Here is a 57671-nt window from a genome sequence, read left to right as displayed (position 1 = left end):
CGGTTGAAAGAACTTTCACCTCACCATCGCCATATAGTTTCAGTTGTGTGAAATCTTCTGTAGGAAAAAAGATGGAGGTCATGCAGCTAACACCACCATCGGCAAATAATTCAACAGAAGCCACATCTACAAAAATGTGTAATGTAACGATGTTGCTGTCTGAAAAACGAGGTGCATATTGAATGCCCACAAAATCAGTTGAAAAATCTTTCTTGCCTGGATTGGTTCGATCAACATAAAAGCGGTTGCTTTCGCGATCGAAGCCTATTTTGATATTTTCATTTTTACTATTGAATAACTGAATGCCGAAATCTTTTGCAGTGGTTTCATTCAAGTCGATTTTAACTTTCACTTCTGCTAATCCGTTATGAACAAGCGGTTGATCACGCGTTATTTCATTTTTTGCGGTGCGAAGTTGTTCTACTTCTTTGGATGGCGTTGAAACGAGCCGAATACCAGCACTTGTGTTGTGTAGTGATAAATCGCGCGGAAGCGTCATGGCGCTGCGCCAGGATTCGGTAGGCACAACCTGTGCGTAATTCCAATTCCCCATCCAACCCAAAAAAATAGTTCGGCCATCAGGTGCATTGCCCCACGTAACACCGGCATAGTTATCGCGGCCGTAATCGATAAAGCGTTCAGTTGAAGGATCATGTTCACTGGTAAATGTTTTGCCATCAAAACTACCGATGAAATACTGTGTACCCGAGCCACCATTCGGACTACCCGGATTGATGCTCACCAATAAAACCCATTTAGATTCAGTTGTTCCGGTTACAGGCAATTGAAATAAATCCGGACATTCCCACACGCCTCCGTGATTACCATGCTCGCGACCAAACTCACCGGTTAGTTCCCAATCTTTTAAATTTTTTGAGCGGAAAAACTGAATGCGGTTGGCCACCGCCAATGACATGATCCAATGTTCAGATTCTACATGCCAGAAAACTTTCGGATCTCGAAAGTCTTTTTCTCCCGGATTTTTAATTACTGGATTGTTCTCATACTTCGTCCACGTACGTCCTTTATCGTTACTGAAAGCAATAGCTTGTGTTTCATAACCTTGTTTGTCGTAGGTGAAAATGGCTACCAATGGTTTTTCATTTCCCGATTGAAAGCCAGCAGTGTTGTTGGCATCTACAACGGCACTACCAGAAAAGATGTAGCCCAATGAATCGGGATAAATTGCAATGGGCAAATGTTCCCAATGAATTAAATCTTTACTCACCGCATGTCCCCAATGCATGGGGCCCCACACGGTGCTGTCGGGATAGTGTTGGTAGAAGAGGTGATATTCGCCATTGTAATACACCATACCATTCGGATCGTTCATCCATTTGGCAGGAGGGGAGAAGTGGAATTGGGGGCGGTGGGGTTCGGAATCGGTGCGTTCAATTTTTTTATCGGAAATCGTACAGCCTGCCAACGCGAGTGTCAATAAGAAAAAAATGTTGAATAGTTTCATAAGCGGATGTTATGTAGTTAACTGTTTTATTCTGGATGAGATTAATTCGGATATCTGGTCGGCCTTGGTATAAATCATAAAATGTCCACCAGCTTCAACAACAGCATTTGGCTTTGTGAACCTAATTGGAAGAACCCTATCCAAGGTACCATGAATCTGAAAAGTATCTACAGCATAATTTTTCACTTTCCAATTTAAAATGCTTCGAAGGGCCCACCTTACAAATTTAGGATCTGAATCCTTGACTATATCTGAGAGTACCATTTTACTTTCCGGATCAGAGGCTCCTATCATATAGAAGCCCAGATGACTTGTTGTGGTGAAAATAGAAGAAGGGGCTAAGCGATCGAGTTGTAGTATTCCGGCAAGCCTGTAATACCAAGGTAGCTGTTTCGCGCTGGTAATGCTTGAAATTATGATCGCAAGTTTAGGTTTAACAATACGGGAAAGTTCTAACGAGATCATTCCGCCCATGGAAAGACCTACCAGAATAAATGGTTGTGTATCACCAATGAGTTTTGCGAATCGCCCGGCATATTCCTCCAGCGTTTCTTTTCCTTTTGGTTCGATCCAGTCGAGATATTTTAATAGATAACCTTCAGGGAACCGTAGCTTCTGAAAGGCTCGTTTGTCTGCTCCAAGTCCGCTTATCAGGTAGACCACCATATTCTTCCCCTACTTCTTAACCACCAGCAGGAAGTAATTGTTATCCATTTCCAGGTAGCCTTGTTCGTAACAGTAATGGTAAATGGCGCCTTCCTTGGTTTTATACAGGCTTGTAAAATAGGTAAAATCGAAACCCTTTTCGTTGAGCTTGGATCGACTAACACGGCATTTTCCATCGGGGTTGAGTTCCATCAATATACGCCTGTTCTTGCGTAAAATGTTGTTCACATTGCGGATGTAATTGGTTTCATCGCTGTTCAATTTGTTGTTGTAACTGATGCGGCATTGGTCGGAACAGAATTTTTTATCAACCCGGCCTTTAATTTTTTCACCACACTCCAAACAAACCTTTTCTTCAGTTTTTGCCATGATTTCGGGGGTTTTAGCAGGTTTTTTATCCGTTTGTAAACGTTTACAAACGAATATAAACGAAAGTAAGCGATTAACATACGAGTCCGGTTTTTTTCTGCCCACACCTTTGCATCGTCAATCGACAACAAACCGGTTGGCCCTTCGACAGGCTCAGGGCGCTCATGCAAACTCAGGCCCGTCAGGTAGGCAAGTATGTTAAACAATTAAATTATACAGTTATGAAAAGTTTGAGAAACAGCGTGCAATTGATCGGTCGTTTAGGCAAAGATCCTGAAGTGAAAGTGTTTGGTGAGAAGAAGAAAGCTTCTTTCTCGATCGCAACAACCGATTCGTACAAGAATGCGAAAGGTGAGAAGGTGGAGGACACGCAGTGGCACAACATCGTGATTTGGGGTAGCCTGGCTGGTGTGGCTGAAAAGTACCTGAAGAAAGGGCAGGAAGTGTGTGTGGAAGGTAAGCTTGTGCACCGTAACTACGAGACCACCGAAGGCGAGAAGCGCTTCATTACTGAGATTAACGTAAACGATCTGCTCATGTTAGGCGGTAAGTAATACCGTTTGCAGTTGGAGAAAAGCCTGGCTCAGAAATGGGTCAGGCTTTTTTTTGCGGGCTTGTCTGCGACAGGCAGGTTTGCGTAAAATTTGGGCTAAAGCTCCGCAATGGAAATATTCATTGGTATTCCTTTCTTCCCTTTTTCATGCAATGCCCGATCGTTTGCACGACTTAAATCAAGATTGCGAAAAGACTCAACAGATATGCCAGCCCGCTCTGCATACAGTTCATAATACGCTGCTTGAATTTCATCCAGGGCATAAATGTAAGCGCGATGTGTGGCACCCCGATCAGCTTTGAATGATACCACGGCTTTTTTCGGATTATCCGAAAGCGTTTTGTCTCGCCCGCGGTTAAGCACAAATGTTTTAATTTCTTCACGAAGACCATCCAATCCATTTCTCACTTTACCATTCACCATAAACTGATCGGCTGAATTGATCTGAACCGTAAATAAATTTCGTTTATGAATGGGTGCAACGGGAGCATGAACGGGTTGTGGCAAGACAATCACCAACCCCTTTTCGTTGGTGATCTGTGTGGTGATCATAAAGAAGGTCAGCATCAAAAAGGCAATATCGGCCAGGGAGCCTGCACTCAGTTCAGGCCGGGATAGTGATCCGGAGTAACGCATAGGATTTTCTTTTGACTCAGAATATTCAGCCTCCGGTAAAGTCACGTTTCCGCCAATCAAATTTTGTAATTCTTCCGCGGCTTTATGCGTTATAGATGGTGTGTAAATTGTAATTTTCGGCAATGAGTTTTGTGTATCCGACATTTTTGTGGGCCCTGGCAGCGCTTTCCGTTCCCATCATTGTGCACCTTTTCAATTTCAGAAAGACACAAAAAATTTTCCTTTCCAGTACACGGTTTTTGAAACAAGTGCAGGAGGCAACCTCTGCCAAGCGTAAACTCAAGCACTATTTAATACTGGCTTCGCGCTTGTTGTTCCTGCTCTTTTTGGTGCTGGCATTCGCGCAACCATTCCTTCCGGCCGAAGAACAGGTTTCGGCACAACAACAGGTGGTTATTGTGCTCGACAACTCGCTAAGCATGTCGGCACCGGTTGGCGAGAAAACCCGTGCGCTGGATGCGGGCATCGCCATGGCCAATCAGTTAGTAGAGATATTTCCGCAGGATACAAGGTTTCAATTAATCACCAACGATTTTGCGCCTTTTTCAAATTCATTCAAAACCAAACCGGAACTTATTGACTTGTTGGCGCAGGTAAGGTTATCGCCTTTGAGCAGAACCCTGCAAGAGGTGAAGGAAAAAATTGACAACACAAGCGGCTCAACCATTCAACAAGAAATTTTTTGGATTTCTGATTTTCAAAAATCGACCCTTGGATCGGTGCAATCAGATTTGGTAGATAGCCTGCAACGACTGCACCTCATACCCCTCACCACGCAAACCCTGGCCAATATTTTTGTGGACACAGCTTACCTGGAAAATCCCTTTGTAGTCGGAGGCGAAAAAAACACGCTCATGGTTAAGTTGCGCAATGATGGCAATCGCTCAATCGAACAATTGCTCACGAAGCTTTCTATCAATGGTGTTCAGTCGGGCACCAGTTCGGTGAGTATCCCAGCACGCGGTAGCGTCACCACTTCATTCGACATTGTTTCAGCAACACGCGGAAACAGTCGGGCGGTAATTAGTTTCAACGATTACCCGGTAAGCTTCGATAATGAGTTTTATCTCGCACTTAACTTTTCCGAAAAGGTAAAAGTGATCGAGATAAAGCAAATCAATACACCAACGCCAGTGGAGAAAGTTTTTGGCAATCAGGACGTGTTTACGTTTCGGTCGTACAATTCCGGTAACATTAATTATTCGGCATTTCAGGAGAGCGACCTGGTTGTAGTAAATGGCCTCGACCGGATTGATGCCGCACTCATTCAAGCTTTGCGCGGCTATGTTTCGGCAGGGGGAACAATGGTAGTCATTCCATCTTCTATGCCCGATGTGACGGCTTATCGTAATCTGTTGGCGCTCCCTAATCTTTCGGTGATGATTGAGGCAGAAGCCGTTGAGCTGGAAACACCGGATTACGCCAACCCCTTCTTTGAAAATATTTTTGAAGAAAGATCGAATCGTTTGGTATTGCCTAAAGCCAGGCGTGTGCTCGATTGGGGTATGGATCGCACAGCTGTTTTAAAGTTGAAGAGTGATAAACCTTTCTTGTCGCAGTTTGCTCAGGGTGGAAAAGTTTTTCTGTTCGCTTCTCCACTGCAGGCTGAGTTCACCGACTTCAATGCTAACTTTTTGTTTCTGCCGGTAATGTATAGGGTGGCCACTTCGGGAAAAAAAGCCGACTGGAAACCATATTATAAATTGACCGAGACAATAATCACCATGCGGGTGGATAGCCTACCCGGTGAAGAGCCCATTCGGTTGGCGGGCCAGCAGGAAATTATTCCCGCGCAGCGAAAACTTACTGATCGGGTAATATTGGAGTTACCGCGGTTTTCTATGCAAGCCGGTTTTTACAGTGCCCTTGCTGGAAAAGACACCACCGGTTTATTCGCATTTAACCTGGATAGTCGGGAGTCTTTGTTGGAGCAGGTGAGTGCTACAGAGATCAAGCAACTTTTAGGTGGGGGCGATAACATCACCCTTTTTGAGGCCACTTCAACAGAAACTTTTACTAACGAAATAAAAACAAGATATTTGGGGACTCCATTATGGAAGTATGCGTTAATGCTGGCGCTTTTCTTCCTGTTGGTGGAGGTAATGCTAATCCGGTTTCTTAAATAATATTCCAGTGATCACAAGAGAACAAGTGAAAGATGAAATCAATAAAGTGCCTGATACCTTTTTACAGGAACTTTACGATTTTATTTTGTTTCTCAAGTACCGGAAACGTCAGGAAGATGATTCCGTAAAGACACACATAGCCAGTGAAAGTGCTTTAAAAGATTGGAATTCCACTGAAGAAGACCAGGCATGGAAGCATTTGTAAAAGGTGATGTTGTAATAGTCCCATTTCCATTTTCCGATTTATCATCGTCCAAAAGAAGACCTGCATTAGTAGTTGCCAATTTGCCTGGTGAGGATATTATTCTTTGTCAGGTAACCAGCAAGCTTTTAAAAGATGAATTTTCTATCGCTCTTTTGGATAGTGATTTTATCACTGGAAGCCTGAAACAAGACAGTAACATCAGGCCGAACAGGATTTTCACAGCCAGTAAATCCATTATCCGTTACAAAGCGGGGTCAGTTAACTCAGGAAAGCTTTCGGAGGTTCGTAATAAAATCGTTTCTTTGTTGGATCAATAGCGTATGAAAATACTCATCCAGGCAGCCAAAATCCTCGATCCACAGTCCCCCTTTCATAAAAAAGTCAAAAATGTTCTTCTCGTAAACGGCCGTATCACCGAAATAGGGGATAAAAACTACCAGGCCGATAAGGTAATTTCAGCTGAGGGCATGTTGCTCACCCCCGGTTGGTTCGACCTGGGCACGTTCGTGGGTGATCCGGGCCTGGAGCACAAGGAAGACCTGGAATCAGTAACCAAAACTGCTGCGGCCGGGGGCTTTACAGAAATTGCGGTGCTACCGAATACAGTACCGGCCATCCAGACCAAAAACGATGTGAACTACCTGACCCGCTACAACGATAACCGGCTGGTGCAGGTGCATGCGCTGGCTTCGGTAACACGCGATAATAAAGGCGAAGAACTTACCGAGATGATCGATCTGCACGAAGCTGGTGCGGTTGGTTTTACCGATGGCCTGAAAACCATCTGGCACACCGACATCTTTTTAAAGGCACTTCAATACTTGCAAAAGTTTAATGGTGTGTTAATCGATCACCCGGAAGATGTGTGGCTGAACATGTTCGGGCAAATGCACGAAGGCGTTCAAAGCACCATGTTGGGCTTGAAAGGTATGCCACGCATTGCAGAAGAAGTGGCCATTCACCGCAACCTGGATTTGTTGCAATACGCAAGTGGTCGACTGCACATTGCCAGGCTTTCTTCTGCGCGGTCAGTAAACCTGATTCGCAGCGCGAAGAAAAAACTGCCGGTAACCTGCGACATCACCGCGTATCAACCTTTGCTTGATGATTCCATGTTAGCAGGCTTCGATACGAACTACAAGGTGAATCCACCCCTGCGTGAAAAGCGCGATAAAGATGCGTTGATCCGCGGATTGAATGACGGTACCATCGATGTGATTTGTTCAGGTCATGTGCCACAGGATGAAGAAAGTAAGAACCTGGAGTTCGATCATGCCGATCACGGCATTATCAATCTTCAAACCTTTGCCGCCAACCTGGTGTCACTTTCTAAAGTGGTCGACTGGGCAACGTTGCTGGAAAAAGTTACGGTAGCGCCACGCAAGGTACTGAACATCGAAACGCCTGTCATCGATATCGAAACAAAAGCCAACCTCACCTTGCTTGATCCATCACGCGAGTGGCAACTGGACGAAAAAGCAAATCTGAGTAAGTCAAAAAATTCACCTTGGTTTGGTCAAACGCTTACCGGTAAAGTGGTAGCTGTTTTCAACAACACCAAACATTGGTTCGATAATACACTATGAGAAAGCCGTCACCTCTTTTTACCATTGCGGTTCGCTATGGCGCCATTGCGGCTGTGCTGTCGATTGCATTGAATATGGCTATGTTTTATATGAATCGCCATCCGGTTATGATTTCGCCATACCTTGACTTTAGGATTTTCCTGTATGGCATATTCATTTTTTTTAGTTTGAAGGAGTACCGTGATTTTCATAACGAAGGCGCTTTGCATTTTTTTCAGGGCATGTTCGGGAGTTTTGTTTTAGTGGCCACGGCCGGGGTTTTGGGGTCAATTTTATACCGGATTTTTGGTGCCTTTGAAACGAATTTTATACCCGAGTACGTCAGGTTGATGACGGAATACCTCAAGGGGTGGCCGGAAGAAGATATTGCCCGCGTTGGAAAAGAAACTTTTGAGCGTAATTTACAGAGCCTTCCTTCTACTAATATGGGGCAAATCGCTACCATGTACCTGGTTCAGAGCTTCGGTATCGGTTTGTTTGTGAGTATAATCATGTCTGTTATTTTAAGAAAACAACCAAAACCCTAATCGTTATGGAAGAAAATGCAACAGTTCCAACATCTCCATTTAATCATGCAGCAAAATGGGGAGCTATCTACGGTGCAGTAAGCATTGTAATTTCAATGTTGATTTATGCAATTGATTTTACACTTTTTGCTGGATTTACTTTTCTTATTATATCCTTAGTCGTAGGCTTTGGATTTGTGATTTATGGCGGTATAAATTATCGAAATGAAGTTGGTGGATACTTAGCTTTTGGTAAGGCTTATATTCATGGCTTTATCATGTTTGCTGTTGCTGCGGCAATATCTACTGCATTTAGTATTTTATTATTCACAGTTATTGACCCAGATCTTCCTCAGAACCTTACAGATGCGATAATATCGAACACTGAAGCTATGATGGAGAAATTTGGCGCTCCTCAAGATTCAATTGATCAGGCAATTGACCAGATGAGAGAGGAGCAACCAAAAAACTTTGCTCCATTCGGCTTAGTTAAAAGCTACTTTTTTACGTTGATCTGGTATGCTATATTGTCGCTGATTACCGGCCTTATTGTTAAGAAAAACCAGCCGGAAATGATGTAAATGAGCAATCTGCAAATATCAATAGTCATTCCTGTACTGGACGAGGAAGAATCGCTCCAGGAATTAAGTGATTGGATTAGCCGTGTGATGAAAGCGCACGGCTATTCTTATGAAGTGCTGTTTGTAGATGATGGCAGCACCGACAATTCATGGAAAAAAATCCAGGAGATCAGCACAAGCAATCCTTCCTTCAAAGGAGTTAAATTTAATCGGAACTACGGAAAATCGGCCGCACTGCACACTGCCTTTCAAACCGTGCAAGGTGATGTGGTTATTACCATGGATGCCGACTTGCAGGATAGCCCGGATGAAATTCCGGCTCTGTACGACATGATCCGAAAAGAAGGTTTTCACCTTGTTTCGGGTTGGAAGAAAAAGCGCAACGATCCGATTTCAAAAACTATCCCTTCACGGTTTTTCAATTACGTTACCCGGGTTATGTCGGGCATTAAACTGCACGATTTCAATTGCGGTTTGAAAGCGTACGATAAAGCGGTGGTAAAAAATATTTCTGTATACGGTGAAATGCATCGCTACATTCCGGTAATTGCCAAATGGGCAGGTTTTAAGAAAATTGGAGAGAAGGTGGTGGAGCATCGTGAACGCAAGTACGGGCACACCAAATTCGGACTTGAACGTTTTGTGCGCGGGTTTCTGGATTTGATTACGATCATGTTTGTGGGGCGCTTTGCCTTACGGCCGATGCACTTTTTCGGAACATTAGGTTCGTTGTCTTTTCTGGCCGGATTTATCTTTACAACCAAGATGATCTGGGACAAGATCGATTCCATTTATTTTTCACATATTCCGCTTAAGCGTGAAATCACCCAACAGCCTGGTTTTTACCTCGCGTTGGTTGCGCTTATTGTTGGTGTTCAACTTTTTGTTACCGGCTTTCTGGCTGAGTTGATTACCCGTCAGTCTGTATCGAAGAAAAATTACCTCGTAATTGACAAAGCCGGTGTCGATGAACTTCCTGCGGGTTCAAAAATGAAGTTGGTGGCCAATCAGTAGAAAATTCATGAAACAAGAACTTGCCGCTATTTCATTGGTAGTCGATGACTACGACAAGGCCATCAAGTTCTATACTGAAAAATTGAATTTCAAATTAATAGAAGACACACCACTCTCTGAAACCAAGCGTTGGGTTCGTGTGGCACCACCGGGTTCAACGGGTTGCGCCATTTTGCTGGCAAAAGCCTCTTCTGATGAACAAATGAGTCGCGTGGGAAATCAAACCGGTGGGCGGGTATTTCTTTTTCTGCATACCGATGACTTTTACCGGGATTATGAAAACCTGAAGCGAAACAATGTACTCATTGTACGCGGGCCCTCGGTTGAGGAATATGGCACAGTTGCTGTTTTTTCTGATCTATATGGAAACCTTGGGGATTTAATTCAGCCAGCCTGATAAATTTACTGAACCAAATACACGCGATTGCGCCTCATCAAGAAAATTTCCCGAGTCCTCTTTTTTCTGGTGTTAACCTACATCGTTGTGGGGTTGTCGTTTTATTTTCTTCAGGATAAATTTATTTTTCAAGGTACTTCGCTTGAAAGAAACTTCAACTACACGTTTAACAATGTATTTCAAGAACATTTCATCACCATGTCGGATGGTGTTGTTTTGAACGCGCTTCATTTTAAATCCACCATCGATTCCAAAGGGCTCATTCTTTATTTCCACGGAAATGCCGATAACCTTTCGCGTTGGGGTACCTATGCCACTGACTTTACAAAACTTGGTTACGATGTGCTGATGATGGATTACCGGGGGTATGGCAAAAGTGGAGGTGACCCAACTGAAGAGTTATTATATGAAGATGCCCGCGAACTGTTAGAATGGACAAGTCAACATATTGAATATGATCGATTGGTAATTTATGGTCGTTCATTAGGCGCTGCGGTTGCCTCCCAACTGGCATCGGAAGCAAAACCCTATAAATTGATTTTAGAAACACCTTTCGATGAAATCGGAAATGTGGCTCATCCCGTTTTTTATCCAATCATTCGTCTGGCTCCAAAACGATTTGTATTTTCAAATAAAGAACATCTGAAAAACGTTAAAGCCCCTGTGCTAATCATCCACGGAACGGACGATTGGATTGTTCCCCTCTCTTCTGCTGAAAAGCTCAAACCTTTACTTAAGGCCGGTGATGAATTCATTATTATCGAAGGGGCAGGGCATCACAACCTGAATGAATATCCGGAGTTTCATCAGGCGCTCGCACGCCACCTGTGGTAACAATCCACTGTTTATTTTTTAACTTGGTAATTCATGGAGGCTGTTCTGATTGTTATCATACTGATCTACCTGGGTATTTGCCTGGCCTTCTATTTCTTTCAGCATTTTGGTTTTTTCCGGCCTGAAATTTTATCTGGAGCTTTTGAATATAAGTACCCCTTTCCGTTTGAAGAACTGGATTTTGAAATGGAAGATGGCGGGCGCATTAATGCCATACACTTCAAGGTTCCCAACGCATTGGGCGTTGTGTATTACCTGAAAGGAAACTCAAAAAGCCTGAAGGGTTGGGGAAAATTTGCCAAGGATTTTCTGAGCAATGGGTACGATTTTTTTATGTTCGATTACCGTGGGTTTGGCAAGAGCCGGGGTAAACGAACCCAAACGCGTGTATTCAACGATGCCCAGTTTATATACAAATGGCTATCGGCCAGTTATCCGGAACAATCCATTGTATTGTATGGCCGGTCGTGGGGGAGTGGCGTGGCCGCACGCATTGCTTCGTGGAATAAGCCTCGCTTGCTGATTCTGGATTCACCGTACTTCAGTTTTTTTTATAACGTGAACCGGTATTTGTTTTTTATTCCGTTACGCTGGCTACTGCGGTACGACATCCGGACCGATCAGTATTTAAAAAAAGTGGAATGCCCGGTTCACATTATCCATGGAACGAACGATCGCCTCATTTCATTCTCACAAAGTGTTAAACTTAAAAACCTGCATCCCGATAAAGTTATCCTGCACGCCATAGAAGGTGCACGCCATAATAACCTACCCGACTATCCGGAGTTCTTTGAAAGGCTCTACGAGATCCTGTATGTGAAACCGAATAAAACGTAATCATGGAAGTGTTACGCAAATCTTCGGACGACTTTACGCGCATCTTTGATATAGTCTCGTACCAAAGGAGTAAATATCCAAATGCAAGAGCATTAAACGGATTTGTTAATGGAGCCTGGCGGAGCCTAAGTATAGATGAACTTGAAAAGCGGGCCGAGGTACTGGCGTGCTGGTTTCTCGAACAGGGCTTTCAAAAAGGCGATCGCATACTGATAGTTCCGGTTAATGGATCACCGGAGTGGATGATTGTTGATTTTGCCTGCCAGCAGGCAGGATTGATTGTAGTGCCCGTGCATCCAACATCCCGCGAAGATGAGATCAGCCTGATCATCAGCGAAACGGAATCGCGTATGTGTATTTGTGCTGATGTGGCATTGTATTATAAATTTTCTTCGGTAGCAACAACGGGTGGTTATGTGTTGGATGTACGTCACCTCGATCGTTCGGAGAAAAATTATTTTAAGCCTATCGGATTGGATAAAGCGACTGCTGAATGGAGGGAAAAGCTGAGTGAGGTACGGAACAGCATTTTGCCAACAGATATGCTCACTATTCTGTATACATCAGGAAGCTCGGGTGTGCCAAAAGGTGTTATGCTTTCACATCAAAATGTAGTGAGCAGTATTAAATCGATTATTACGTTGTTGCCATTGGAGGCTGGTCAGCGTGTAATCAGTTTTTTGCCGTTCAGTCACATCTTTGAGCGGGTAGCCTGTTACGCCTATCTCGTGTTTGGAGTTTCGATCTACTTTAATCAGAATAAGGATACGTTTACCCATGATTTTGCCACTGTGAGGCCGCACTTTTGCACCAGCGTACCACGTGTGCTGGAAAAAATGTACGACTTCATGGTAGAGCAAAGTATGAAGCAAAACTGGTGGAAAGGAAAGCTTATCCGATGGTCCATGCAGGTCGGTAGGCAGTTCAGGTCAGGCGGTTTAGCGCCTGTTTTTCGAATGAAGCTTTTTATAGCGCGCATACTGGTACTTCGCCTGTGGCGAAAGAAGTTGGGTGGACGGATACGATACATGGTGGTAGGCGCAGCTTCTTTACAACCCGAGATCGGTAAACTCTTTTCTGCAGCCGGAATTTTTGTGGTGGAAGGGTATGGTATGACCGAGACGGCTCCATTCATTTCAGTAAATCGGTTTGAGCCGGGACAAAATAAATTTGGTACGGTCGGCCCGGCTATACCGGGTGTAGATATTAAAATAGATCAACCCAATGAAGAGGGAGAAGGGGAGATTCTCGTAAAAGGTGAGAATGTAATGCTGGGCTATTTCAAACGCCCCGAACTGAACCACGAAGTATTTACAGATGAGGGTTGGTTCCGCACGGGTGATGTTGGAAAACTTATAAGTGGAAGATTTTTACAAATCACCGATCGTAAGAAGGATATTTTCAAAACATCCACGGGCAAATACATTGCTCCGCGCCCGTTACAAAATCATTTTATGCAATCGCCCTTGATACAGCGTTGCCTGATTATTGGTTTTCAGAAACCTTTTGTAACAGCTTTAATCGTTCCGAATTTTGAGTTACTTCAAACCTGGTGTGAGCAGGAACACATCCACTGGACGGCCCCGCAATTTATGGTGTATAACATACGCGTAAGGGCCCGTTATCAACAAGAAGTCGATGAACTGAATGAATCCCTTCCGGGATATCAACGCATTCGCGATTTTGTCCTTTGCCACCAGGACTGGACTGTTGAATCGGGTGAGCTTACCACCACGTTAAAACCTGTTCGCAGATTACTCGTTGAACACTATCAAAAGGAAATAGATAAAATGTACGCTTAGCTATGCAATCAAAAATTCTTCAGGGCATTGATACCGTAATTGTTCGTGTTACTGATTATAGCTTCTCTAAAAAATGGTATGAGGAGAAACTGGAGCTAACCCCGGTTTGGGATGATCCGATACTGAAACTCGCGGTAATGGATACTGGAAGTCCAACCAGCATAACCTTGTGGCAGACCGATTCAAAAATTGAGGTCAATCGTAAAACAGCATCTTATCCCATTTTCAGAATCCTGAGTGCTGTTGAGGCCCACTCAGCTTTGCAAAAACGGGGTGTTCGGGTAAGTGATATCATAACCGATCATGCTGTTACCTACTTCACTTTCTTTGACCCCGATGGCAATGTACTTGAAGCGTGCCAGGTACATGCCTAATTTCTGACAGGAATCAGTATGTGGTAGTGATGTGCATCATGGTTTTCTGTAAGGTGGTGCAGTAAGTTCACCGCATATGAAAACGCTTATTGTGTACATGACGCACCATGGTACAACAAAGAAAGTTGTTGACCATTTGCTTTCATTGTTAGGTGAGGGAGAAACCACAGTAGTGAACCTGAATGAGGTGAGTGATCCTGATTTATCGCCTTATGCGTGTGTAATTGTAGGGGGATCCATTCATGTAGGCCAGATTCAAGGGAAAGTAAAGCGGTTTTGCGAATCTCACAAAGATCAATTACTTCAAAAGCGATTAGGGCTATTCCTGTGCTTTATGAATAAGGAATTAGCACAACAGGAATTTGAAAACGCCTATTCGGCCGAGTTGCGAACACATGCTACAGCACATGGCCTTTTTGGCGGTGAATTGCTTTTCGAAAAGATGAACTTTTTGGAAAGGTTTATGACACGCATGATTGCGAAGGAGAATAAATCCAGGTCGGCAATCGATTATGAAGCCATTGAAAAATTTGCCAAGGCTATGCAATGAGAAAGTCGGCCCACATATTGGCAGTGCTTATTTTGATCTTTACCGGAATCTCAGCTTGCTTTGGCGGATGGATGCTGATTACGTCACCGGATGGTTCATCGCTGGGGATGACGACAGGCTTGTTGGAGTACTCGCCCTTTACTGATTTCTTAATACCGGGTATTGTGCTGTTTACGGTTATCGGTCTATTCAGCCTGGTCAGTGCTTACCTCGTTGTTCGGCAGGTTACCCGATATTCTTTTTTAGTAATCCTTATGGGATTAATACTGATCGGTTGGATTGTCGTTCAGGCCATTATGATCCAAACGGTAAATTACCTGCATGTGATCTTTGTATCAGCCGGACTTTTGCTTGTGGTTTCCGGCTTACTGCTTCGGAAGCAAGATATCATTACCTGAGCAGCCAATGTCTTAAGCCAATCTTAAGCTTGGGTAAAGTTTCTCCTAAGGTGTTTATGCTTAATTTTGCTGTATGCGCATTCTTGTAATTGAAGATGAAGTGGGTATAACCAGCTTTTTGAAGCAAGGGCTTGAAGAGGAGGGCTTTGAGGTTGAACTGGCGCACGATGGAAATGCCGGATTAGAGAAAGCATTATCCGAACATTACGATTTATTGCTGGCCGATTGGATGCTGCCCGGTCTTACGGGCATTGAACTGTGCAAGACTTACCGAAAGGAAAACAAAACCACCCCTATTATTTTCCTCACCGCCCGCGATACCGTTCAGGATGCGATTTATGGGTTGCAGGCAGGAGCCAACGATTACATTCGAAAGCCTTTTCATTTTGAAGAGTTGCTTGAGCGCATTCGTGTGCAACTCAGATCAACTTCAATATCGCCTGAGTTTACGCTTGGTCCGGTTTCATTAAACGTTGAAACGCATAAAGTGATGAACAATGGTGCAGAAGTGTCGCTAACGCAAAAAGAATTTTCGCTGTTGGAATTTCTGCTTCGAAACAAAGGAAAAGTATGCAAGCGAAACCGCATTCTGGATGCCGTGTGGGGACATGATGCTGACCACGATTCGGGTGTGATTGATGTGTACATCAATGCGCTTCGTAAAAAGTTAAATATCCATCGCGAGGAAGATTACATTCAGACCATACGCGGGGTGGGGTATATCGCTAAAGAAAAATGAGCATATCATATAAAAATCGAATAGCCTTATTTTTTCTTACCGCAACTGCTGTGCTGGTAGCATTGGTGTTTGCCTTTATCTTTTTTATGGTGCGTGATCAGGTGTATGCCGATCTGGAGTATACCCTGAACTATGAAGCGGTAAGACACGAAAAGGAAATTATGATTGAAGGAGGGCGGATGAAGTTCATCAACAAGACCGAAATGCAGGAACGTGAACACCGCGAAGTGGAAGTGAACCCGATTTTTATTCAGCTTACCGATGCACAGGGTAATGTGCAGGATCGTTCACCGAATCTCAAAGAAGGTACGCTTATTTTTCAATTAGGTGTTACAGGGCCGGTAGATCAAAATCATATACTTAATGGCAAGCGTGTTCGTCAGCGTCAAATACCGATACTCGACCGTGGCCAGGTTGTGGGCTATATTGTAACGGCCGTTTCCAGCGAAAACGCGCATCAATTAGTTATGACTTTACAACGATGGTTGTTGGTACTTTATCCAATTGTATTGCTGATTTTGTTTGGCGTTACGCGATGGCTCGCGGGCAAAAGCATTCAACCGGTTACCACGATTTTACAAACCACCAATCGCATTACGGAAAGCAATCTGAACGAACGCATTCCCTTGCCCGATCAGCGCGATGAACTTTTTCAGCTCACCTCATCAATTAACCAGTTGCTGGCGCGTATTGAATCAGCTATGGAGCGTGAAAAGCAATTTACAGCGGATGCCTCGCATGAATTACGAACGCCACTTTCTGTGTTGCGTGGTACCCTTGAGGTGTTGTTGCGAAAGCCCAGAACTTCTGAGGAATACGTTGAGAAAATTGCCTTGAGCATTAAGGAGATCGATCGCATGCACCTTATCGTTGAGCAATTGCTCGCATTGGCGCGATTTGATCATCCCGGTAAATCACCGGTTAAGGAACCGGTAGTACTAAAACATTTCTTGTCTGATCTGATCCACCGCCAAAAGAAAACATGGTCAGACAATGGCGTTCAGGTTGATATTCAGTGCGCGGATGCTGTAGTGCTTCAAACCGATCCGGGATTGTTGGAAGTGATTCTGGATAATTTATTATCGAACGCGGTTAAATATTCCTCGCATGATCATAGCGTTCAGGTTGTAGTAGAAGAGCAACCCGCATTAACCCTCTCCGTCCGTGATTCAGGAATTGGTATTCGCGAAGAAGATCTGCATCGTATTTTTCAGCCGTTTTACCGATCTGCAGCCCTGGAATACAAATCGATCAAAGGAACCGGCCTCGGCTTATCGTTGGTACAAAAAGCCTGCGATCAATTGGGTATTGAAATTACCGTGTCCAGCGAGTTGAACAAAGGATCCTCCTTTACGCTTCGTTTCCCTTAAGCTAATCTTAAGAAAAGCCTAAGTATACATTAAGGCATGTCGGTTTACCTTCACAGCAAAATTATTGCGTGTGGAAAAAATCATTTCCTTTAGTGTTCGTCATAAACTGATTGTACTGCTATTCACCGCCATCATGGTGGGCTTTGGTACGTATTCACTCTTCAATATTCCCATAGGTGCAGTGCCCGACATCACCAATAACCAGGTACAGGTAATTACCGTTTCACGAAATCTCGCTACCGAAGAGATTGAGCAATTCATTACGTATCCGGTCGAGCTGGAGATGGCAAACCTGCCGGGAGTTCAGGAGATCCGATCCATTTCAAAATTCGGATTGTCGGTGGTAACCATTGTGTTCAACGATAACATGGGTACGTACCTGCCGCGTCAGCTTATCGCTGAAAAAATAAAAATAGCTTCTGAAAAAATTCCGCAGGGTTTTGGCACGCCAACCATGGGACCTATCACCACAGGTCTTGGTGAAATTTATCAGTATGTATTAGATGTAAAACCAGGCTATGAATCGAAATATTCATTAACCGATTTGCGCACACTACAGGATTGGGTGGTGCGCAGGCAACTCTCCGGCATTTATGGAGTGGTGGAAGTAAATACCTGGGGTGGATTTTTGAAGGAGTATGAAGTAGCGGTAACACCCGAGCGATTACGGTCCATGAATTTAACCGTGCACGATGTTTATCGTGCGATGCAAACCAACAACAGCGTGGCCGGTGGCGGGTACATTGAAAAGACAAATGAAAGTTACTTCATCCGGGGGGAAGGCCTTGCAAAATCCCTGGAGGATATCGGGAACATGGTGGTTACAGTGCGCCAGGGTGTGCCAGTGTTGGTGAAGGATGTGGCAACGGTAGGCTTTGGTCACGCCATTCGTTTTGGTGCGATTACCGCAAATGGTCAGGGCGAAAAAGTAATGGGCCAGATTATGATGCTCAAAGATGCCAATTCAGGATTGGTGATTGAGAAAGTAAAAGAACGCATAGCGCAAATTGAAAAGACATTGCCGGAAGGTGTATTTATTAACCCGATTGTTGACCGCAGCGAACTGATTGCCCGAACAACATTTACGATCACAGAGAACCTGGTACTCGGTTGCTTGATTGTGGTGTTCGTGGTGGTGCTATTACTGGGCAATTTCCGTTCGGGATTGGTAGTGGCCTCCATCATTCCACTCTCACTTTTATTTGCTTTGAGTATGATGTACCTGTTTGGTGTGGATGCCAACCTGATGAGCCTTGGGGCTATCGACTTCGGTATCATCATCGATGGGGCAGTAATTATTGTAGAATTTATTGCGTTTCAGATTACCGCACAGCAGGGCAAATTGGTTGGCTTACCAAAAAATGAAATTCAACATGTTAAAGATAAGATTACCATTGGCGGAGCTACCAAAATGATGCAATCGGCCCTGTTCGGACAGTTGATTATCGTGTTGGTGTTTATCCCCATTCTTTCATTATCCGGTGTTGAAGGAAAAATGTTCAAGCCAATGGCGCTTACTTTTTCTTTCGCCTTGATTGGCGCCATCATTATGTGTTTTACATACGTTCCGGTGGTTTCAGCGCTCTTCCTAAAACCAGCACCTGAAGGCAGGCAAACTTTTTCAAAGCGATTGATGGGCTGGGTTGAGCGACTCCATCAACCGGCATTATTGTGGGCATTGAATCAGAAAAAAATTGTATTGGGAATAGCCCTCGCCATGTTGGTGGGCACTGGTATCTTATTCAAAAGCATGGGCGGTGAGTTTGTGCCTACACTTGATGAAGGTGATTTTGTGATTCAGCCGGTATTGAAAACAGGAACCACGTTAAGCAAAACCATTGACCTGATTACGGAAATGGAAAAAATTCTGCTTCAGTTTCCGGAGGTAGATAAAGTGGTAACCCGCATTGGCGCAGCCGAAATTCCCACCGACCCGATGTCGATGGAAGAAACAGACGTGATCATTAAACTCAAGCCAAGAAAGGAATGGACAACCGCATCTGACAAGGATGAACTTGCAGATAAATTCAAAGATGCATTGAGTGTATTGCCCGGTATCGAATATGAGTTTACACAACCCATTGAAATGCGCTTCAATGAATTGATTACCGGGGTACGAGCCGATCTGGCCATTAAGATTTTTGGAGAAGATTTATCAGTTCTCGCCAGCAAGGCAAAAGAAATTGAACGCTTAATCCGCGATGTGGAAGGTGCTTCTGATATCATTGTAGAGAAAGTGGAGGGTTTACCTCAAATGAATGTAAAGTATAACCGCGCTCTTATTGCCAAGTATGGATTAAACGTGGCCGACCTCAACACATTGGTATCAGCCGGGTTTGCCGGGCTTGCTGCCGGCAGCATTTTTGAAGATGAAAAGCGATTTGATCTGGTAATTCGCTTTGCGCAAAGTTCGCGTTCCGATATTGAAAATCTGCGCGACCTGTATGTGCCACTTCCCGGTGGCGGACAGATTCCGTTGCGCGAACTGGCCGAGATTGATTATGCCAAAGGTCCAGCTAAAATTTCGCGCGATGATACCAGGCGCAGAATTGTGGTAGGTATTAATGTGCGTGGCCGCGATCTTGAATCGGTAGTGAAAGATGTACAATTACTCATTGACCAGAATATCAAACTGCCCACCGGTTATAGCGTAACGTATGGCGGTCAGTTTGAGAATCTTCGTAGTGCCCGTGCCCGATTACTGATTGCTGTGCCCGTAGCGCTGGTGCTGATTTTCTTCATGCTCTACTTTGCATTCAACTCAGTTAAAGATGCACTTATGATTTACAGTGCTATTCCCCTGTCGGCTGTAGGTGGTGTGTTGTTGCTTTGGATTCGTGATATGCCGTTCAGCATTTCGGCAGGTGTGGGATTTATTGCATTGTTTGGAATTGCTGTTTTGAATGGTATAGTGCTGATTGAACACTTCAAGGAATTAAAACATGATGGTCTACACGATATGAAAGAACGCATTATCCGAGGAACCCGCGAACGCTTAAGACCGGTACTCTTAACGGCATCGGCCGCAGCATTGGGATTTTTGCCCATGGCCATTTCTACCAATGCAGGTGCAGAAGTGCAACGCCCGTTGGCCACTGTGGTTATTGGTGGGTTGGTATCGGCCACGTTGCTCACACTTATTGTTTTACCGGTTTTGTATGCACTCTTTGATTCGAAACGAATTGCATTTAATCGCAAGCCGGGTGGTAAGATTACCATGCTGGTTGTTGCGTTCCTTATCTTTTCCGTTCCTGCATTAGCACAACAACCGCGCTCACTTTCTATACAGGAAGCCATTGCCATTGCCACAGAAAATAATGCGGGATTAAAATCTTCATCCTTATCCGTTGAGCAATCCAAAGCCCTTATTAAAACCGGGTATTCGCTTGAGCGGCCTGTGGTGTATTACAATTTGGATGAAAATAACCTTCCGCCTGTTGGTGAAGCGTTGCAGGTTTGGGGCGTTCAACAACAATTTACATTTCCGACCGTGTATGGGAAACAACGTCAGGCATTAAAGGGTGCATACGAAGTTCAGGAAAAGCAGTTTGAGCTGGATAGTCGGAAGCTGGTACAGGAAGTATCGAAAGCGTATTACGAAGTGGTGTATTGGCAAAACCTTCAACGCTATTATATTTCACTCGATAGCGTTTACACTGATTTTGCCCGCGCAGCGGCACGCAGGTATCAACTTGGAGAGACCAATTACCTGGAAAAACTAACTGCTGATACTAAAAAGCAAGAGGCGCAGCTTCAGGTTAATCAAACGCAGGCATCAATTGAGGCTGCTTATGCAAGCTTAAAACGTTGGCTTCAAACCGATGAATCCATTGTGATCAATGAAACAACCTTGATGCCCGTAACTTCGGGTGATGTTGAAGTTCAAAATCATCCGGGTTTGTTGTATTACAAACAATTAAAACAATATGCTGAGTTTAATAGTCAGTTGGAAAGAAATAAATTATTGCCCGACATTCACCTCACGTACTTTCAAGGCCGGAATGCGGCAGAGAATGATAAACTTTATCAAGGCGTAAATGTTGGTTTAGGTATACCCCTCTGGTTTGGTGCGCAACGGGCCAATATCAAGTCGGCACAACTGAATGTGTTACGCACCGAACAATTGGCAACTGATTACCGAAGTGCGCTAACAACAGCACATGAACGCTTGCTACGCGAACGTGATAAGTATCAACAAGCAATTGATTTCTACAATACTTCCGGAAAGTTGCTGGCGGATGAAACCCTGATCACTGCCCGGAAGTCGTTTGTGAGCGGAGAGATAAACTTTCTTCAATATGTGCAGGCGTTGGATCAGGCCATGCAAATCCGCATGAATTACCTAAACAACCTGCGTCTGTATAACACAACTGTAATTGAGTTAAACTACCTGATGAATTGATCTTTAAAATCTTATGAAACAATATATTTTTTTATTAGTGCTGAGTGCCCTGATTGTTTCCTGTGGAAGCAAGGAAAATGAATCTGCAGAAGCGCTTGACATCAGCGCCAATCCGCATACGGATGAACTCACCATTACCCGCGCTCAATTTGAGGCAGCTCAAATGCAGTTGGGTACAATTGAGACAAAAACATTTGCCCGTCAGATAAAGGCAAATGGATACATTGATGTTCCACCTGACCAAAAGGCATCGGTGAGTGTGAAGCTGGGTGGTTTTGTTAAGTCTGTAACCATTTTACCTGGTGATCGGGTTGCAAAAAGAAAAGTTTTGTTCACGTTGGAAAATCCTGAGTTTATCCAACTTCAGCAGGAGTACCTCGAAAACCGGGCACAACTCAAGTACCTGCAATCGGATTACGAGCGACAAAAAGCGCTGGCGGATGAAAATATTGCTTCGCAGAAGAATTTCCTGAAAGCTGAATCGGATTACAGAGTGGCGCAGGCACGCGTTCAAGGGCTTGAACAAAAACTCAACATGCTGAACGTAAACATCAAATCGCTGGAGGCTGGTATGATTGCTTCAGTCGTTCATGTGTATGCACCGATTAGCGGTTACGTTTCCAAAGTGAATATTTCGTTAGGTGTTTCCGTTTCACCCGATGAAGTGGCCGTTGAGTTAGTGGATACCGATCACATGCACGCAGAGCTTCAGGTATTTGAAAAGGATGTAGTCGATATTCGGAAAGGTCAGAAGTTTTCATTCCGAACAGCAGGATCTGATACGTGGTATGATGGTGAGGTTTATCTGGTAGGCAAAACCATTGAAACGGGTACGCGTACGGTGAGTATTCATGGTCATATTCACGATGAGAAAAATATTCCAAACCTGTTACCGGGTATGTATTTAGAAGCCATTGTTGAAGTAGCCAGTGTAGAGCGACCGGTGCTTCCAACAGAAGCTGTTGTATCGGTTGATGATGTAAAGTATGCGCTTATGTTGCTGGAGGAAACACCGGATAAATTTCGATTTCAACGTATAGAAGTTGCTACGGGGCAATTCAACAATGAATGGACTGAAGTTGTGAATGCTTCTGACATTAAAGCAAATACTAAGTTTCTTACAAAAGGAGCATTTAATCTTGTTGTGGAGTGATATAATGAGATAAGTACGATGATTACTATTGATAACTATTTAGACAGTCATTACATACACCGAAGCAACTGGTTGCGTGCAGCAGTTTTGGGAGCAAACGATGGCATTATTTCAATCTCAAGTCTGGCTATTGGTATGGCAGCTGCAAGTACAACAAGAGACCCAATTTTATTGGCAACGGTAGCTGGCCTGGTTGCTGGTGCATTGTCGATGGCAGCAGGTGAGTATGTATCGGTAAGTTCACAAACTGATATTGAACGAGCGGATATTGAACGGGAAAAAGAAGAACTCAAAACGATGCCTGACGTAGAGCTGAAATTATTGGCTGAAATCTATGAAAGAAGGGGATTGAAAAAGGAAACGGCAATGCAGGTAGCCAAAGAATTAACCGAAGCAGATGCACTGGGTGCACACATTCGTGATGAATTGGGAATTAATGAGGTCAGTCAGGCAAAACCGATTCAGGCTGCGTTTGCATCTGGGGCAGCATTTACAGCAGGTGGAATTTTACCTTTGTTGGTAACACTATTTGCTCCAGTTGCTACGATGGAGTATTTTCTTTACGGGTTCACGATTGTATCGCTGATTATACTCGGGGCAGTCTCAGCAAAAACCGGTGGTTCAAATATGGGCAAAGCGGTAATCCGAATTGTGATCTGGGGAACCATTGCCATGGGCTTGTCCGGATTGGTTGGTTATATTTTTGGTGTCAACGTTTGACTCTAAAAATTAAACCAATTTCTGCTGTTTGATTTTATCTTTAATGTATGCCTTAAACTCAGGCGGACCAAGAACGGTAATTTCATCAGCTAAACCCATTACAAATCGACCAACACCTTTGAAGTGAAGCACCGGCCCGTTAAAAATATAACTTTTAATTTCTTCACCCGCTTCTTTTTCGAGGTAGGGTTGCGACAGCGGAAACTCTTCGCGCAACAATACATAGGCACGTAAACTCAACCGTAAGATTATCCATATTTCCTTCCTTCCGCTGATGCCAAAAATATCGGTGCTTGATTTTTTGTGCAGCTTGCTGTATTTGTATGGCTTGTCCAGAATCACTACATCGCCAATACGTTCCAGTTTAAAGAATTTGCATTGTTTGTCTTTAGTATCCAATGCTTGAACTGATTGAAAGCCTTCACCAAACTGAAAGGGCTCTACCAACCTGTCGGTTATTTCCTGGCTATTGGCCGAATGGTAATTTTTCAACACGACCTGTTTTTTGTTTTCAACGGCTTCCGATAAAGTGCGAAACATCTTCGCTACGCGCAGTTTTAAAAACTGTTCGGGTACATCTTTCGCTTCTGAATGAAAAGCTAACTTTTTCAACAACGTTCCCCGCAAGGGATGCCCGCTTGCACCACTTTGAATCAACTGCCGTAAAATGGTTACTTCTTCAAGGGTAAACCTGTCTTCCGGACTTTCTCCTTCTTCCCGATGAACAAAATACCGGCCATGAAAATCCTGATCGATAATAAAGCCGATCTCTTCCAGCAATTTGAAGTACCGGTAGATGGTACGGCTGGTGGTGTCGAGTTGTTGTGCTAACTGCTCAATGGTGCGGCCACCACCTTTTAATAAACCAATCAGTTGGAATACACGGAGAATTTTAGCCTGTGGTATCATGAATCCTTATTCGTCCAGCAGTTGTTTCAGTTTTTCAAGTTGCGTGCGGTTGTTGGGTGATTGGATATTATCCACCACACTTTGTTTCTCCCTTGTGGTCAATCGCCAGCTCAATGATGCGCGTGCATTGTTTTGTCTTAGGCTATCCATTTGGCTAAGAATTGGTGCATACGATTCAAGCTGGTATTGCAAATCGATCCGCTCAATCGGTCGGGGGAACCAGGTTTTGGCAAAACCAATGTAGGTATCATTGCCGATGTCCTGAAAATTTTCAAAGTTGTTGTATACCGTACTGATGGGTTGTGTCATCGCATCCAATATTGTCTGACTTTTCCGTTCCACAATTTGCCCAAGCTTAGGAGAGTCGCGGATGGAAAGTACAATCACGCCCGATGTGTTTTCGGCAATCCAATCTTTAAATGCATAGAGAAAGCGCACGGCATCGGAAATGCCAAAGTTATCCGAGATGCCCGCATCCATGATTTGGATGGAGGGCTCAGTGGGAAGTGTGGTGTTGGGTGTGATATACGGAAACGTAGCACTCATCCGCAAGGCAGATAAAAACCGCAAGTGACCTGCGCCATGATTGTTGAATAAGAGTTGGTAATCAATGCCGGCTAGTTTTGAAAGGTCATAATCCGGATAGGCGATCATCACCGAATTCATGTACGATAAAGGTTGCGCGGCAATGTACAGTTTGCGCCCATCATTAATAATGGTAGGAGACATCACCAGCATGGGAATCATGGCTTTTTGTTCGGGTTCCACGTAAGCGGACACGGGTTTGTCCATTAACTTTTCCGTAATGGTATTGAGTTGTTCCTCAAACGTGTATCCGCGATCGCGGTGGTAGTAGTTGCCCGCATATTCAAATTTGTTAAACCCAACAAACAAATCGTTCGCCAGCAGACTGAAGATTAACGGATTCAGGTTATCGGATGAAAGACTTTTTCGATGACGGATTGCGTACGGATTGACAGACTCACCCAATTGCTCGCGTAATTTCAATTCGCGGAAAAAGCTGGCCCCAATCAATCCGCCAGAAGCGCCTGAAATCATAATGCTTTTATTGAAGAGTTCTCCGCCTGTCAGGCTATCGGCAATCTGTAATGCAGTTAGTGTCCACAGCGCTGCCCGTTTTCCGCCACCGCTTACGCAGAGAAAAATCATCTTTGGTTTCTGATCTTCCGGAAACTTGGCGCGCCAGTTTTCAAGCATCATCAGGGAATGTTCACGGTCGTGTTCAATCTGATCGGGTGAGTTCAAATCTTTTAAATGCTGATGCGAATACGGAACAGGTTGTTTGATGTAGTCCAGACCGAAGGCTTCATAGGGTTTTGAAAAGAAATCCTTTCCGGCAAGGGTGTTTACAATCAGAAAAATTATAATAGCCGTAGTGGCTGACCATCCGCCAAACCAATAACTAAACGCGCCCGAAAGCATCACAAAAATGGTAAGAAAGATTACCGCACTGGCAGCAGCGGGTATCTGAAAAGTGGGGTAGTCTTTGAATAATCCGAGCACCAATACAAGCGCAACAATGAATAATTCAATAATCACCAGGTTCAAGTGATTTTGATCAAACACCTGAATAATCGTGTTGCGATCGTAAAAACCACTGTCATCAACTTTTTTTATGCGCAGGTCGTAATCGAGGTAATAATCCACGCGTACCTGACGCTTGCGCGCGATGTCCAGTTTTTTCATGGCACTGGCACGCGTTACCTGCACATTTTGTTTGATCTTTTCATCAATGCGGCACACCACGTATTTGAAAATATCTTTGTTGGTGAGCCAGAAATAAATGAAGAAGATAAGCGTCATCAGTGCAAAGCCGGTTATCAACCCAGCCATGTTCCAGAAAAGTTGTTTGGTTGAAAGGTACTGGTTGTCCGTTTGGAAACTGAGTATGTAATAAATGTAGATGATGAGAAACAGAACCGGAATGATGCTATTGTTCAGCGCGAACTTGGTGAACGGTCGGGATAGCGCCCCGACAAATGAAAAGCGGTGTCCATCCGAAATGTAGCCGGTGATGTGAAACGCCACCGTAAATCCTGCCAACGAAATACCGATGATAAAAAAGCTGGTGAAGTTCACCTTGTTGAGGTATTCGGGGTCGAGAAACAGGTAGGGAATGCCCAGGTATTGCCCAAAGTTGCCGGTAATCATGGCAAACAAGATGATCCAGCACAATATCAACACGTGATTTCTTCTCAGGTTGTTAAACAGCAACTGAAGGGGAAATGAATACCAGATAGCGGTTAAAAAATGATACAGTCTGCGCATGGGTCTTTTCAGTGCAAATTCTTCGCAACCTACTTCCTTACAAGATAAAAAAAGGAATAACAGACAGAAATTGTCAATCTATTTTTCTTTTTTGCCATCATTCACGTAATTCAAAACCGTGGCGGAAAAACCCTTAGTTATCTACAGAAGCTCAGCGGGGAGCGGTAAAACCCGAACCCTGGCGAAGGAATACCTGAAACTGGCCTTAAAGCACAAGTCGGGTTATTTCAGGCATGTTCTGGCGGTAACCTTTACCAACAAAGCCACCCAGGAAATGAAGGAGCGCATAGTGCGTTACCTGAACGATTTTGTGGAGGGGCGTGAAAATTCGCTTGCGCAGGAACTAAAGCAAGAATTAAGACAGAGTGATGTGGAGTTTAAGGAGAACTGCAACGAATTGCGTTCGCTCATTCTGCATCAGTACTCCCAGTTCTCCATCAGTACCATTGATGCTTTTTTTCAGAAAGTGATCCGCTCGTTTACTCGCGAAGCTGGATTGTCGGGTGATTACCGACTTGAGGTGGACAATGAGGCGGTGTTGGAGGAAGTGGTGAATAACCTGATTGATGAAATTGGTGAGGATAAAGACCTGAAGCGTTGGTTAGTTGATCTGTCAATCAAAAACCTGGAAAACGACAAACCGTGGGATGTGCGCAGAGGCTTGATCGATTTTTCCAATGAGATTCTGAAGGAAGATTTCAAACTCATCGAACGGGATTTCAATAAAAAAACGAGTGACCGTAAATTTTTGAAAGACTTGCTTGCCGAGTTGGGAAAAACAACCGGGTCATTCGTTAATCATGTTCAGACTTTAGCCAAAAAGGGTTTTCAACTTATTGAAGCGGAGGGGTTGGATTCATCTGACTTTAAATATCAAGGTGGTGCAGGGTATAAGTTTTTTAAAAACCTGACCGACTTATCAAAAGTTAAGGAATTTAAAGAACCCGGTGTTCAGGTTACACGCGATTTGGCAGATGCGAATAACTGGCCAGCGTTAAAAACTAATCGGAAAAATGAAGTGTTTAAACTGGCATCAACGCATCTGCTGCCCTTGATGCTGGAAATTCTGGACTATAGGGAGAAACATTATTCACGCGCGCTATCAGCTGAAGTAGTGTTGGAGAATTTCTATGCTTTTGGCCTGATGGCAGATATTTCGAAAAAGTTGCAGGAATACAAATCAGAGAATAACATGATGCTGCTGGCGGATGCGCCACAGTTTTTGCAGGAACTGATTGGCGACAGTGATGCGCCTTTTATTTATGAGAAAACCGGCTCATTCTTTAAGAATTACCTTATTGATGAATTTCAAGATACCTCCAACTTACAATGGCGAAATTTTGTACCGCTCATTAATGAGAGTTTAAGCAGCAATAACCGGAACGTGATTGTAGGTGACGTGAAGCAGGCCATCTATCGCTGGCGCGGAGGCGATCTCACGTTGCTGCAGGAAAAATTGGAGCAACAGATCGGTAATGATCGGGTTGCCCATGTAAACCTTTCGGATAATTACCGCAGTGCTGCCAATATTATTTCATTTAACAATCAACTTTTTAAAACGGCTGCCCAATTTGTTTCGCAGGAAACAGGAACCCAATTGGCGGCAAGCGCTTACGCGGATGTAGATCAAAAAACCAGGAAGGCGCATGCTGGCTTTGTGGATATTCAGTTTATTGAAGATGAGAAAGAGCAGAAGTGGAAAGAAGTAGCGAAAGAACAGCTGGTAAAAACACTGGAAGACTGGCAAGAGGCAGGCGTGAAGTTGAAAGACATTGCCATTTTGGTGCGAACCAATGGCGAAGGGCAGGAGTTGGTGGCACATTTGCTGAACTACAAAAATTCAGCAGAAGCAAAATCAACCTGTAAGTACGATGTCATCTCCAATGAATCGTTGCGTATTGATGGTGCGGCTTCCGTCAACCTTATCCTCGCGGCCATGCGCTACCTGCACAACCACCTGGATGTGGTGGCACGGGCAGAACTGGCGTACGAATTTGCCCGCATCCACCAATCGGGCATGGCGTTATCGGATGTTTTTTCTGTAGCCAACGAAACGGTATTTGAAAGTTTCCTTCCGCAGGATTTTACCCAGCAAAAGCTTTCATTGAGAAAGCTGCCTTTGTTTGAAATGACGGAAATGTTGATCCGCATTTTCAAGCTTACAGAACAAGAAAAGGAACTTGCGTACATACAGGCCTTTCAGGATTTGGTGCTGAATTTCTATGCACGCGAACGAAACGACCTACAGGCTTTTCTGGAGTGGTGGGAGGACAACAAGGATTCTGAGAAAACATCGGTTAAAACTTCAGGCTCCATCGATGCAGCAGAAATTCTCACCATCCACAAATCAAAAGGCCTTCAATTCAAGTATGTAATCATTCCGTTTTGCTCGTGGGCGTTGGATCACCAGGGCTTTAAACAGCCTAACTTATGGGTACAGGCGGATACACCCATGTTTAAAGATGCAGGTTACCTATCAGTGAAATACAGCAAAACGCTTACCGACACGGTTTTTGATGCTTACTATCGTCAGGAGCGTACACAAATATTTCTGGACAATGTCAACATCCTGTATGTGGCGCTTACCCGCGCTGAAATTGGGTTGAAGATTTTTGCTCCGTTTAAAAAGGAAGTTAAGAAAGTATCGGATGTAAGTGGTTTACTACAATACTGTATTGGTGAAAATGAAACAATGGCGAAATACTGGGATAAGGCCGGTCAACGGTGGCAAACAGGAACCCTGGAAGTTTCATCAACACCTGAAACAGTTGATGAGGAAATAAAGCCCATACCACTCAAACAGTATCCTGTTTCGCGTTGGCGTGATAAGCTCGTTATCCGACAAGCGGGTAAAACCTACTTTAATGCCGATGTAGATGAAAAAGTAAAATACGGTATTCATGTGCACAGTGTATTGTCGTACATCCACACCAGTCAGGATATTGATGCTGCCCTTCAGCGTGCGATACACGAAGGGTTATTGACTACAGCGGAACATGCACAAGTGAAAGCAGAACTTGAGCAGCTATTAGGTGATCCATTGATTTCATCATGGTTTGCAGCAGGTTGGGATATACGCACAGAGGTACCCGTGATTTTACCGGGTGGTGAGGAGAGTCGCTTTGACAGGCTGTTGATAAAGGATAACAAAGCTATTGTTATTGATTTTAAAACGGGTACTCCTTCAAAAGCAGATCATCATCAGGTGTTGGCGTATATGGATATTCTGAGAAACATGAATTTTACCGAAGTAGAAGGGTATGTGTTGTATGTGCGCACGGGTGAAGTTGTGGAGGTGAGAGCTGGGAAAGTGAAGACGGTAAAGAAGAAAGATGATAGTCAGTTGGAACTTGGGTTGTGATGTTTGAACCACATAGGTACATAGAGCCACAAAGAAATTTTACTTCAAAACTATGTGTCCTATGTTTCTATGTGGTTCACGTAGCTCATTTCTATAACACGCTATTGATAAATTTTTAAGAATTCAATCTGATAGAAAATTAATATGACGCCCTTTCTTTTGGAAACCGCGCAAAAAATATTCGCTAGCCATTCCAGGCTGGAAGAGGTGACCTTGGTGTTTCCAAACCGCAGGGCAATATTGTTTTTCAGGAAACATTTGGGAACGCTGCTGAAAAAGCCTGCATTCGCACCAACTATGCTCACCATTGAAGAGTACATTAAAAGCTATTCAACGTTGCAGGTTCCGGATAAGCTGGAGTTGGTGCATCGGTTATATAAAGCCTACACCGAGACTGTAAAATCAAACGAGTCATTCGATCGCTTTTACTACTGGGGTGAAATGTTGCTGCGCGATTTTGAGGAGATTGACAAATACCTGGTGAATGCTGAAATGCTTTTTCGTGACCTCAGTCATCAGAAAGAGCTCGATGCCAGCTTCGATTACCTGACCGATGAGCAGAAAAAATTCCTGCTGGATTTCTGGGGGAATTTTGATGAATACCAAACCGAAAACAGAAAGAAATTCCTGGATGTATGGAAACATCTCTATGATGTATACACCACTTATCGCACACTGTTGGTAAAGGAAGAACTTGCCTTTGAAGGCATGGTACACCGTGAGGTGGCAGAGAAAATTTTACAGGGTCAAATCCTGCGAACGGGGCACGAAATATTTATCGGTTTTAATGCCCTGACAAAAGCAGAGGAGGTCATAATAGCGCATGCGGTTGAAGGCGGAGCTTCGGTATATTGGGATGTAGATGAATACTACTTAAACAATGTCGTACAGGAAGCGGGAGAATTTTTTCGGGAATACCAGAAGCACAAGGTATTGGGTAAAACCTTTGAGGCTCAAGTACCAGCTAACTTCCGAAGGGAAAAGAATATCAAACTGTATGGCGCGGCTCAACCGGTGGGGCAAGCCAAACTGATGGGGCAGGAATTGCGCAAAAACCTGGAAGCTGGTGCGTTGCCAGAAGAAACCTTGGTTGTGTTGCCGGATGAAAAGTTGTTGTTGCCTGCTTTGCACAGTGTTTCCGATAGCGTGGAGAAATTGAACGTTACCATGGGTTTCTCCCTAAGCGCTACGCCCATTTTTAATTTTGTGGAGTTGCTGATCGAATTGCAGATCAGCCGAAAAGATGAATATTTTCATCACCGTCCGGTATTGTCGCTGTTGAATCACCCATTTACCGTTTCGGCAGATTCAAAAGTTGCGCAAAGTAAACGCAAAGAGATGCTGAAGCACAACTGGGTATCGGTGCCGAAAAATTTTCTGGCCTCCGAATCGGAGTTACATCGTGTGATGTTCGTTGTGGCCGATGTAAGCAGCATAACACACTATTTGAAAACGTGCCTGACTTTATTGGGTAGTTTAGACAGCCTTTACGCATTCGATAAAGAATATATTTTTCAAATGCTCAAATGCCTGAATCGAATGGAAGAGGTATTGGGCAATCAATACTCCGACCTGCGTTCCTTTCTTCGGTTTTTCAGGCAATATGTGCGCACGGTGCGCATACCCTTCAGTGGTGAGCCGCTTCAGGGGTTGCAACTTATGGGTATGCTCGAAACCCGTAACCTCGATTTTAAAAACGTATATATCCTCTCCTTAAATGAGGGATCATTGCCATCGGGTGGAAGCAAGGGTTCATATATTCCATATAATATCCGCAGGGCATATACCTTGCCTACGCTGCAGCACCAGGATGCCATGTATGCGTATCTTTTCTATCGTGTCATTCAACGGGCAGAAAATGTAAGTCTTTTTTATAATACTGAAACGGATATTCTCGGTCAGGGCGAAATGAGCCGCTACCTGCAGCAACTGATGTTTGAGAGCGGCAAGAAGTTTCAACACCACGCCTTGCACAATGCCTTGGATGTAAACGAGGTAAAACCCATTGTGATTAAAAAAGACAAAGCCGTATTGGAGGCTTTGGAAAAGTTGAGTGAGCAGAACGAGTATCGAAAGTTCAGCGGCTTATCGCCATCCGCGTTGAATACCTACATCGAATGCAGGCTCAGGTTTTATTTCCGGCATGTAGCGAAAATAAAAGAGGCCGATGAAATTGAAGAGGACATGGATGCACGGGTGTTGGGTAATTTTGTGCATAATGTGATGGAGGCGTTTTACCAGAAACTGGTAGCGCAGAAGGGATCAACTCGTATTGAAGCTCAGGACCTGGAAAAACAGGAGAAATTCATTCAGTCCTTGCTCGATCAGGAAGTGATAAACACATACAACCTCAACCCCAACGAGTCGGTGGAGTACGAAGGGCAGCTGATTTTGGTGAGTGAAGTGGTGAAACGTTTCATTGACAAGATACTGGAACACGATAAAAAGCATGCACCTTTTACGGTGGAGGGTGTGGAGCAGAATATGGAATATACGTTTTCCATCAGCGCACCTGCAGGCCGTGTGCTGTTAGGCGGTAAGATTGATCGTGTTGACCGGAAGGAAGATGTACTGCGTATTGTAGATTACAAAACCGGCCGCGACAAGCTTGATTTTGATTCCATTGCCTCCTTGTATGCGCGTGAAGGAAAGCGAAACAAAGCTGCCTTTCAAACCCTGATGTATGCCTGGCTTTATACAAAAACAAAAAATACATCGGGCATGCGGGTAATCCCCGGTCTGCTCAACAGCACAAACCTGTTTGATGATGAGGCCGAGTTTGGATTAAAAATGAATAGAGAAAATCTACGGGATGTGCAAGGTGTTTTGCCCGAGTTTGAAGCAAGGCTACGCGAACTGCTGGAAGAACTCTTTAATCCGGATACCGTATTTGATCAAACAGAAGAAATTGATAACTGTACGTATTGCCCGTACAAGCGGATATGTTATAGGTGAGGTTATGGATTTTTGTTGATCACCGGGTGTGCCTGCGTGTCGCCATGAATGGCGCATTTCATTGAAAAGGCGCAGTCGACACGTTATTAATTAGAATACTAATCCAACAAGATGCCGCTCCTACGGAGCTGTGAGCCCATCAGGAAAATAGTATGTGATTATCACTTTTAAATTCAACTGCTCGAGCCCTGTAGGGGGACGTCATTTCGATAGTCCCGACCTTACGGCCGAGGCTATCGAATTACATCGTGGTGTTTATTTCTACGGGACTGCTAAGGATTTTATGAACCGGACAAGCATTGGCAACTGCCAGAAGTCTTTTCTTTTGTTCTTCATCCAGATTACCAGCGAAATGAATTTTTCTGTTGATCACCGTTTTACTGCCTTTTTCGTCTTGCACCAGATCAACGTCAATCGTTACCTCATTCAAAGGCCACTGCTTTCGGTCGGCATACATGCGCACTGTAGCACTGGTACAGGCAGCTAATGCGGCAGCCAATAATTCTTTGGGAGAAAACCCGGTATCCTTTCCGCCTTTTTCCACAGGCTCATCGGCAATAACTACATTACCGGTAGGTGATTTGATTTCGATTCTATAATTATCGGTTTTGATGCGTGATGATATTTTAGTCATGTTGATTGATTTAAGTTTACGGTTATGTCTTTGTCTTTACCTCCTGATCGCTAATTTCTTAATCATGGCCTCATTTAAGCTGCTGGCATACACACCGTATGCGTCAACCAACACGCCTTTAATTCCCTGATCAGAAGTAATGGCAAAAACAATGCTGTTGTCATCCGTACTCGACATGCCTTCGAACCGATAGAATTCATCTACCGTAAATTTTTCCGGACTGATTTGCAGGTGTACAGCCGGACATTCAATACACGTTGGCTTGAGATTGAAATCATAGCTATAACCTCTGGCCTTCAAATCGTTTGTAGCTTCTGATAGACTTATATAATGTTTTTTCATGGTTCTTTCTTTTAGAGTTATACATACGCCACTACTTGATGGCAGCAATTTACTTGTGTGCAGTCTGTGCTTTCCTTTTATTGCGTATCAATCTTTACCGAAGTCATGGTCAATGCGCCCGCCACGGGTTTGTCATTAAACAAGCTCACGGTATCCCCTTTATCTTTTAGAGCCAGGGTGTACAGTAACGGCAGGTAATGCTCGGGCGATGGAACGGCTAAGTTGTACGCTTTACCATGCGAGGTATAGTTAATGAGCGCTTTGTGGTCATCATTCAAAATGAATTGCTTCATTTTATCGTTTGCTTCCAAAGCCCAATCATAGGCATACACCTTATCCAGGTGTTGCCACGAAACTTTGCTGAGGTTGTGAACCATGTTGCCACTACCAATAATCAATACACCCTTTTCACGTAACGAAGCCAGTTCTTTGGCAAGCTCATAGTGGTATTGAGGTGTTTGATAGTAATCCAGACTTAATTGAATAACCGGAATATCTGCGTTCGGATACAGGTGTTTGATTACACTCCATGCACCATGATCCAACCCCCACTTATCATCCAGGTGTACTTCTGTTTTTTGAATGATGCTTTTCGTTTGCTTTGCCAGTTCCGGACTTCCAGGTGCCGGATATTGTACCTCAAATAACGCTTTTGGGAAACCGCCAAAGTCATGAATGGTAATGGGATTTTCCATGGCCGTAACAAATGTTCCCCGCGTTTCCCAATGAGCCGAAACACACAGGATGGCTTGTGGCTTGGGTATTTCCCTGGCTATGTTTCTGAACCCGGCAACGAATTCATTTTCTTCAATGGCATTCATCGGACTGCCATGTCCCAAAAACAGCACCGGCATTTTTTCGGTACTGCTAAAGGGTTGTGTCATTTTATTCAAATCTTGTAATCGCATAGTTGATCCGGCTAATGGCAACAGTGCCAGTGATTTTAAAAATGTTTTCCTATTCATAATACCTTTATCTGATCAAAGCACCGACTCGGAAGTTTTTATTTCATGCTTGGTTCCTAACGCTTTTCGTACAGCAGGTGCAACCTGCGTTCCAAATAGTTCCATCGACTTCATAATTTTCTTATGGTCGGTTGTGCCTACACTCATTTGAGCGAGAAAGCGCGTATGATTGAATAACTCATGTTCGTAGAGAATTTTGTCAATCACCTGCTGAACACTTCCAACCATCAAATATCCTTTGGCCGACCGGTTAGCATCAAACTGCTCGCGACTTAGCGGAGGCCATCCTCTTTCTTTGCCAATCTTGTTCATCATGGCAGCATACGTTGAGAAGTATTCATCACCCGCTTGCTGCGATGTTTCGGCAATATACACATGTGTATTAATGCCAAGCTTAGGCGAATCATTCCCAAACTGACTTGCTGTTTGCTTGTACAAGTCAACAAACGGAACAAAGCGTTCGGGTATACCGCCAATAATGGCAAGTGCCATTGGTAACTTAAGTGTGGCTGCGCGTACAGCAGACTCAGGTGTTCCACCAACCGCTAACCAAATCGGAAGATGCTCCTGATAGGGTCTCGGATAAACGCCCTGGTTGTCAAGGGCTGGTCGTAATCCACCACTCCATGAAACTCTTTCGCTCCCGTTGATTTTTAAAAGTAAGTCAAGCTTCTCTTTAAACAATCTGTCGTAGTCCTTAAGGTCATATCCAAACAATGGAAATGATTCAATGAATGAGCCACGGCCAGCCATGATTTCGGCACGACCACCGGATAGTTGATCAAGTGTTGCAAATTGCTGGTATACCCGAACAGGATCATCAGAGCTTAGTACGGTAACAGCACTGCTCAGTTTAATATGTTTAGTCATGGAAGCTGCGGCACCTAGAACAACGGCTGGCGAAGATACAGCATAATCAGCCCGATGATGTTCTCCCACACCAAACACATCAAGACCCAACTGGTCAGCAAGCTGCACTTCCTCCAACAAATCCCTGATGCGTTGATGTGTATGTATTGCTTTTCCAGCCAACCTGTCGGGCTGTACATCTGCAAACGTATAAATGCCGAGTTCCATAACTAATTTTTTTAAGCGTTACCGTAAATGTTTGATTCACCGCCATCAATAGCAAGTGTTTGACCACTTACATATGAGGCTTCTTCACTCAACAGAAAGGCTACCACCTTTGCCACTTCATGCGGCAATCCTAAACGCTTGGTCGGGTTACGTTGTGCGTATTCCGATTCTGCTTTTTTCGGATCGGCCGGGTTAACCTGTTTGAAAGCTTCAGCCACCATCGGTGTAAGAATAGCGCCCGGTGCAATCGCGTTTGTGGTAATGCCATCGCGGCCATATTCGAGGGCAGCGTTTTTCGTCATGCCTGAAACCGCATGTTTACTGGCTACGTAGGCTACCTGGTTTTGAACACCACGTAACCCACCCACTGAAGCCACGTTTACAATGCGACCGTATTTTTGCTTTTGCATCACAGGTATTACATAACGCATTCCATAGTATACGCCCATCAGGTTAATGTCAATTACTTTTTTAAACACCTCGATGTCGTACTCCGTTATTGACGCCTGTCGTCCTTCAATGCCTGCGTTGTTATAAAGCCCGTCAATTCTCCCAAAGGCCTTAACAGCCGCATCGACATATCGCTTTACATCTTCTTCCTTTGAGGCATCACCCACAACGGTAACAACTTTCACATCAGGAAATTCTTTTACCAGCTCTTGTTGTGCTGCGGTTAATGTTTGCTTATTGAAATCGACCAACGTAAGGTTAGCACCCTGACTGGCTAATTCTTTTGCTGCAGCCAAACCGAGACCCATAGCGGCTCCGGTAATGATGATGGATTTATTTTTTAAGCTCATAATTAATGGATTTATTTTTTTACTTACTATTCAAAGCTACTCGTTGTGCTGCTTCGGGGCATTGATGTGGAACAAGAAAGAACTTGATCCAGATCAAGCTTTCTTTCGCTATTCAATTGTGTAGAATTTTCCATCCCACAAGCCAATTGTAATTGTTTTTCAGCGCAAGCTGAATCAACATCAGTTGCATGCGTTCCAACGTGCGGCTTACCGATAAGTCGCCAGCGATAATCGGGTTAAAACCGGCATCGCGTACTATACCCGCTACAGTTTCAACCGCATCGCCATTGTTTCCGGCAATGAAGGCATCGGCTGTTTTGCCGGCAATGGTTGGTGTATTAAAATTGGCAGCAAACGTTGTGTTGAATGTTTTCACCACTTTCGATGCAGGTAAAAGTTTTTGTAGCTCTTCCGCAGCGCTGATTTCGGGTGGAGTCACCAACTCGCTAAACGAATGGTTGAGTGGGTTGGAGATACTGATCACAATTTTTCCGATAGCCACTTCACGAATCTTTTCGGCCACTTCCCGTTCACTGGCATAAGGTGTGGCTACAATAATGATGTCGGCTTCCCAGGAGGCTTCTTTAGCACAACTGAGGGCAAACACCTCTTCATGTTGAGCTGTTTTTTCAACCTCTTTTTTCAGCGCAACTAATTTTTCTGGCTCGTTCGACATGAGCAATAACCGATAGTTCCTGCTTTTCGAAATACTTTTGGCAATGGCTGAGCCCATGTTTCCGGTTGCTCCTATAATTGCGATTGTTTTTATGGCTGCCATAGTTTGTCTTGTTTGATGAAGCAAAGCTATGATAGCCGCCTGCCACCGGCATTGACGTGAAATAAGAAAATACTTGATGTAGATCAAGTGCCCTGCACCCGGTTCAGTTGGGTTTGTGCTATTTTCGACTCGCTACCTGCTTTCTTATCCGACTGAGTGTTTCGGGTGTAATGCCCAAATAGGAGGCTACGTATTGTTGAGGCGCACGGCTTATAATGTCGGGGCAAACATCCATAAGTTTCAGGTATTTTTCTTCGGCTGACAGGCTCATGTATGCAATTACCCTGCGCTGAAGTGCAATAATGTTGTTTTGCATCAGTAACCGGAAATACCGTTCAAGTTGCGGAACCTGATCCATCATATCATCCATGGCCTGTTTGGTAAGGTTCAGTACTTCCGAATCTTCCAATGCTTCAATGTTATACAGGGCGTTATTGCCCGAAATAAAACTGCCCACATCAGAAATCCACCAGCCTTCAATGGCAAACTGCACCACGTGTTCATTACCGTCATCGTCAACGGTAAATGAACGAAGCATGCCCTTCTCGACAAACGTAATGTATTGACATACATCACCGGCATTCAGTACGTATTGCCTTTTTCTTATTTTCTTGGGAATAAAAAATTCCTTCAGTTTAGCTTCTTCAGCGGATGTGATGCGGGTCTTTTCACTAATGCTTTTGAGTAACAGGTCATGCATGTTATCCGTATTGGGGTTGATCAGAAGGATTTGAACCAGATTTAAAGATAATCAATTTCGGGCTTGGTTTTGTTTGTAGCGCACGCTCACTTTTGTTGGAGCCAGCCTGCGGCAGGCAGGTTTCTTCTTCAACAAAGTTTTGTCTGTAAATTGTTGCTGGTCAGGAAGGCCAACAACGGAGACACCACCGGAGTTCTTTACTGTAGGTTTGCTAACTGAAGGGCAAGAAATATTCCAGTTTGTTTTTTATACCTTTATATAGGTTATAACCACACATAAAATGTTAAAGACAATTTTTAACCACCTGAAATCTGAATGGTACAAGTATATCATTGAGGTTATTGTGGTTATGCTTGGTATTTTAATTGCATTTAATCTTGAGCAATGGAGTGAAGCACGTAGCATAAAGAAGAGAGAAATTGAAATACTGAAAGAATTTAAAGGAGCGCTCGCTGCCGATTTAATGGAAATGCAGAATAATATCAGCATGCATGAATACAGTATTCTTTCCAGCAGGATGATATTGCAGGTTATTCAGGATAACCTTCCTTATCATGATTCATTGGATGCCTGTTTTGCCCACACGCATGCGTTTACCACGTTTTCAGGTCGGGTTGGCCCCATTGAGCAATTGAAAAATACCAATTTAGCGATTGTATCAAATGACGAACTCCGTTTGGAAATTATCAGCATGTATGACGAGGCGTATCCTAGAATTCGTCTGGTGGAATTGGCTATTAAGAGAGACTATGAACAGTTAAGGGATTTTGACAGACTTTATTTTGATGCCTATGATGTTGACCGCGTTTCTACCAACAAGAATATACCTCCGCCTTTCTGGGGCATCATGCGTCCGTTACGTTTTACTGAACTGAAGACAAATCCCGAATATGCAGCACTTCTTCGTGCAAGAATTTCAAACCAAATGGGACTTCTGCGTGGCCATTACAAGCCTACTGAAAAGGCATTAAGCAATTTGCTGAATCAGATTGATCAGGAAATTGAGAAATTGGAGTAGCATAGTTTTGAAAAGCGCTTTGGCCCGGTGTCACTATGGGTTCGGATCTGGAAATTTATTCAACGTTGATACGGGGCGTGCTTGTGTGTCGACATGTATGGTGCATTTCATTGACCAGACGCAGTCGACACGGTTATGATTATTATTATTACAGGTTCATTTACAAACCCTGCGTTTGTCTTGTGGCTTTGTCCAAAGTTATGAAAGTACAGACAAGACCTGCCAGCGATAGCATAGATCTGACCCAGCCCATTCTTCCCCATTCAGTTGCTGCCTTTTTAAGCGATTCAGTATCGGGAAGTTGTTCTGAAAGAAACATAATCTCATTTCTGGGATAAAAATAGGTAAAGGTTAAAGTCATAGAGGTTATATAGCAAAGTAAAGCTATGCCCAGATACAACCGGATGGAAGAAGATTCTTTCCAGAATAAAATCAATGTCAATACAACTAAAAGCATATTGGTCGGATCTACCACCTGAAAGAAAGTTCCCGGATTGGCAACAACAAAAAAGTCTCGGGTTGCAGTTATGGATTGAGGAATATTACTTTCCCAGTTGGCTGCATTAACAACTGAATTATAGATAAGCGTAAAAAACAATCCGCTTGAAAACGCAACGGCTGCGTACAGAATTATTCTTTTCATATTTCGTCATTTTTATTTCTACAAAGCTATTGGTGAGAAATACGCTTGGATAGTATAAAAACGACAAAATCAAATTTTGTCCCAATCCAACTGAAACTGTAAATGTTCGTTTGATAATTCTTTGTACAAGAGCGTAGGCGTAACCTTGGCAAATTCCTTAAAGTCTTTGATAAAGTGTGTTTGGTCATGATAACCAACTTCATATGTCAAATCAGGCCAAGAGATGATTGATCTGCTTTCAAGCATTTTATATGCTTTATGAAACCTGGCTATTCGTGCATACATCTTGGCAGGCATACCTAATCGCTCTTTGCATTTTCGTTCAAAATTTCGGATGCTCATACAAGCCATCTCTGCAACCTGGTCTATGTTTGTATTGTAGTTTGTCAAGAGCTGTTGCAGGGCATAGTCAATAGGTAACGGTTCTTTTACATGGGATAGTTTTCTAAGAAAATAGGATTGTATAATACTATCCAAATCGTTTAAAGAAATCGTGTCGTGAGATTTGTCTAACAGCTCTTCTATTTCCCTGCCAATAACTTCTCTGGCACTATACCCATTGTCAAATAGTTCCGTCATCGGAATATTCAAAAACCGATTTAGCCCTCCGGGTTGAAAAATAATGGACACGGTTTTATGACTTTCTTCTACCAATAGTTTGAAGGGAGTAATTTGTGCCCCCATTAATGTACAAGATGTAACGGTATTGAAATTGTTCTCGCCTGATTTTTTGGATTTCAACCGCGTATACAGATTGATGAACATGGCCTGGTCGGGTGAGGGCATGTAATTACCCGCTATGCTAACAGGAATATTGCCAAAATCAGCTTCGATGATAACGATGTGTCGTATCAGCGAACGCAATGCAGGATGAATAGTGCATCGTTCTGTACGGATATTTGGCGTCTGGTTATTCATTTTTAGACAAGAAATTCTTCTCGTACATGCCGATCCATTGCTTGACGGTTATCTTTTTCATTAATTGTCCAACGAGCTTGTATGGAATATCGTCCAGCTTTTTAAAACGAATGCAGCTCTTGCCCATATCCAGCCTTTGTTTACTGTGTTTTGGATATTCGCTCACAAACCAATTTAATAATTTCGGATTGGCATAAATGCCCATGTGGTATAGGTTAATGGAGCCTTTTTGCGAAGCAATTCCGGCAAAGGGGAGGGGCTCTTCGGGTTTGCAGTGGTAGCCTGCCGGGTAAAGTTTATGGGGCACCACATAGCCCAACCCGCCATAGCTAATAGCCGGCTCAAACCCTTTGGGTAGATTTTTTATAATCACCTCGTGCAGTTTGTTAAAGGGTTCAAGCCTGTTTGCAGGTTGGTTTAATAGAATTTCCGTAACGGTTTTGCCTGGGGCTTTCATAGGATTGTGCTAATTCTATACTTAGTTCCTCAGTGCCCCTGCTTGCAGCAGGCAAGCTCTGGCGAGTGGCACTGGGGGGTGAATTTATTGCAACATATTAACGGCAATGTTTTCGATAAATCAATGAGCTTGAAACTTCTTCCAAATGTAGTTTTTCTTCCGTAGTTGCTTCATCTTTAATGATCTCTGATTTTAAAATATATGCCTCTTTAAAATTGGAATTCAAAGCTATACATTTATCAATAAAAATTTTTGCGCTATCTTTTTGATTTCTTCGTAGATAAAGCTCAGCTAAATTGTAATGTGGGACGAAGTAGTTTGAATCAAGTTGTAATGCTGCTTTGTAGAAATATTCGGCACTATCAAATTTTTCTCGACTATAGCTGATTGCTCCTAAGTTGTTTATTGCCTTGCTATAATCTTTTTGAAGATTTAACGCTTTTTTGCACATTTTCTCTGCTTTTGAAAATTTATTTTGATCAATGTAAATTTGGCTAAGATTAAAATAAGTTTTGTGATTTGTCGGATCTAATTCAATGGCTCTTAAGAACATTATTTCTGATGAGTCACATTGATTAACCTCATAATAGACTAAGCCTAAATTGTGGTAGGATTCAGCGTAGTTGATATTGAGTCTTATAGCTTCGAGTAAATTTTCTCGACTTTTAGTATAGTCTTTTAAGACGTAATTTATATACCCTTTATAACCGAATGCTTTGCTTGAAGATTCATCAATTTCAATTAATGAATCACATTTATTGAGTGCCTCTTTAAAGAAACCTCGCTCTGTAAGAGTGTTAATTTCTTCAAAGGGGTCTATTCTTTGATGAATTGTATTCTTATTACATGACAACACTATTATTACGGTTACTGCAAGTACGTGTTTTAGCTGTATCATACTGAATGCTTTAATGACTTAATTTTTTTTCCCAATCAGTATTCCTCAGTGTTCTCTTGCGGGTGGCACTGAGGGGGTGAAAGGCAGTTTATCTAATCTCAATTCCTTTATATCCTTTACTAATAGATATAAGGTTTCCTGTCGTGGCGTTTATTTCAATAACTTCAAATTCACCAATGTCTTTACCTGCATCATTCAATACAACTGTCAATTCATGTGAAGCAGTATAAATATATTGTTTTAATTTTTCGTCATAAATAAGTCTCGGGATAGATGTCTTGTAGCCGTTAGGTTTACTATTTGATTTTACGATTGCCCAAGCTGAGTCAACAGAAATAAAGTCAGAAGGTTTATTTTCAATAATAAACTTTGGAATGAATTCAAAATTTAAAGTGTCGATTAATTTGAAGCCTTTGTCAACTATTAACCAAAGACCACCTCTTACGCCCTCTATTTCTGGGTAATTAAAATGATACAAAAAATTCAATGTTAGGAAAGATTTTGGAAGTCGCTTTCTGCCTAAGAATTTCCCAGTCCTTTGTTTTCCACGTCTGTCTTCGTAACTGTAATATGAACCCTCAGAGACGCCAAAATACTTAAATAATCTGTCCCCAACATGCGACTTTAAAATGCTGTCTGCAATCACGACTGCATTTTTTGTCTTTGTCGTTTGGGAATAAACAGCAAAAGAAAATAATAAGAGTCCTAGTAAAATAAACTTTCTCATAATGTCAAGATCATTTTTACCCAATCAGCGTCACCCGAAGGGGACGCTGATTTTCAATTCTATACGTAACTCCTCAGTGTCTTTTGCGAGTGACACTGAGAGGGTGAAATTGATTGGTCTTGAACTTGCCTTAGGGGTAAAATTGCAATCAGTAACTTTTGTTTGTCTAAGGTCAAATTATGTTTCATTCAATCTTACTACTAATTGCTTTACGAAGATTTTTATAAAATACATTTATATTTTTATTATTCCAACCCCAAGAGGCGACTGAAGTCTTTCCGTCAGGATCACAGATACTATTTACAAGAAGTCTATCCTCCTCTTTAAAAATTGTAATCATTTCTCCCCAACTGGATTTCCAATTCCATGGTCTCCGTGCCCTAAATACTTTCTCCTCATTGATCTCAACTAACCATTTCAGTTCTTCAATTGTCTGCTGTACAGCTTCTTGAAATTGATCCTCGGTATAATAAATTTTTATTTCATTGACCTTTAGTCGATTTCTTTGTATAATGAAAACCACGATAGCTAAAATGAAGAATGGAATTGCAGTATACAATAACTCATTAGAAGTCCTTTTTCCATCATATGTATCTGTAATGTATATTGTAAATAGATCATACAAAGTTAAAGCTGGAACAAAGAGAAGAATAATTACCAGCAAGTAGTGGTCAATCGCCTGACCAAATTTAAGTTTTATCCTGCCATCTTTTGTAATCATTTCCTCATGTTGTATTAATGATTTGTGCATACTATTCAAATACTAAACCTAAACAACACTATACTCCCTAAAAATAGTTATTCAAAATAAAACAGGAAAGCCGCCCCGTTTCCGGTGGCGGCTTTCACACAAACCAAACCCCAAACACTACGCTGGCCAGTCGCTTACGCCACCGTCCAGGTTGTGTACCTTAAATCCTTGTTTCGCCATCAGGTTGCAGGCTTGTCCGCTGCGGTTACCGCTGCGGCAAAACAAGAAATATTCTTTGCTCTTGTCTAACGTTGAAATTTGCTGCGCAAACCCCGCTGACATGATGTCGATGTTGCGTGCACCCTTGATGCTGCCTGAGCGGAACTCGCCCTGCGTGCGCACATCAATTAATACTGCGCCTGGGGTTGCCAGAAATTTCTCTTTAAATGCACGGCCGTTCAGGTTTTCATAATTCTTCGGGCCGAATCCAAATAATCCTAACATAGTGTATTGCTGATTTTGTGATTACGAATTAACACCACAAAGGTCGGGTAAAGCGGAAGAGCAGTAAGTGACAATAGTCACGGATGATAAAAAATTCAGAAGGAGTTTTCTGTCAGTTATTGCTTCAACCTGAACGCAATGTGCCAAATGCCGCGCAGGTCGCCTTCGGCATAGTTAATGGCCTGGTCGGTCGGGTAGCGTTCGCGGATGGCCTGTAAGGTTTCCGCTTTAATGTTTTGCTCGGGTACGCCATGGCAATTCAGGCACATGGCCTGCATCATAATGGGTTTGATGTAATGCACCTGTTCGTGGGTGCGGATAATTTTTGTGGAAGGACCGTTGACAATAAAATCGGCCAGCGCTGCCTGTTCCAAACTGTCGGGTTGGTTTTTCGGGTTACGAAACCGTGCTGAAGCACGCCTGATGGTGATGCTGTCAGTTTGGTAAATAGTCGTTAATGGGTAAGCTTGTTCGTTACAAAAGTCGATGGCATGCGGAAAGCCTTTATCGGCAATGGCTGAAAGCAGTGAGTTGCGCAGGGTATCGAAAGTTTGTGCTACCAACTTGTCGCCACGCTGCAGGTAAACCGAATCGGGTACTTGCGTGGTTTCCTGTTGCTCTTCTTTGGAAGCAGAACAGGCACCCAGTAAACCAAGTAAACCGATCAGTGTAAGCAGGCGCATGCTTATTTCTTTTTGCGGGTTTTGCTTTTCGAGAGCTTTTTTTCCAGGTTAACGATTTTCTTCTCCAGCTCCAACAGCTTTTTAATGATGATGATATGCGTATGGCGCGCATCAATGCCCACCACACTTTCCTTGCTTTGAATGTATTCCCCGATGGCTTCGTAATCGGGATGATCTTTACTGATCAGTTGTTTTTGGAGTTTCATCCTTGCGCTTTTTTGAGTCAAACGAATTTAATAACAAACCGCCCATCATACCACCATAAAGTGTGCTGTTGATCGGGGAGGAGGTAATGGCGCATGAACCGCTGTTACACCCAATGTAATACCAATATAAAAATCCGCCCACGGCCCCTAAGGCAATGCCAATGCTCCACTTGATAATTGTTGTTTTCATACTTCTGTTAACTGATGCAAGGTTAAGGAAGTTCCGGAAAGGGGTTGGTGATTTTGATCACAGAATGCATGTTGGAAGTTGGATTTGGGAAGTGGGAATTAGGATTTGGGACTTTTGATTGAGGATTTCAGATTTTTGTTTGCTTTTGCTGTTTTTCCGGCTGCTGTGAAAATGGCAGTTAATTCGTCAGCCTCCTTGATCAATTCTTTCAGATGCTCCTCTTTTACCAAATTCGATTCAACAATTAGTTCCAACCAAAAAAGGGTTTCGTCAGACTCCTCCTCAACAATGGCAAGTTTAGAGATGAATTCTGCTGAACTTCTTGCTCTGCAGGCCGCGCGGTAATTTGCCGCAATGGATGTGCCCGAACGAATAATTTGGTTGCCAATTGTATGGCCTGCCTTGGTATTTGGCAATTCATCAACAAGCTTGATTATTCTTAGCGCAAACTTTTTTGTTCTGCTTTTTAACTCAGATTTATTCATAGTAAAAAATATGAATCAAAATGAATTCGAAAATCTCAAATCCCACTTCCCCAATCCCAGATCCTAAATCCATAATCAGTATTTCGCTGGCTCTCCCTTCTTCGGTGTCGACTTCAAAATGAAATCGCGGATGTGTTCATTGGAGGTGGCCAGGTCTTCTTCGCGTAGGTACATCATGTGTCCGCTGCGGTAGCCTTCAAACCGAAAACGATCTTTTAATTTTCCGCTCGGGTCAAGTTGCCACATGGTGTATTTCGCTTCAAAGTAGGTGGTGGCGCCATCGAAATAGCCACATTGAAACATTACATTCAAATACGGGTTGGCTGCCATGGCCTGACGAAGGTTAACACCGGTGTTGTCGTTGTTTCTGTCCCACGGGTGCACCGGACCAAACATGTTGTACTTCACATCGGTTTTGTATTTCAATACTTCGCGCAGATAATAATTGATAGCAGGCGCGAAGGAGTGCAACCATGAAGTTAACTCTGAGTTGTAATCCGGGCGTTCACCGGCATCTTTGCGATCGATACCTAAATAACGTGAGTCAAGTCTGCCCACAGTATAGCCTTTGTCGCGCAACAATTCTTTCCAGAAATAAGCAGTAGGAACATCCAGGTTATGTTGTAGAAAAACTTCGGCATCCAAACCCGAATAGGAAGCCATTTTGGAGGCAATGAGTTTTCGTTTGGCATTGTCGAGCCAACCGCCACGCGCAATAGCCGGAATCACTTCATTAATGGTGTACTCTTCTACCTCTGGCAACAGATCGGTGAGGTCGCGTTTTTGTAAATCCGGAGGAAGCGCCTTGTGATACCACGCAGCTGCGGTGAAGTAGGGCAAGCGGTTGGCAGCTTCAATCTGATCGCCACGGTTAATGCCTAACTCCGTTGGCGATACAAGGATCACGCCATTCAGATACATCCACTGTGCATTTTGCAATTCAAGCGCAAGACCGGAAACGCGTGTGGTCCCATAACTTTCTCCAATTAAATACTTGGGTGACAGCCACCGATTTTTTCTGGACACAAACGTGGTCATCCATTCCGCTAAGTATTTGATGTCGGCATTCACGCCAAAAAATTCTTCACGCTTGGCATCCTTATCCAGAATGCGGGAATAGCCGGTATTAACCGGATCGATGTACACAATATCGGCCACATCCAATATGCTGTGTGGATTTTCCTTTACGCCATAGGGTTGTACCGGGTACCCTTCCTTGTCGATTTCCAACACACGCGGACCGGTATAGGCCACATGCATCCAAACAGAAGCCGATCCGGGGCCACCGTTGTAGGAAAAAACAAGCGGACGGGAAGCTTTGTCTTTAATATCACTGCGTTCGTAGTAGGTATAAAACAACGAGGCGATTGGTTTTCCTTCGGCATTCCAAACCGGTTGCGTTCCGGCTGTTGCGGTGTAGGGAATTACTTTTCCTTTTACGGTAACCGTGGCAGAAGAAGTAACAGCCGATTCAGCTTCCAGCACACGTTGGGCAAAGGTTGAAGCGGCAACAAGAATTACAAAGAATAGCGTAAACAGGTTTTTCATAGGTGTTGGTTTAGTGCTTGAAGTTCGAAAGTAGCCGTTAAACCAAAAAATGCGATGCAGTTTTTTTTGAACGGTCTGCAAAATGAAAAAGCCCCGTCCCACGAATGGAACAGGGCCTTCATCCTAAACCTAACCCTTATCTTATTGTGCTTTTGCCAATTCTGCGTTGATGTGGATTTTCACATCTTCACTTACCACCATGCCACCGGCTTCAGTTAACGCATTCCAGTTTAAGCCGAAATCCTTGCGGTTGATTTTGCCGTTGATTTCGAAACCGGCTTTGGTGTTGCCCCAAGGGTCAACCATGGTTCCACCAAACTCTACATCCAATACTACGGCTTTGGTAGTTCCACGGATGGTAAGCGCGCCATCTAATTTGTAATCGTTACCCGACTCTTTTTTCAATGTTCCGGTAAAGTCGACAGAAGGATACTGCTCCGCTGCGAAGAAATCAGCTGACTTCAGGTGACCATCACGGTCGGCCTGGTTGGTATCAATGCTGTTTACATCTAAGCTGAATTCTACTTTTGCGCCATCAAAATCTTCGGTTTCGCTTTCTACGCTTCCGCTGAATTTTTTGAAGAAACCGGTTACGGTGGCGATTACCAAATGCTTCACTTTAAATTGAACTTCGGTGTGTGTGGTATCTAAGTTCCACTTCGTTGCTACTGCTGTTGCTGTTGACATAGTTGTTATGTTTTAAAGGTTAATACTTCGTTTGTTTTGTTAACACAAAGGTAGGCTAGCTGATTCGCCCATGAGGTTGAACCAGGTTAAGAAGGAAGGTGAGGGGACTTGAACTAGGTTAAGAAATCACTTCTCCATCCGTTTTCTGCGGATTTTGCTGAGAAACTCAGGTGTAATGCCGAGGTAGGAGGCGATATATTTGAGCGGAACGAACTGCTCCAATTGCGGATACTTTTGTTGAAAGTGTTCATAGCGCTGCTCGGCTGTAAACGAAAATGCCTGAACAATGCGGTGCTGGTGCGTAACAAGTGAATTTTGAAACATGATGCGAAAGAACCGTTCAAAAACAGGGTAACGTTCAACAAGTTCTTCCAGACGTATTTTGGGAAGCAAAAAAATCTCACTGTCGGCCAGGGCGCGGGTAGAATAAATAGAGGGTTGATTGTGGGTCAGGCTATGCAAATCGGCTGTCCACCATCCCGAAGTGGAAAACTGGATAACGTGATCGTTTCCGGACGGATCGGTGTAATACGTCATCAGGCATCCGGAATTAACATGGATGAAGGTGGTAGTTACTTCGCCTGCAGTTTCCGCAAATTCGCCTTGCTTTAGTTTTACGGGTATCAAAATGGAGGCAAAAAACTGTTCTTCCTCCGGTGAGAGTTTTACGTATCGCGAAATATGGGAAATAATGCCACGCGTATCCATGGGGCTAAGATAGGATAATCAGAATTACGATATTTGATCTTTCAATATGGATTTAACCGCCTTTAACGATAAAGCTCAACGCCTGGCAAAGGAAAATAAAAAATTCCTTACAGGATTAAAGAAAAAAGATCCACGAAAAGTGGATGAAGTCTTTCATCAGCTTCATGAAGAAGTTTTTGAAGAAGTCGATTGCCTGACCTGCGCAAATTGCTGCAAAACCACCAGCCCGATTTTTTATCAAACCGATATTGAACGTGTGGCCAAAGCGTTGCGCATGAAGCTCGGTGATTTTGTGGAGCAGTATTTACAACTCGATGAAGACAACGATTATGTGTTGAAATCTTCGCCCTGTCCGTTTTTAGATGAGGATAATTATTGCAAGGTTTATGACAGTCGTCCGAAAGCCTGCCGCGAATACCCGCATACCGATCGCAAGAAGATGGTGCAGATCATGGAACTGACCTATAAGAACACATTGGTTTGCCCGGCTGTGCTGGAGATGGTGGAGCGGTTGAAACAGGTTAAGATTTAGTGATTGACGATTTATTCTTCAAAAATTTTAAATCGTAAATCCTTGTTCTTAAATGATTGAAAGATTGCAGATTAACGATTTTTGATTTTTAGATTTATAACTCTTTAAATAAGATTCTATGCGTGCTGGGTTTTTGTTCTTTTTTGTTACGCTATGTACCTTCTCATTGTGGAGCCAACATCGTTCCCGCGATCTGGGAATTAAAATTGGTGTGTTGCCGGTTGGCGCGTTCAACAGCATTACGGATGTTCCGGGGGTGAAGGTTGGACACACAACTATAATGGAAGGTTCTTCCATACGCACCGGTGTAACCGCCATTCTTCCGCATGATGGAAATATGTTTCAGGAAAAAGTACCGGCTGCCATTTTTGTCGGCAATGGTTTTGGTAAACTGGCCGGCAGCACGCAGGTGATGGAATTGGGCAACCTCGAAACGCCAATTATACTTACCAATACTTTAGGTGTATCTACCGGTATGGATGCTGTGATAGAATATACCCTGAACTTACTTGGAAATGAAAACGTGCAATCGGTGAATGCCGTGGTGGGTGAAACAAATGATGGCTACCTGAATGACATCCGCGGTCGCCATGTAAAGAAGGAGCATGTGCTGGAGGCTATTCAAAAAGCATCTTCGGGATCGGTGAAGGAAGGAAATGTTGGCGCTGGAACAGGTACTGTTTGCTTCGGTTGGAAAGGTGGCATTGGAACAGCTTCGCGGGTACTGCCAAAAGCTACGGGCGGATATACGGTTGGTGTGTTGGTGCAAACCAATTTTGGTGGCGTATTGCAAATTGATGGCGCACCCATAGGCGAGGAGTTGAAACAGTATTTCTTGCGCGGCCAACTCGAAAATGCAGATGGTTCTTGCATGATGATAGTGGCTACCGATGCCCCACTGGATGCCCGCAATTTGGAACGTTTGGCACAACGCGCCATGATGGGCCTGGCCAAAACGGGGGGTATTGCTTCCAATGGAAGCGGGGATTACGTCATAGCCTTTTCAACGAATGCCGGCATACGTGTCATGCATGATAAAAATGAACGAACAGATTCTGCCTCTTTTCTTCGTAATGATGTGGTGTCTCCTTTATTTTTGGCGGTTATTGAGGCGACCGAAGAGGCTATTATCAACTCACTTTTTGCAGCCGAAACAATGACCGGTAAAGACGGACGAAAGATTAAGGCATTGCCGAGAGAAGAAGTGATTAAGATTTTGAAGAAGTATAATGTGATTAAGAAGTAATGTATATCTACCTGAATACGGATTTTGTTGAAGCCGATAAGGCTGTGGTGCATGTGAGTGATCTGGCCATTCAGCGTGGCTATGGCATTTTTGATTTTTTCAGGGTGATGGATAATGTACCATTGTTCCTCGAAGATTACCTCGATCGGTTTTATGCATCGGCAGCAACCATGCGGTTGGATGTGGCACTTGATCGGGAAGCATTCAAGTCGACTTTGTTCGAATTGATCAAAAGAAATAACCTGCCCATGTCGGGCATAAAGGTTATTCTTACCGGAGGGTATTCACCCGATGGATACCAGATCAGCAAACCTAACCTGATCATTCAACAAACTGCGTTGAAGTTTCCGCCCGACACGGTTCAACCCGAGGGCATCAAAGTGATCACGCATGAATATGTACGTGAAATACCGAACGTAAAAACCATTAACTACATCACCGGCATCTGGACCCAAAAGAAGATGATGGAACAGGGTGCAGCCGATGTATTGTACCATATGCGCGGTGAAGTATCAGAATTTCCGCGCTGTAATTTTTTCTTGGTGAAACAAGACGGCACGGTGGCTACACCTTCACAAAATATCCTTCATGGGGTTACGCGCAAGCATGTATTGGAGTTGGCCAAAAAGAAATTTACAGTAAAGGAAGAAGTAGTTACTGTGAATGATGTGCATCAGGCGCGTGAAGCTTTCCTGACGAGCACAACCAAAAGGATTATCCCCATTGTTCAGGTAGATGATACCCGTATTGGTGACGGCAAACCCGGAGCGGTTACGCTTGCCCTGCTACAAGATCTGATTTCATTGGAACGCGAAGAGCGGGAGAGAACCAGGCTGATCAAGGCCTGAAAAAAAGCAAGAGGCTGTTTCTTGATTGGAAATCCAATACAGGAAACAGCCTCTTTAATAATCAATTATCATTAAGCTACCTGGGCAGCAAGTTTTTGCGCTAAAACGGATTTCGGCACTGCACCTACTTGTTTATCTACAACCTGGCCACCTTTAAATACCAATAAGGTAGGGATGGAGCGGATGCCAAATTTGGCAGCAGTTTCAGGATTTTCATCAACGTTAAGTTTGGCTACCACCGCTTTGCCTTCGTATTCACCGGCAAGCTCTTCTACAACTGGGCCAATCATTTTACAAGGGCCACACCACTCGGCCCAAAAGTCCACTAAAACGGGTTTATCGGATTTAATGGTTTGATCAAAAGTTGAATCGGTCAATTCTATAGTTTTACCCATAATGTTTGAGATATAGTTATTGGTTTATTAGTTCTGCTGAATCCAACACAAAGGTAGGGGAATTTGTTCCATCCTCCTCCAAATCGATGAGCTTATCTTCAAGTGGCTGATCGCTGAGCCAACGCACCTGAACCTTGTCGGTAATTACCCCGATTTCGCCATACTTTTTAAAATCCTGTACAAGGGCATTGGTTACCGTTAACCGGTAATGGCGTGCCAGCAGTTCTACCTGTAGGGCTTGCTGATCATCCTTAATAAAGAGTTGAAACGCAGCTTGCCCCGGGTTTTTCTTACACTGATTTTCAATGGCATCAACGGCTTCTTTGGTGATGCCGTGTATCGGCAACCGCAACGCAAGACCTTGAAGTCGTTTTTGTACAAGTTCGTTCAGTAACTCAATCCCACGGATGCGGAACTCCACATCCATACGCCCCCAGTTGTTGCGTTGAATGTTTCCTTCAATAAACAAAAACCACCCTTGCGACATGTAGTTTTTATACTTCATGTAATCTTCACCAAACAGGGTGAAAGTGAAGTTGCCGCTGTAATCTTCAATGGTAAACTTGCCAAACGGTCTTCCGGTTTTGGTGGTGCGATGTTCCACAGCCGTAACAATGCCGCAAATTTTTGTTTCGCGACCAATCATATTTTCGATGTCGAGCAATTGGTTGCAAAGCGTGTTACAGAATGCATCCATCTCAAACCGGAAATTATCAAGCGGGTGGCCGGAGATGTAAATGCCCACCACTTCTTTTTCCAGATTCAGTTTTTCAATTTCACTGAATGGTTCAACTGCTTCAATTTTTGGTTTCGGCATGACGGTACCGGTTGAACCACCGAATAAACTTACTTGCGAACTTTGTTCATCGAGTTGCGTTTTGGCAGCATACTTCACTGCCTTTTCAATCAGGCTGGCATCGCCATCTTTTGCATACACGTATTGTCTGCGGTGTACGCCATCAAAACAATCGAACGCACCGGATAAGGCCAGGCACTCAAATGTTTTTTTGTTTACCGAGCGTTGATTAACCCGTTTGGCAAAATCAAAAATATCCTGAAACGCTCCATGCGCATCGCGCTCGTGAATGATGGCTTCTACAGCTGCATCACCCGCACCTTTAATAGCACCCAATCCAAAACGGATTTCACCTTGCTTGTTCACTTCAAAGTAAACCCCTGATTCATTTATATGCGGACCCAATACCTGTATGCCCAGGTTTCTACACTCTTCAATGAAGAAGGTAACCTTATCGAGGTTGCTCTGCGAATGAGTCAACACAGCCGACATGTATTCAGCCGGATAGTTTGCTTTGAGGTATGCGGTATGATAGGCAACCAACGAATAACAGGTGGAGTGCGATTTGTTGAATGCGTATTGTGCAAAAGCTTCCCAATCAACCCAGATTTTCTCACAGATTTCTTGTGCATGGCCGTTTGTCTTACAGCCTTCGATGAATTTGTCTTTCATCTTGTCCAGCACACTCTTCTGCTTTTTACCCATCGCTTTACGCAACACATCCGCATCGCCTTTGCTGAAGTTGGCCAGCTTCTGCGAAAGCAACATTACCTGCTCCTGGTAAACGGTAATGCCATAGGTTTCTGCCAGAAATTCTTCCATCTCCGGCAAATCGTATTTGATTGGCTCACGGCCATGTTTACGATTGATAAATGTTGGAATATATTCCATCGGCCCCGGACGGTACAGGGCGTTCATCGCAATCAGGTCTTCAAATTTATCGGGTTTGAGTTGGCGCAGGTATTTCTGCATACCCGGACTTTCAAACTGAAACGTGCCGGTGGTTTCACCGCGTTGAAAAAGCTGATAGGTCTTTTCATCATCCAGCGGAACGGCATCAATATCAATTTCAACGCCCTTACTTTTTTTGATGTTTTTAAGAGCCGTATTAATAATGGAGAGTGTAGTCAGGCCAAGAAAATCCATCTTCAACAAACCGGCACCTTCCACCACACTGTTGTCGAACTGCGTAACCAACATGTCCGAGTCTTTGGCCGTGGCCACCGGAACAAATTTGGTCAGTTCATCCGGAGTAATGATTACCCCGCATGCATGCGTACCCGTGTTGCGAACGGAGCCTTCCAATATAATGGCTTGCTTGAGTACATCGGCTTTCAGATCGGTTCCGCCTTTAATATCGGAGAGTTCCTTTACCTCTTTGAACGCAGCATCAAGTGTAGTACCCGGGCGTTCCGGAACCATCTTGGCTAAAAAGTTTGCATCCGGTAGGGGCAGTTGCATCACGCGTGCGCAATCGCGAATGGAAGACTTGGCCGCCATGGTGCCATACGTAATGATTTGTGCAACCTGGGCTTTACCATACTTGTCGATTACATACTTCAACACCTTATCGCGACCTTCATCATCAAAGTCGATATCAATATCGGGTAGTGACACACGATCGGGATTCAGAAAACGCTCAAACAGCAAATCGTATTTGATGGGATCGACATTGGTAATGCCAATGCAATACGCTACGGCCGAACCTGCCGCTGAACCACGACCAGGCCCCACAGAAACACCCATTTCGCGTGCCTTGGATGTGAAGTCCTGAACAATCAAGAAATACCCGGGGTAACCTGTTTTGCGAATGGTTTCCAACTCAAATTCAAGACGCTCTTTTATTTCTGTGGAAAGTTCACCGTATTTCTTTTTCGCCCCTTCAAACGTGAGGTGCTTCAGGTATTCATCTTCTGTTTTAAATTCTTTTGGAATATCAAACTTGGGAAGCGCCACCTGGCGCTCAAGACTGTAAGCTTCAACTTTATCTACGATTTCGCTGATGGTTTCAATGGCTTCAGGCAGATCGCGGAAAATGGATTTCATTTCATCCTGCGATTTGAAATAAAATTCATTGTTGGGTAAGCCGTACCGAAATCCTCTTCCTTCTCCAATAGGCGTGGCTTTAAATTCTCCTTCTTTAATACACAACAGTACATCGTGTGCATTTGATTCTTCTTTGTCGATGTAGTAAACTTCGTTGGCCGCGAAATACTTGACGTTGTATTTTTTGGCGAAGCCAAGCAACACTTCGTTTACATGATCTTCTTCGGGCAACCCGTGCCGGTTAAGCTCAATGTAAAAATCATCACCAAATTGTTTGTGCCACCAGACAAATGCATCTTCAGCCTGGCGCTCACCTACATGCAATATTAAATGTGGAATTTCACTCGACAACGTTCCGGTTGTTGCAATGAGGTCTTGCTTGTATTGCGATACCAGTTCTTTATCAATGCGGGGATAAATTCCGTAGAGCCCCTCCGTAAAGCCCAGTGAGCTGAGCATGGCCAGATGCTGATATCCGTTTTTGTTTTTGGCAATCAATACCTGGTTATAACGCTTGTCAGGATTGTCTTTGGTAAACTTCAGCTTCTTGCGTTCATCAGCTAAATAAAACTCGCATCCAACAATTGGTTTTATTTCGTGGGCCAATGCTTCGCGCACAAACTTAAAAGCACCATACATGTTGCCGAGGTCGGTAAGTGCAACAGCTGGCATGTTTAACGCTTTGGCTTTGGTGATCAGCGCTTTGATTTCAGGAGTAGCCTGAAGTACAGAATATTGCGAGTGAACATGCAGGTGGCAGAAGGGTGCCTCAATGGTTGCCGATTGATCGTCATCTAATGAATAGCCTGCATCTTTCTTGCGCTTGCGTTTGGCAAAATTGGCTTCATCCAGTTTGGGTTCTTCATACTGGATGTCAGTCAGAGAAATATCGTCTATCGGCTTGACTACTTTTTTCTGAAGCAATCCGAAGTAACAGCGCGCAGTGGCGGCCACATCGTATGCAGCATCGTGCGCATCGCCAAAATCTTTCCCGAAAAGTTTTTCATGCAATTCAATCAGGCGGGGCATCTTCAGCTTTCCGCCAATGCCTCCGCTCAGCTGACAAAATTCAATGGAGGCTAAACCCGTATCGACTTTTCGAGTGCCAAGAAATTTTTCCGGAGCAATTTGCTTGCGGATGAGTTCCGCTCCTATGATGTTGATGTCAAATTCGATGTTATGACCAACCAGCAGTTCTGTGCGTTCAAGGTCGGCTAAAAATGCATCCAAAACAGTTTTCAAATCATGGCCGTCTTCCAGGGCACGCTGAGTCGAAATGCCGTGAATCTGTTCAGCTTTATAGGGGATGTTGAAACCATCCGGTTTGATAATGAAATTCTGCTGGGTCAGCAGTTTTCCATGCCGGTCGTGCAATTGCCAGGCTAATTGTACCAACCGGGGCCAGTTGTCCAGATCCGTTAAGGGCGCGGTTTTATTGTGCGGAACCCCGGTGGTTTCCGTGTCAAAAATCAGGTACATCTAATCGCTTTCGTAGTGGTTGAAAAGTGTAAAAGTACGCCCTTTAACAGACTAATTCCATTCCCATAATTGTATTATTTTCCATTAATGGGATAAAATTCCTGATATTGACTAGCACATATTTTTGTAACATATTGATAATCTGATGTTTTTAAGTTCAGGCTCAATTTTGGCATCTAACAGATTTCAAAAGACAATATCTATGAAATCGTTTATGAATAAAGTGTCAGGTTGGTTCAGGCGGGAGTGGTTCCTGATTGTAATGCTGGTGGTGATCGCCATCATTGTAGCCTTGTTTGAATTACTTTAATGACCACTAGATATTGCGCACACCATCGGTGTTTAGAAATCCTTTAAACTACATCCATCGATTGTTTGGTATTTGATCCGGAAGTATTTTTATGCGTTTGCAATAATTCGCTAAGCATAACAAATACCTATGACGTGGTTTACTAAATTTTTGTCGAGTTCACTTGGCAAAAAACTTCTCATGGCCCTGACGGGTCTTTTCCTCATTTTGTTTTTAGCAGTTCACCTGGCCGGCAACCTGCAGTTGCTGAAAGATGACGGAGGCAAATCGTTTAACGTGTACGCGGAATTCATGAGTACGAATCCGCTCATTCAAACAATTTCAAAAGGAAACTTCGCTTTCATCATCATCCATGCGGTCTATGCACTGATCTTGTCGGTACAAAACCGCAAGGCACGTGGACCGGTAGGCTATGCACAAACGTCTGGCAAATCGTCCATCTGGGCATCCAGAAACATGGGGATTTTAGGAACAGTAATTCTTGCTTTCATTATCATTCACTTGAAAGACTTTTGGGCACAAATGCATTTTGGCTCCATACCAACCGTGAATTATGATGGCGCTGAAGTACGCGACCTGGCCAATATTGTAAACATCTGGTTTGCTAAAGGCTGGTATGTTGCCTTGTACGTGATTTGTATGGCCGCAATTGGTTTCCATTTATGGCATGGTTTCTCCAGCGCATTTCAAACGCTTGGCTTAAACCATCTCAAATACAACGGTGTTATAAACTTCGTTGGACGGGCATTCGCAATCATCGTTCCTGCTTTGTTCGCGTCCATACCGTTATTTATGTTTTTTGACATTTCTTTTTAAACAAGAAAAATCTGATCCTGCTATATGAAGTTAGATTCAAAAATTCCGGAAGGACCGCTTGCTGAAAAATGGACGAAGCACAAGTTTAACCTTAAGCTGGTTAACCCGGCCAACAAAAGAAAATATGATGTGATTGTGGTGGGTACCGGTTTAGCCGGAGCTTCTGCAGCCGCATCACTCGCTGAACTTGGATACAACGTAAAAGCATTTTGCTTTCAGGATAGTCCGCGCAGGGCACACAGTATTGCCGCCCAGGGTGGAATAAACGCAGCAAAAAATTATCAAAATGATGGCGATAGCATTTATCGTCTGTTTTATGATACCATAAAAGGTGGCGACTACCGTGCCCGCGAAGGTAACGTGTATCGCCTGGCCGAGGTCAGTGTGAACATCATCGACCAATGTGTGGCACAAGGAGTTCCTTTTGCCCGTGAGTATGGTGGATTGCTGGCAAACCGTTCATTCGGTGGCGCACAGGTATCGCGTACGTTCTATGCACGCGGTCAAACCGGCCAGCAATTGTTGCTAGGTGCATACTCAGCCATGAACCGCCAGATCGCCAATGGCAAAGTGAAAATGTACAACCGCACTGAAATGCTGGATGTGGTTGTGGTGGATGGTAAAGCGCGCGGTATCATCACGCGTGACCTGGTAACCGGAAAAATTGAAGCACACAGTGCACATGCAGTATTGTTATGTACCGGTGGATACGGAAACGTGTTCTATTTGTCTACCAACGCAAAAGGA

Annotated in this window: 57 protein-coding genes (2 of these 57 only partly in view); 28 read left to right on the top strand and 29 right to left on the bottom strand. The window is 43.7% G+C overall.

Annotated elements, in window-relative coordinates; genetic code table 11:
• The 3 genes in view from QY309_12700 to QY309_12690 are tightly spaced (at most 9 nt apart) and all read right to left on the bottom strand, a layout consistent with a single transcriptional unit that may run on beyond the window.
• Positions 1-1465 carry the 5' portion of a glycoside hydrolase family 32 protein gene (locus tag QY309_12700; GenBank protein WKZ58726.1) on the bottom strand. The gene continues 29 nt to the left of window position 1, outside the view, so only the first 1465 of its 1494 coding nucleotides appear in the window; its start codon is at positions 1463-1465; the stop codon falls past the left edge of the window.
• Positions 1466-1474: 9 nt separating this feature from the next.
• Positions 1475-2131 carry an alpha/beta hydrolase gene (locus QY309_12695; GenBank protein ID WKZ58725.1) on the bottom strand — a complete coding sequence of 219 codons (657 nt, stop codon included), beginning with the start codon at positions 2129-2131 and terminating at the stop codon, positions 1475-1477.
• A gap of 9 nt (positions 2132-2140) precedes the next feature.
• Positions 2141-2500 carry a hypothetical protein gene (locus tag QY309_12690; protein ID WKZ58724.1) on the bottom strand — a complete coding sequence of 120 codons (360 nt, stop codon included), beginning with the start codon at positions 2498-2500 and terminating at the stop codon, positions 2141-2143.
• Between the two features lie 221 nt (positions 2501-2721).
• Here QY309_12690 and ssb point away from each other — a divergent pair, with 221 nt between their 5' ends.
• Entirely contained in the window at positions 2722-3054 is a 333-nt protein-coding gene (ssb, locus tag QY309_12685; GenBank protein ID WKZ58723.1) for a single-stranded DNA-binding protein, read from the top strand.
• Between the two features lie 95 nt (positions 3055-3149).
• Here ssb and QY309_12680 read toward each other — a convergent pair whose 3' ends face one another.
• A complete protein-coding gene (locus tag QY309_12680) occupies positions 3150-3812 on the bottom strand; it encodes a biopolymer transporter ExbD (protein WKZ58722.1) in 663 nt (220 codons plus the stop codon).
• Here QY309_12680 and QY309_12675 point away from each other — a divergent pair.
• The 19 genes from QY309_12675 to QY309_12585 all read left to right on the top strand — a co-directional run bounded on the left by QY309_12675 (position 3812) and on the right by QY309_12585 (position 23283).
• The gene (locus tag QY309_12675; GenBank protein ID WKZ58721.1) at positions 3812-5815 is read left to right on the top strand and encodes a BatA and WFA domain-containing protein; all 2004 of its coding nucleotides are present in this window, start codon (positions 3812-3814) and stop codon (positions 5813-5815) included. The two genes, QY309_12680 and QY309_12675, sit on opposite strands and share 1 nt — an antisense overlap.
• Positions 5816-5822: 7 nt before the next feature.
• On the top strand, positions 5823-6020 hold the full coding sequence (locus tag QY309_12670; GenBank protein ID WKZ58720.1) for a hypothetical protein: 198 nt from the start codon (positions 5823-5825) through the stop codon (positions 6018-6020).
• Positions 6005-6337, top strand: a complete 333-nt coding sequence (locus tag QY309_12665) for a type II toxin-antitoxin system PemK/MazF family toxin (GenBank protein ID WKZ58719.1) — start codon at positions 6005-6007, stop codon at positions 6335-6337. The genes QY309_12670 and QY309_12665 overlap by 16 nt, the downstream gene beginning before the upstream one ends.
• 3 nt (positions 6338-6340) lie before the next feature.
• Positions 6341-7606 (top strand): dihydroorotase, encoded by a 1266-nt coding sequence (pyrC, locus tag QY309_12660; GenBank protein ID WKZ58718.1) that lies wholly within the window; start codon positions 6341-6343, stop codon positions 7604-7606.
• Positions 7603-8133 carry a DUF4199 domain-containing protein gene (locus tag QY309_12655; protein WKZ58717.1) on the top strand — a complete coding sequence of 177 codons (531 nt, stop codon included), beginning with the start codon at positions 7603-7605 and terminating at the stop codon, positions 8131-8133. Before pyrC ends, QY309_12655 begins: the two co-directional genes overlap by 4 nt.
• Positions 8134-8138: 5 nt before the next feature.
• Positions 8139-8693, top strand: coding sequence for a DUF4199 domain-containing protein (locus QY309_12650; protein ID WKZ58716.1), 555 nt, complete (start codon positions 8139-8141; stop codon positions 8691-8693).
• Positions 8694-9707 (top strand): glycosyltransferase family 2 protein, encoded by a 1014-nt coding sequence (locus QY309_12645; protein ID WKZ58715.1) that lies wholly within the window; start codon positions 8694-8696, stop codon positions 9705-9707. It abuts the gene before it with no gap.
• Between the two features lie 7 nt (positions 9708-9714).
• Complete coding sequence (locus QY309_12640; GenBank protein WKZ58714.1) at positions 9715-10104, top strand: VOC family protein; 390 nt, start codon at positions 9715-9717, stop codon at positions 10102-10104.
• Between the two features lie 87 nt (positions 10105-10191).
• Positions 10192-10938 (top strand): alpha/beta hydrolase, encoded by a 747-nt coding sequence (locus tag QY309_12635; GenBank protein ID WKZ58713.1) that lies wholly within the window; start codon positions 10192-10194, stop codon positions 10936-10938.
• A 33-nt stretch (positions 10939-10971) separates the two neighbouring features.
• Positions 10972-11775 carry an alpha/beta fold hydrolase gene (locus QY309_12630; GenBank protein ID WKZ58712.1) on the top strand — a complete coding sequence of 268 codons (804 nt, stop codon included), beginning with the start codon at positions 10972-10974 and terminating at the stop codon, positions 11773-11775.
• A gap of 2 nt (positions 11776-11777) precedes the next feature.
• Positions 11778-13577 carry a long-chain fatty acid--CoA ligase gene (locus QY309_12625; protein WKZ58711.1) on the top strand — a complete coding sequence of 600 codons (1800 nt, stop codon included), beginning with the start codon at positions 11778-11780 and terminating at the stop codon, positions 13575-13577.
• 2 nt (positions 13578-13579) lie between these two features.
• Complete coding sequence (locus QY309_12620; protein ID WKZ58710.1) at positions 13580-13951, top strand: VOC family protein; 372 nt, start codon at positions 13580-13582, stop codon at positions 13949-13951.
• 76 nt (positions 13952-14027) lie between these two features.
• Complete coding sequence (locus QY309_12615) at positions 14028-14501, top strand: flavodoxin domain-containing protein (protein WKZ58709.1); 474 nt, start codon at positions 14028-14030, stop codon at positions 14499-14501.
• Entirely contained in the window at positions 14498-14899 is a 402-nt protein-coding gene (locus tag QY309_12610; GenBank protein ID WKZ58708.1) for a hypothetical protein, read from the top strand. Before QY309_12615 ends, QY309_12610 begins: the two co-directional genes overlap by 4 nt.
• A gap of 73 nt (positions 14900-14972) precedes the next feature.
• On the top strand, positions 14973-15638 hold the full coding sequence (locus tag QY309_12605; protein WKZ58707.1) for a response regulator transcription factor: 666 nt from the start codon (positions 14973-14975) through the stop codon (positions 15636-15638).
• Complete coding sequence (locus QY309_12600; protein ID WKZ58706.1) at positions 15635-17008, top strand: ATP-binding protein; 1374 nt, start codon at positions 15635-15637, stop codon at positions 17006-17008. The genes QY309_12605 and QY309_12600 overlap by 4 nt, the downstream gene beginning before the upstream one ends.
• Before the next feature lie 70 nt (positions 17009-17078).
• Complete coding sequence (locus QY309_12595; GenBank protein ID WKZ58705.1) at positions 17079-21410, top strand: CusA/CzcA family heavy metal efflux RND transporter; 4332 nt, start codon at positions 17079-17081, stop codon at positions 21408-21410.
• 13 nt (positions 21411-21423) lie between these two features.
• Positions 21424-22563: an efflux RND transporter periplasmic adaptor subunit gene (locus tag QY309_12590; GenBank protein WKZ58704.1), complete on the top strand. Its 1140-nt coding sequence runs from the start codon at positions 21424-21426 to the stop codon at positions 22561-22563.
• 18 nt (positions 22564-22581) lie between these two features.
• Positions 22582-23283, top strand: coding sequence for a VIT family protein (locus tag QY309_12585; GenBank protein ID WKZ58703.1), 702 nt, complete (start codon positions 22582-22584; stop codon positions 23281-23283).
• Between the two features lie 9 nt (positions 23284-23292).
• Here QY309_12585 and QY309_12580 read toward each other — a convergent pair whose 3' ends face one another.
• Positions 23293-24192 (bottom strand): WYL domain-containing protein, encoded by a 900-nt coding sequence (locus tag QY309_12580; GenBank protein ID WKZ58702.1) that lies wholly within the window; start codon positions 24190-24192, stop codon positions 23293-23295.
• 6 nt (positions 24193-24198) lie between these two features.
• The gene (locus QY309_12575; protein WKZ58701.1) at positions 24199-26481 is read right to left on the bottom strand and encodes a patatin-like phospholipase family protein; all 2283 of its coding nucleotides are present in this window, start codon (positions 26479-26481) and stop codon (positions 24199-24201) included.
• Between the two features lie 118 nt (positions 26482-26599).
• On the opposite strand from QY309_12575, the gene QY309_12570 reads away from it, so the two are divergent.
• Both QY309_12570 and QY309_12565 read left to right on the top strand, forming a co-directional pair.
• Positions 26600-29842 carry a UvrD-helicase domain-containing protein gene (locus QY309_12570; GenBank protein WKZ58700.1) on the top strand — a complete coding sequence of 1081 codons (3243 nt, stop codon included), beginning with the start codon at positions 26600-26602 and terminating at the stop codon, positions 29840-29842.
• Positions 29843-29986: 144 nt separating this feature from the next.
• Positions 29987-32797: a PD-(D/E)XK nuclease family protein gene (locus QY309_12565; GenBank protein ID WKZ58699.1), complete on the top strand. Its 2811-nt coding sequence runs from the start codon at positions 29987-29989 to the stop codon at positions 32795-32797.
• Between the two features lie 241 nt (positions 32798-33038).
• On the opposite strand, the gene QY309_12560 is transcribed toward QY309_12565, so the two are convergent.
• From QY309_12560 to QY309_12530, 7 genes are all read right to left on the bottom strand, one after another.
• Complete coding sequence (locus QY309_12560) at positions 33039-33431, bottom strand: OsmC family protein (GenBank protein WKZ58698.1); 393 nt, start codon at positions 33429-33431, stop codon at positions 33039-33041.
• Between the two features lie 36 nt (positions 33432-33467).
• Positions 33468-33773 (bottom strand): phosphoribosylpyrophosphate synthetase, encoded by a 306-nt coding sequence (locus QY309_12555; protein WKZ58697.1) that lies wholly within the window; start codon positions 33771-33773, stop codon positions 33468-33470.
• A 77-nt stretch (positions 33774-33850) separates the two neighbouring features.
• Positions 33851-34681 (bottom strand): 4,5-DOPA dioxygenase extradiol, encoded by an 831-nt coding sequence (gene ygiD / locus QY309_12550; GenBank protein ID WKZ58696.1) that lies wholly within the window; start codon positions 34679-34681, stop codon positions 33851-33853.
• 72 nt (positions 34682-34753) lie between these two features.
• On the bottom strand, positions 34754-35815 hold the full coding sequence (locus QY309_12545; GenBank protein WKZ58695.1) for an LLM class flavin-dependent oxidoreductase: 1062 nt from the start codon (positions 35813-35815) through the stop codon (positions 34754-34756).
• 11 nt (positions 35816-35826) lie between these two features.
• The gene (locus QY309_12540; protein ID WKZ58694.1) at positions 35827-36615 is read right to left on the bottom strand and encodes an SDR family oxidoreductase; all 789 of its coding nucleotides are present in this window, start codon (positions 36613-36615) and stop codon (positions 35827-35829) included.
• A 112-nt stretch (positions 36616-36727) separates the two neighbouring features.
• The gene (locus QY309_12535; protein ID WKZ58693.1) at positions 36728-37393 is read right to left on the bottom strand and encodes an NAD(P)-binding domain-containing protein; all 666 of its coding nucleotides are present in this window, start codon (positions 37391-37393) and stop codon (positions 36728-36730) included.
• Positions 37394-37511: 118 nt separating this feature from the next.
• Positions 37512-38093, bottom strand: a complete 582-nt coding sequence (locus QY309_12530; GenBank protein ID WKZ58692.1) for a Crp/Fnr family transcriptional regulator — start codon at positions 38091-38093, stop codon at positions 37512-37514.
• Positions 38094-38373: 280 nt separating this feature from the next.
• Between QY309_12530 and QY309_12525 the strand changes: the two genes are divergently transcribed.
• Positions 38374-39111: a DUF6090 family protein gene (locus QY309_12525; GenBank protein WKZ58691.1), complete on the top strand. Its 738-nt coding sequence runs from the start codon at positions 38374-38376 to the stop codon at positions 39109-39111.
• Between the two features lie 160 nt (positions 39112-39271).
• Here QY309_12525 and QY309_12520 read toward each other — a convergent pair whose 3' ends face one another.
• From QY309_12520 to QY309_12455, 14 genes are all read right to left on the bottom strand, one after another.
• Positions 39272-39754: a DUF1772 domain-containing protein gene (locus QY309_12520; protein WKZ58690.1), complete on the bottom strand. Its 483-nt coding sequence runs from the start codon at positions 39752-39754 to the stop codon at positions 39272-39274.
• A gap of 69 nt (positions 39755-39823) precedes the next feature.
• Positions 39824-40672: a helix-turn-helix domain-containing protein gene (locus tag QY309_12515; GenBank protein WKZ58689.1), complete on the bottom strand. Its 849-nt coding sequence runs from the start codon at positions 40670-40672 to the stop codon at positions 39824-39826.
• Complete coding sequence (locus tag QY309_12510; GenBank protein WKZ58688.1) at positions 40665-41129, bottom strand: DUF1801 domain-containing protein; 465 nt, start codon at positions 41127-41129, stop codon at positions 40665-40667. Before QY309_12510 ends, QY309_12515 begins: the two co-directional genes overlap by 8 nt.
• Positions 41130-41226: 97 nt before the next feature.
• Entirely contained in the window at positions 41227-42027 is an 801-nt protein-coding gene (locus QY309_12505; GenBank protein WKZ58687.1) for a tetratricopeptide repeat protein, read from the bottom strand.
• A gap of 88 nt (positions 42028-42115) precedes the next feature.
• Entirely contained in the window at positions 42116-42754 is a 639-nt protein-coding gene (locus tag QY309_12500; GenBank protein ID WKZ58686.1) for a hypothetical protein, read from the bottom strand.
• A gap of 184 nt (positions 42755-42938) precedes the next feature.
• Positions 42939-43475 carry a hypothetical protein gene (locus QY309_12495; GenBank protein ID WKZ58685.1) on the bottom strand — a complete coding sequence of 179 codons (537 nt, stop codon included), beginning with the start codon at positions 43473-43475 and terminating at the stop codon, positions 42939-42941.
• Positions 43476-43622: 147 nt separating this feature from the next.
• On the bottom strand, positions 43623-43949 hold the full coding sequence (locus QY309_12490; protein WKZ58684.1) for a rhodanese-like domain-containing protein: 327 nt from the start codon (positions 43947-43949) through the stop codon (positions 43623-43625).
• A gap of 116 nt (positions 43950-44065) precedes the next feature.
• Positions 44066-44632, bottom strand: coding sequence for a DUF3365 domain-containing protein (locus QY309_12485; GenBank protein ID WKZ58683.1), 567 nt, complete (start codon positions 44630-44632; stop codon positions 44066-44068).
• Positions 44633-44634: 2 nt separating this feature from the next.
• Positions 44635-44838 carry a hypothetical protein gene (locus QY309_12480; GenBank protein WKZ58682.1) on the bottom strand — a complete coding sequence of 68 codons (204 nt, stop codon included), beginning with the start codon at positions 44836-44838 and terminating at the stop codon, positions 44635-44637.
• Positions 44810-45028: a DUF6132 family protein gene (locus QY309_12475; GenBank protein WKZ58681.1), complete on the bottom strand. Its 219-nt coding sequence runs from the start codon at positions 45026-45028 to the stop codon at positions 44810-44812. The genes QY309_12480 and QY309_12475 overlap by 29 nt, the downstream gene beginning before the upstream one ends.
• Before the next feature lie 98 nt (positions 45029-45126).
• Positions 45127-45513, bottom strand: coding sequence for a four helix bundle protein (locus tag QY309_12470; protein WKZ58680.1), 387 nt, complete (start codon positions 45511-45513; stop codon positions 45127-45129).
• A 75-nt stretch (positions 45514-45588) separates the two neighbouring features.
• Positions 45589-47061: a carboxypeptidase gene (locus QY309_12465; protein WKZ58679.1), complete on the bottom strand. Its 1473-nt coding sequence runs from the start codon at positions 47059-47061 to the stop codon at positions 45589-45591.
• Positions 47062-47202: 141 nt separating this feature from the next.
• Positions 47203-47748, bottom strand: a complete 546-nt coding sequence (locus QY309_12460) for a YceI family protein (GenBank protein ID WKZ58678.1) — start codon at positions 47746-47748, stop codon at positions 47203-47205.
• Positions 47749-47874: 126 nt separating this feature from the next.
• On the bottom strand, positions 47875-48456 hold the full coding sequence (locus QY309_12455) for a Crp/Fnr family transcriptional regulator (GenBank protein ID WKZ58677.1): 582 nt from the start codon (positions 48454-48456) through the stop codon (positions 47875-47877).
• A gap of 46 nt (positions 48457-48502) precedes the next feature.
• On the opposite strand from QY309_12455, the gene QY309_12450 reads away from it, so the two are divergent.
• The 3 genes from QY309_12450 (at position 48503) to QY309_12440 (ending at position 51082) form a co-directional block, all read left to right on the top strand.
• The gene (locus tag QY309_12450; protein WKZ58676.1) at positions 48503-48988 is read left to right on the top strand and encodes a YkgJ family cysteine cluster protein; all 486 of its coding nucleotides are present in this window, start codon (positions 48503-48505) and stop codon (positions 48986-48988) included.
• A 118-nt stretch (positions 48989-49106) separates the two neighbouring features.
• Positions 49107-50234: a P1 family peptidase gene (locus QY309_12445; GenBank protein ID WKZ58675.1), complete on the top strand. Its 1128-nt coding sequence runs from the start codon at positions 49107-49109 to the stop codon at positions 50232-50234.
• Positions 50234-51082, top strand: a complete 849-nt coding sequence (locus QY309_12440) for an aminotransferase class IV (GenBank protein WKZ58674.1) — start codon at positions 50234-50236, stop codon at positions 51080-51082. The genes QY309_12445 and QY309_12440 overlap by 1 nt, the downstream gene beginning before the upstream one ends.
• A gap of 71 nt (positions 51083-51153) precedes the next feature.
• Here QY309_12440 and trxA read toward each other — a convergent pair whose 3' ends face one another.
• On the bottom strand, positions 51154-51477 hold the full coding sequence (gene trxA / locus QY309_12435) for a thioredoxin (GenBank protein WKZ58673.1): 324 nt from the start codon (positions 51475-51477) through the stop codon (positions 51154-51156).
• Positions 51478-51493: 16 nt separating this feature from the next.
• The gene (gene dnaE, locus QY309_12430; protein ID WKZ58672.1) at positions 51494-55798 is read right to left on the bottom strand and encodes a DNA polymerase III subunit alpha; all 4305 of its coding nucleotides are present in this window, start codon (positions 55796-55798) and stop codon (positions 51494-51496) included.
• Positions 55799-56237: 439 nt separating this feature from the next.
• Here dnaE and QY309_12425 point away from each other — a divergent pair, with 439 nt between their 5' ends.
• Both QY309_12425 and QY309_12420 read left to right on the top strand, forming a co-directional pair.
• Positions 56238-56924: a succinate dehydrogenase cytochrome b subunit gene (locus tag QY309_12425; protein ID WKZ58671.1), complete on the top strand. Its 687-nt coding sequence runs from the start codon at positions 56238-56240 to the stop codon at positions 56922-56924.
• A gap of 24 nt (positions 56925-56948) precedes the next feature.
• Positions 56949-57671 carry the 5' end (the start) of a fumarate reductase/succinate dehydrogenase flavoprotein subunit gene (locus QY309_12420; GenBank protein WKZ58670.1) on the top strand. 1200 nt of this gene lie beyond the right edge of the window, so only the first 723 of its 1923 coding nucleotides appear in the window; the start codon lies at positions 56949-56951; its stop codon lies off the right edge, out of view.

This window comes from Cyclobacteriaceae bacterium, from assembly GCA_030584025.1.
GTDB lineage: Bacteria > Bacteroidota > Bacteroidia > Cytophagales > Cyclobacteriaceae > UBA2336.
This window is presented reverse-complemented; position numbering and strand designations above follow the sequence as displayed.

Bases quoted from the DNA above. Each gene is read 5' to 3' on its own strand.
- QY309_12520 (WKZ58690.1), bottom strand. From the start codon at position 39,754: ATGAAAAGAATAATTCTGTACGCAGCCGTTGCGTTTTCAAGCGGATTG.
- QY309_12640 (WKZ58714.1), top strand. From the start codon at position 9,715: ATGAAACAAGAACTTGCCGCTATTTCATTGGTAGTCGATGACTACGAC.
- QY309_12565 (WKZ58699.1), top strand. From the start codon at position 29,987: ATGACGCCCTTTCTTTTGGAAACCGCGCAAAAAATATTCGCTAGCCAT.
- QY309_12605 (WKZ58707.1), top strand. From the start codon at position 14,973: ATGCGCATTCTTGTAATTGAAGATGAAGTGGGTATAACCAGCTTTTTG.
- QY309_12610 (WKZ58708.1), top strand. From the start codon at position 14,498: ATGAGAAAGTCGGCCCACATATTGGCAGTGCTTATTTTGATCTTTACC.
- QY309_12675 (WKZ58721.1), top strand. From the start codon at position 3,812: ATGAGTTTTGTGTATCCGACATTTTTGTGGGCCCTGGCAGCGCTTTCC.
- QY309_12620 (WKZ58710.1), top strand. From the start codon at position 13,580: ATGCAATCAAAAATTCTTCAGGGCATTGATACCGTAATTGTTCGTGTT.
- QY309_12560 (WKZ58698.1), bottom strand. From the start codon at position 33,431: ATGACTAAAATATCATCACGCATCAAAACCGATAATTATAGAATCGAA.
- QY309_12485 (WKZ58683.1), bottom strand. From the start codon at position 44,632: ATGCGCCTGCTTACACTGATCGGTTTACTTGGTTTACTGGGTGCCTGT.
- QY309_12465 (WKZ58679.1), bottom strand. From the start codon at position 47,061: ATGAAAAACCTGTTTACGCTATTCTTTGTAATTCTTGTTGCCGCTTCA.
- QY309_12450 (WKZ58676.1), top strand. From the start codon at position 48,503: ATGGATTTAACCGCCTTTAACGATAAAGCTCAACGCCTGGCAAAGGAA.
- QY309_12510 (WKZ58688.1), bottom strand. From the start codon at position 41,129: ATGAAAGCCCCAGGCAAAACCGTTACGGAAATTCTATTAAACCAACCT.
- QY309_12655 (WKZ58717.1), top strand. From the start codon at position 7,603: ATGAGAAAGCCGTCACCTCTTTTTACCATTGCGGTTCGCTATGGCGCC.
- QY309_12695 (WKZ58725.1), bottom strand. From the start codon at position 2,131: ATGGTGGTCTACCTGATAAGCGGACTTGGAGCAGACAAACGAGCCTTT.
- QY309_12555 (WKZ58697.1), bottom strand. From the start codon at position 33,773: ATGAAAAAACATTATATAAGTCTATCAGAAGCTACAAACGATTTGAAG.
- QY309_12445 (WKZ58675.1), top strand. From the start codon at position 49,107: ATGCGTGCTGGGTTTTTGTTCTTTTTTGTTACGCTATGTACCTTCTCA.
- QY309_12690 (WKZ58724.1), bottom strand. From the start codon at position 2,500: ATGGCAAAAACTGAAGAAAAGGTTTGTTTGGAGTGTGGTGAAAAAATT.
- QY309_12645 (WKZ58715.1), top strand. From the start codon at position 8,694: ATGAGCAATCTGCAAATATCAATAGTCATTCCTGTACTGGACGAGGAA.
- QY309_12665 (WKZ58719.1), top strand. From the start codon at position 6,005: ATGGAAGCATTTGTAAAAGGTGATGTTGTAATAGTCCCATTTCCATTT.
- QY309_12590 (WKZ58704.1), top strand. From the start codon at position 21,424: ATGAAACAATATATTTTTTTATTAGTGCTGAGTGCCCTGATTGTTTCC.
- dnaE (WKZ58672.1), bottom strand. From the start codon at position 55,798: ATGTACCTGATTTTTGACACGGAAACCACCGGGGTTCCGCACAATAAA.
- QY309_12470 (WKZ58680.1), bottom strand. From the start codon at position 45,513: ATGAATAAATCTGAGTTAAAAAGCAGAACAAAAAAGTTTGCGCTAAGA.
- QY309_12650 (WKZ58716.1), top strand. From the start codon at position 8,139: ATGGAAGAAAATGCAACAGTTCCAACATCTCCATTTAATCATGCAGCA.
- QY309_12495 (WKZ58685.1), bottom strand. From the start codon at position 43,475: ATGATTACAAAAGATGGCAGGATAAAACTTAAATTTGGTCAGGCGATT.
- QY309_12480 (WKZ58682.1), bottom strand. From the start codon at position 44,838: ATGAAACTCCAAAAACAACTGATCAGTAAAGATCATCCCGATTACGAA.
- pyrC (WKZ58718.1), top strand. From the start codon at position 6,341: ATGAAAATACTCATCCAGGCAGCCAAAATCCTCGATCCACAGTCCCCC.
- QY309_12580 (WKZ58702.1), bottom strand. From the start codon at position 24,192: ATGATACCACAGGCTAAAATTCTCCGTGTATTCCAACTGATTGGTTTA.
- QY309_12455 (WKZ58677.1), bottom strand. From the start codon at position 48,456: ATGGATACGCGTGGCATTATTTCCCATATTTCGCGATACGTAAAACTC.
- QY309_12515 (WKZ58689.1), bottom strand. From the start codon at position 40,672: ATGAATAACCAGACGCCAAATATCCGTACAGAACGATGCACTATTCAT.
- QY309_12575 (WKZ58701.1), bottom strand. From the start codon at position 26,481: ATGCGCAGACTGTATCATTTTTTAACCGCTATCTGGTATTCATTTCCC.
- QY309_12460 (WKZ58678.1), bottom strand. From the start codon at position 47,748: ATGTCAACAGCAACAGCAGTAGCAACGAAGTGGAACTTAGATACCACA.
- ygiD (WKZ58696.1), bottom strand. From the start codon at position 34,681: ATGCGATTACAAGATTTGAATAAAATGACACAACCCTTTAGCAGTACC.
- QY309_12490 (WKZ58684.1), bottom strand. From the start codon at position 43,949: ATGTTAGGATTATTTGGATTCGGCCCGAAGAATTATGAAAACCTGAAC.
- QY309_12475 (WKZ58681.1), bottom strand. From the start codon at position 45,028: ATGAAAACAACAATTATCAAGTGGAGCATTGGCATTGCCTTAGGGGCC.
- ssb (WKZ58723.1), top strand. From the start codon at position 2,722: ATGAAAAGTTTGAGAAACAGCGTGCAATTGATCGGTCGTTTAGGCAAA.
- QY309_12530 (WKZ58692.1), bottom strand. From the start codon at position 38,093: ATGCATGACCTGTTACTCAAAAGCATTAGTGAAAAGACCCGCATCACA.
- QY309_12625 (WKZ58711.1), top strand. From the start codon at position 11,778: ATGGAAGTGTTACGCAAATCTTCGGACGACTTTACGCGCATCTTTGAT.
- QY309_12545 (WKZ58695.1), bottom strand. From the start codon at position 35,815: ATGGAACTCGGCATTTATACGTTTGCAGATGTACAGCCCGACAGGTTG.
- trxA (WKZ58673.1), bottom strand. From the start codon at position 51,477: ATGGGTAAAACTATAGAATTGACCGATTCAACTTTTGATCAAACCATT.
- QY309_12600 (WKZ58706.1), top strand. From the start codon at position 15,635: ATGAGCATATCATATAAAAATCGAATAGCCTTATTTTTTCTTACCGCA.
- QY309_12540 (WKZ58694.1), bottom strand. From the start codon at position 36,615: ATGAGCTTAAAAAATAAATCCATCATCATTACCGGAGCCGCTATGGGT.
- QY309_12630 (WKZ58712.1), top strand. From the start codon at position 10,972: ATGGAGGCTGTTCTGATTGTTATCATACTGATCTACCTGGGTATTTGC.
- QY309_12585 (WKZ58703.1), top strand. From the start codon at position 22,582: ATGATTACTATTGATAACTATTTAGACAGTCATTACATACACCGAAGC.
- QY309_12505 (WKZ58687.1), bottom strand. From the start codon at position 42,027: ATGATACAGCTAAAACACGTACTTGCAGTAACCGTAATAATAGTGTTG.
- QY309_12535 (WKZ58693.1), bottom strand. From the start codon at position 37,393: ATGGCAGCCATAAAAACAATCGCAATTATAGGAGCAACCGGAAACATG.
- QY309_12440 (WKZ58674.1), top strand. From the start codon at position 50,234: ATGTATATCTACCTGAATACGGATTTTGTTGAAGCCGATAAGGCTGTG.
- QY309_12500 (WKZ58686.1), bottom strand. From the start codon at position 42,754: ATGAGAAAGTTTATTTTACTAGGACTCTTATTATTTTCTTTTGCTGTT.
- QY309_12525 (WKZ58691.1), top strand. From the start codon at position 38,374: ATGTTAAAGACAATTTTTAACCACCTGAAATCTGAATGGTACAAGTAT.
- QY309_12615 (WKZ58709.1), top strand. From the start codon at position 14,028: ATGAAAACGCTTATTGTGTACATGACGCACCATGGTACAACAAAGAAA.
- QY309_12425 (WKZ58671.1), top strand. From the start codon at position 56,238: ATGACGTGGTTTACTAAATTTTTGTCGAGTTCACTTGGCAAAAAACTT.